At 64.0% G+C, this 56,737-nt stretch carries 50 protein-coding genes and 1 tRNA gene (2 of these 51 only partly in view); 20 read left to right on the forward strand and 31 right to left on the reverse strand.

Translation table 11 applies throughout. From position 1 onward, the window contains the following. The 6 genes from LPB04_RS10635 to LPB04_RS10660 form a co-directional block, all read left to right on the forward strand. Positions 1-394 carry the 3' portion of a peroxiredoxin gene (locus LPB04_RS10635; RefSeq protein WP_193688636.1) on the forward strand. Its footprint begins 245 nt before the window's first position, so the window shows 394 of its 639 coding nt (coding positions 246-639); its start codon lies off the left edge, out of view; the stop codon is at positions 392-394. Positions 395-661: 267 nt separating this feature from the next. Next, complete coding sequence (locus LPB04_RS10640; RefSeq protein WP_193688637.1) at positions 662-1,435, forward strand: sulfite exporter TauE/SafE family protein; 774 nt, start codon at positions 662-664, stop codon at positions 1,433-1,435. 124 nt (positions 1,436-1,559) lie between these two features. Continuing rightward, positions 1,560-2,399: a sulfate ABC transporter permease subunit CysT gene (gene cysT, locus LPB04_RS10645; RefSeq protein ID WP_193688638.1), complete on the forward strand. Its 840-nt coding sequence runs from the start codon at positions 1,560-1,562 to the stop codon at positions 2,397-2,399. Continuing rightward, positions 2,396-3,304 carry a sulfate ABC transporter permease subunit CysW gene (gene cysW / locus LPB04_RS10650; RefSeq protein ID WP_193688639.1) on the forward strand — a complete coding sequence of 303 codons (909 nt, stop codon included), beginning with the start codon at positions 2,396-2,398 and terminating at the stop codon, positions 3,302-3,304. Before cysT ends, cysW begins: the two co-directional genes overlap by 4 nt. Then, complete coding sequence (locus LPB04_RS10655; protein ID WP_193688640.1) at positions 3,301-4,374, forward strand: sulfate/molybdate ABC transporter ATP-binding protein; 1,074 nt, start codon at positions 3,301-3,303, stop codon at positions 4,372-4,374. The genes cysW and LPB04_RS10655 overlap by 4 nt, the downstream gene beginning before the upstream one ends. Next, a complete protein-coding gene (locus LPB04_RS10660; RefSeq protein WP_193688641.1) occupies positions 4,371-5,306 on the forward strand; it encodes a CysB family HTH-type transcriptional regulator in 936 nt (311 codons plus the stop codon). Before LPB04_RS10655 ends, LPB04_RS10660 begins: the two co-directional genes overlap by 4 nt. 167 nt (positions 5,307-5,473) lie before the next feature. Here the strand turns inward: LPB04_RS10660 and LPB04_RS10665 are convergent, their stop codons facing one another. The 6 genes from LPB04_RS10665 to LPB04_RS10690 are packed head-to-tail and all read right to left on the reverse strand — an operon-like array spanning position 5,474 to position 11,184. Beyond that, positions 5,474-6,520 carry an aldo/keto reductase gene (locus LPB04_RS10665; protein ID WP_193688642.1) on the reverse strand — a complete coding sequence of 349 codons (1,047 nt, stop codon included), beginning with the start codon at positions 6,518-6,520 and terminating at the stop codon, positions 5,474-5,476. Between the two features lie 10 nt (positions 6,521-6,530). Next, a complete protein-coding gene (locus LPB04_RS10670; RefSeq protein WP_193688643.1) occupies positions 6,531-7,568 on the reverse strand; it encodes a quinone-dependent dihydroorotate dehydrogenase in 1,038 nt (345 codons plus the stop codon). Between the two features lie 49 nt (positions 7,569-7,617). Continuing rightward, positions 7,618-8,346 (reverse strand): arginyltransferase, encoded by a 729-nt coding sequence (locus tag LPB04_RS10675; protein ID WP_193688644.1) that lies wholly within the window; start codon positions 8,344-8,346, stop codon positions 7,618-7,620. Between the two features lie 57 nt (positions 8,347-8,403). Further along, entirely contained in the window at positions 8,404-9,126 is a 723-nt protein-coding gene (gene aat, locus LPB04_RS10680; protein WP_193688645.1) for a leucyl/phenylalanyl-tRNA--protein transferase, read from the reverse strand. A 16-nt stretch (positions 9,127-9,142) separates the two neighbouring features. Continuing rightward, positions 9,143-9,730: an NUDIX hydrolase gene (locus LPB04_RS10685; RefSeq protein WP_193688646.1), complete on the reverse strand. Its 588-nt coding sequence runs from the start codon at positions 9,728-9,730 to the stop codon at positions 9,143-9,145. Between the two features lie 50 nt (positions 9,731-9,780). Next, complete coding sequence (locus tag LPB04_RS10690; protein WP_227496701.1) at positions 9,781-11,184, reverse strand: RNA-guided endonuclease TnpB family protein; 1,404 nt, start codon at positions 11,182-11,184, stop codon at positions 9,781-9,783. Between the two features lie 208 nt (positions 11,185-11,392). Here LPB04_RS10690 and LPB04_RS10695 point away from each other — a divergent pair. Beyond that, positions 11,393-11,469, forward strand: a tRNA-Met gene (locus LPB04_RS10695). Here the strand turns inward: LPB04_RS10695 and LPB04_RS10700 are convergent. Then, positions 11,440-11,619 carry a hypothetical protein gene (locus LPB04_RS10700; RefSeq protein WP_193688647.1) on the reverse strand — a complete coding sequence of 60 codons (180 nt, stop codon included), beginning with the start codon at positions 11,617-11,619 and terminating at the stop codon, positions 11,440-11,442. The genes LPB04_RS10695 and LPB04_RS10700 overlap by 30 nt on opposite strands. On the opposite strand from LPB04_RS10700, the gene LPB04_RS10705 reads away from it, so the two are divergent. Continuing rightward, a complete protein-coding gene (locus tag LPB04_RS10705) occupies positions 11,618-12,031 on the forward strand; it encodes a T6SS immunity protein Tdi1 domain-containing protein (protein ID WP_193688648.1) in 414 nt (137 codons plus the stop codon). The two genes, LPB04_RS10700 and LPB04_RS10705, sit on opposite strands and share 2 nt — an antisense overlap. A 98-nt stretch (positions 12,032-12,129) precedes the next feature. On the opposite strand, the gene LPB04_RS10710 is transcribed toward LPB04_RS10705, so the two are convergent. From LPB04_RS10710 to LPB04_RS10790, 17 genes are all read right to left on the reverse strand, one after another. After that, complete coding sequence (locus tag LPB04_RS10710) at positions 12,130-13,011, reverse strand: DNA-3-methyladenine glycosylase family protein (protein ID WP_407943890.1); 882 nt, start codon at positions 13,009-13,011, stop codon at positions 12,130-12,132. Beyond that, positions 13,008-13,901 (reverse strand): DMT family transporter, encoded by an 894-nt coding sequence (locus LPB04_RS10715; RefSeq protein ID WP_193688649.1) that lies wholly within the window; start codon positions 13,899-13,901, stop codon positions 13,008-13,010. Before LPB04_RS10715 ends, LPB04_RS10710 begins: the two co-directional genes overlap by 4 nt. 72 nt (positions 13,902-13,973) lie before the next feature. Further along, the gene (locus LPB04_RS10720) at positions 13,974-14,984 is read right to left on the reverse strand and encodes an XdhC family protein (protein WP_193688650.1); all 1,011 of its coding nucleotides are present in this window, start codon (positions 14,982-14,984) and stop codon (positions 13,974-13,976) included. A 163-nt stretch (positions 14,985-15,147) separates the two neighbouring features. After that, positions 15,148-16,233 carry a M48 family metallopeptidase gene (locus LPB04_RS10725; RefSeq protein WP_193688651.1) on the reverse strand — a complete coding sequence of 362 codons (1,086 nt, stop codon included), beginning with the start codon at positions 16,231-16,233 and terminating at the stop codon, positions 15,148-15,150. A 115-nt stretch (positions 16,234-16,348) separates the two neighbouring features. After that, on the reverse strand, positions 16,349-16,798 hold the full coding sequence (gene dut, locus LPB04_RS10730) for a dUTP diphosphatase (RefSeq protein ID WP_193688652.1): 450 nt from the start codon (positions 16,796-16,798) through the stop codon (positions 16,349-16,351). Positions 16,799-16,826: 28 nt separating this feature from the next. Beyond that, positions 16,827-18,047, reverse strand: coding sequence for a bifunctional phosphopantothenoylcysteine decarboxylase/phosphopantothenate--cysteine ligase CoaBC (coaBC, locus tag LPB04_RS10735; protein WP_193688943.1), 1,221 nt, complete (start codon positions 18,045-18,047; stop codon positions 16,827-16,829). A gap of 19 nt (positions 18,048-18,066) precedes the next feature. After that, complete coding sequence (lspA, locus tag LPB04_RS10740; RefSeq protein ID WP_193688653.1) at positions 18,067-18,603, reverse strand: signal peptidase II; 537 nt, start codon at positions 18,601-18,603, stop codon at positions 18,067-18,069. 69 nt (positions 18,604-18,672) lie between these two features. Continuing rightward, positions 18,673-21,582 carry an isoleucine--tRNA ligase gene (ileS, locus tag LPB04_RS10745; protein ID WP_193688654.1) on the reverse strand — a complete coding sequence of 970 codons (2,910 nt, stop codon included), beginning with the start codon at positions 21,580-21,582 and terminating at the stop codon, positions 18,673-18,675. 79 nt (positions 21,583-21,661) lie between these two features. Next, complete coding sequence (locus tag LPB04_RS10750) at positions 21,662-22,678, reverse strand: bifunctional riboflavin kinase/FAD synthetase (protein WP_193688655.1); 1,017 nt, start codon at positions 22,676-22,678, stop codon at positions 21,662-21,664. Positions 22,679-22,903: 225 nt separating this feature from the next. Continuing rightward, entirely contained in the window at positions 22,904-24,133 is a 1,230-nt protein-coding gene (locus LPB04_RS10755) for a tetratricopeptide repeat protein (protein WP_193688656.1), read from the reverse strand. Positions 24,134-24,203: 70 nt separating this feature from the next. Continuing rightward, on the reverse strand, positions 24,204-24,635 hold the full coding sequence (locus tag LPB04_RS10760) for an ExbD/TolR family protein (RefSeq protein WP_193688657.1): 432 nt from the start codon (positions 24,633-24,635) through the stop codon (positions 24,204-24,206). Positions 24,636-24,703: 68 nt separating this feature from the next. Then, positions 24,704-25,132: an ExbD/TolR family protein gene (locus tag LPB04_RS10765; RefSeq protein WP_193688658.1), complete on the reverse strand. Its 429-nt coding sequence runs from the start codon at positions 25,130-25,132 to the stop codon at positions 24,704-24,706. A 3-nt stretch (positions 25,133-25,135) separates the two neighbouring features. Further along, positions 25,136-26,068 carry a MotA/TolQ/ExbB proton channel family protein gene (locus tag LPB04_RS10770; RefSeq protein WP_227496702.1) on the reverse strand — a complete coding sequence of 311 codons (933 nt, stop codon included), beginning with the start codon at positions 26,066-26,068 and terminating at the stop codon, positions 25,136-25,138. An 84-nt stretch (positions 26,069-26,152) separates the two neighbouring features. Continuing rightward, the gene (locus LPB04_RS10775) at positions 26,153-26,815 is read right to left on the reverse strand and encodes an energy transducer TonB (RefSeq protein ID WP_193688659.1); all 663 of its coding nucleotides are present in this window, start codon (positions 26,813-26,815) and stop codon (positions 26,153-26,155) included. 565 nt (positions 26,816-27,380) lie between these two features. Then, complete coding sequence (locus LPB04_RS10780) at positions 27,381-28,904, reverse strand: SpoVR family protein (protein WP_193688660.1); 1,524 nt, start codon at positions 28,902-28,904, stop codon at positions 27,381-27,383. A gap of 16 nt (positions 28,905-28,920) precedes the next feature. Continuing rightward, a complete protein-coding gene (locus tag LPB04_RS10785) occupies positions 28,921-30,192 on the reverse strand; it encodes a YeaH/YhbH family protein (protein WP_193688661.1) in 1,272 nt (423 codons plus the stop codon). Positions 30,193-30,402: 210 nt separating this feature from the next. Then, a complete protein-coding gene (locus LPB04_RS10790) occupies positions 30,403-32,325 on the reverse strand; it encodes a PrkA family serine protein kinase (protein WP_193688662.1) in 1,923 nt (640 codons plus the stop codon). Between the two features lie 658 nt (positions 32,326-32,983). On the opposite strand from LPB04_RS10790, the gene LPB04_RS10795 reads away from it, so the two are divergent. From LPB04_RS10795 to LPB04_RS10810, 4 genes are all read left to right on the forward strand, one after another. Further along, positions 32,984-33,991 carry an adenosine deaminase gene (locus tag LPB04_RS10795; RefSeq protein WP_193688663.1) on the forward strand — a complete coding sequence of 336 codons (1,008 nt, stop codon included), beginning with the start codon at positions 32,984-32,986 and terminating at the stop codon, positions 33,989-33,991. Between the two features lie 12 nt (positions 33,992-34,003). Then, positions 34,004-36,538, forward strand: coding sequence for an ABC transporter permease (locus LPB04_RS10800; RefSeq protein WP_227496703.1), 2,535 nt, complete (start codon positions 34,004-34,006; stop codon positions 36,536-36,538). A 77-nt stretch (positions 36,539-36,615) separates the two neighbouring features. Beyond that, positions 36,616-37,005, forward strand: a complete 390-nt coding sequence (locus LPB04_RS10805; protein WP_193688664.1) for a group II truncated hemoglobin — start codon at positions 36,616-36,618, stop codon at positions 37,003-37,005. Beyond that, positions 37,005-38,324: a DNA recombination protein RmuC gene (locus tag LPB04_RS10810; protein ID WP_193688665.1), complete on the forward strand. Its 1,320-nt coding sequence runs from the start codon at positions 37,005-37,007 to the stop codon at positions 38,322-38,324. Before LPB04_RS10805 ends, LPB04_RS10810 begins: the two co-directional genes overlap by 1 nt. Positions 38,325-38,443: 119 nt before the next feature. Here the strand turns inward: LPB04_RS10810 and LPB04_RS10815 are convergent, their stop codons facing one another. The 5 genes from LPB04_RS10815 to LPB04_RS10835 form a co-directional block, all read right to left on the reverse strand. Then, positions 38,444-39,046, reverse strand: coding sequence for an REP-associated tyrosine transposase (locus LPB04_RS10815; protein WP_227496704.1), 603 nt, complete (start codon positions 39,044-39,046; stop codon positions 38,444-38,446). A 29-nt stretch (positions 39,047-39,075) separates the two neighbouring features. Continuing rightward, on the reverse strand, positions 39,076-40,953 hold the full coding sequence (gene moeA, locus LPB04_RS10820) for a molybdopterin molybdotransferase MoeA (RefSeq protein WP_193688666.1): 1,878 nt from the start codon (positions 40,951-40,953) through the stop codon (positions 39,076-39,078). A gap of 34 nt (positions 40,954-40,987) precedes the next feature. Next, on the reverse strand, positions 40,988-42,097 hold the full coding sequence (gene moaA, locus LPB04_RS10825) for a GTP 3',8-cyclase MoaA (RefSeq protein WP_193688667.1): 1,110 nt from the start codon (positions 42,095-42,097) through the stop codon (positions 40,988-40,990). After that, positions 42,090-43,442: a chromate efflux transporter gene (gene chrA, locus LPB04_RS10830; RefSeq protein ID WP_193688668.1), complete on the reverse strand. Its 1,353-nt coding sequence runs from the start codon at positions 43,440-43,442 to the stop codon at positions 42,090-42,092. The genes moaA and chrA overlap by 8 nt, the downstream gene beginning before the upstream one ends. Before the next feature lie 69 nt (positions 43,443-43,511). After that, positions 43,512-46,586 carry an Rne/Rng family ribonuclease gene (locus LPB04_RS10835; RefSeq protein WP_193688669.1) on the reverse strand — a complete coding sequence of 1,025 codons (3,075 nt, stop codon included), beginning with the start codon at positions 46,584-46,586 and terminating at the stop codon, positions 43,512-43,514. 658 nt (positions 46,587-47,244) lie between these two features. On the opposite strand from LPB04_RS10835, the gene LPB04_RS10840 reads away from it, so the two are divergent. From LPB04_RS10840 to LPB04_RS10855, 4 genes are all read left to right on the forward strand, one after another. After that, positions 47,245-48,225 (forward strand): RluA family pseudouridine synthase, encoded by a 981-nt coding sequence (locus LPB04_RS10840; protein ID WP_193688670.1) that lies wholly within the window; start codon positions 47,245-47,247, stop codon positions 48,223-48,225. A gap of 94 nt (positions 48,226-48,319) precedes the next feature. Then, the gene (locus LPB04_RS10845) at positions 48,320-48,979 is read left to right on the forward strand and encodes an HAD-IIIA family hydrolase (protein ID WP_193688671.1); all 660 of its coding nucleotides are present in this window, start codon (positions 48,320-48,322) and stop codon (positions 48,977-48,979) included. Beyond that, positions 48,976-49,362 carry a Rieske (2Fe-2S) protein gene (locus LPB04_RS10850; RefSeq protein WP_193688672.1) on the forward strand — a complete coding sequence of 129 codons (387 nt, stop codon included), beginning with the start codon at positions 48,976-48,978 and terminating at the stop codon, positions 49,360-49,362. Before LPB04_RS10845 ends, LPB04_RS10850 begins: the two co-directional genes overlap by 4 nt. Positions 49,363-49,393: 31 nt before the next feature. Then, the gene (locus tag LPB04_RS10855) at positions 49,394-50,386 is read left to right on the forward strand and encodes a S49 family peptidase (protein WP_193688673.1); all 993 of its coding nucleotides are present in this window, start codon (positions 49,394-49,396) and stop codon (positions 50,384-50,386) included. A 401-nt stretch (positions 50,387-50,787) separates the two neighbouring features. On the opposite strand, the gene LPB04_RS10860 is transcribed toward LPB04_RS10855, so the two are convergent. After that, positions 50,788-51,069 (reverse strand): hypothetical protein, encoded by a 282-nt coding sequence (locus LPB04_RS10860; protein ID WP_193688674.1) that lies wholly within the window; start codon positions 51,067-51,069, stop codon positions 50,788-50,790. 232 nt (positions 51,070-51,301) lie between these two features. On the opposite strand from LPB04_RS10860, the gene LPB04_RS10865 reads away from it, so the two are divergent. The 3 genes from LPB04_RS10865 (at position 51,302) to LPB04_RS10875 (ending at position 54,297) form a co-directional block, all read left to right on the forward strand. Continuing rightward, entirely contained in the window at positions 51,302-52,024 is a 723-nt protein-coding gene (locus LPB04_RS10865) for a pseudouridine synthase (RefSeq protein WP_193688675.1), read from the forward strand. Between the two features lie 137 nt (positions 52,025-52,161). Then, positions 52,162-53,259 (forward strand): phospholipase A, encoded by a 1,098-nt coding sequence (locus tag LPB04_RS10870; protein WP_227496705.1) that lies wholly within the window; start codon positions 52,162-52,164, stop codon positions 53,257-53,259. Positions 53,260-53,298: 39 nt separating this feature from the next. Further along, positions 53,299-54,297 (forward strand): fumarylacetoacetate hydrolase family protein, encoded by a 999-nt coding sequence (locus LPB04_RS10875; protein ID WP_193688676.1) that lies wholly within the window; start codon positions 53,299-53,301, stop codon positions 54,295-54,297. A gap of 82 nt (positions 54,298-54,379) precedes the next feature. Here the strand turns inward: LPB04_RS10875 and LPB04_RS10880 are convergent, their stop codons facing one another. Continuing rightward, the gene (locus LPB04_RS10880; RefSeq protein WP_227496706.1) at positions 54,380-55,549 is read right to left on the reverse strand and encodes a hypothetical protein; all 1,170 of its coding nucleotides are present in this window, start codon (positions 55,547-55,549) and stop codon (positions 54,380-54,382) included. Between the two features lie 325 nt (positions 55,550-55,874). Between LPB04_RS10880 and LPB04_RS10885 the strand changes: the two genes are divergently transcribed. Continuing rightward, positions 55,875-56,737: the 5' portion of an MraY family glycosyltransferase gene (locus tag LPB04_RS10885; RefSeq protein WP_193688677.1), read on the forward strand. 286 nt of this gene lie beyond the right edge of the window; only the first 863 of its 1,149 coding nucleotides appear in the window; the start codon lies at positions 55,875-55,877; the stop codon falls past the right edge of the window.

The raw sequence follows: 56,737 nt of genomic DNA on the forward strand, positions 1-56,737 counted from the left end.
GGATATCGAGGAAACCCAGCAGACCGTGGTCGGCTTCCCGATCATCGCCGACGCGGATAAATCGGTGTCCACCCTGTACGACATGATCCACCCGGAAATGTCGGCCACGGCGACCGTGCGTTCGCTGTTCGTGATCGACCCGAAGAAAAAGATCCGCCTGACCATCACCTACCCGATGAGCACTGGCCGCAACTTCGACGAAGTGCTGCGCGTGATCGACGCGCTGCAGCTGACCGACGGCTATTCGGTGGCGACGCCGGGCAACTGGAAGGATGGGGATGACGTGATCATTCCGCTGACCGTGCAGGATCCGGCCGTGATCGCCGAAAAATATCCAAAGGGCTTTACGGCGCCGCGGCCGTATCTGCGCTTGACGCCGCAGCCGAACAAGTAAGCCTTGCCGCAGCCTTGACGGAACGACGAACGGCTGCGCACCGTAGGGTGGGCACTTGTGCCCACGCGTTCGAACGATTGCACATCGGAACGTATGCCCGTTGAGGGCGTACATGATCAATCGGTGATCCGCGTGGGCACAAGTGCCCACCCTACGTTATTTTCCGAATATCGACTCGCGGCTGCGATACCCCCATTCCCACTGTACGCATAAGTAAATAAGAAACCCATCGTTTGTCCCACGGCTGACCCAGCTTACCCTTGGGGCATGTTGATGACTTATATTACGGCCGGCTTTGCCGTCGGCTTGCTGGTCGGAATGACCGGCGTGGGTGGCGGCTCGCTGATGACGCCGCTCCTGACCTTGCTGTTCGGCATCTCTCCGACCGTCGCGGTCGGCACCGATCTCGCCTTTGCGTCGATCACCAAGAGCGCCGGCACCATTACCCACCGTTTCAATGGCACCGTCAACTGGGCCATCGTACGCCGCCTGTGCCTGGGCGCGCTGCCGGCTGCGTTGATCGCGACCCTGATCCTGAGCCAGTTCGGCGCGCTCGACGCACGCATCGGCCAGATCATCCGCTATTCCATCGCCGGCTCGGTCATGCTGACCGTCGTCGCATTGCTGTTCCGCCGCCGCATGCTGGCCTGGATCAAGGCCCACCCCGAGCGCCAGCTGCAGGGCAAGGCCTTGAGCGCGGCCACGATCATCGCCGGCGCGGTGCTCGGTACCCTCGTCACCGTGTCCTCGATCGGCGCCGGCGCCGTCGGCGCGACCCTGCTTGTCATGCTGTATCCAAAACTGACCCCGGCCGAAGTGGCCGGCACCGACATCGCCTACGCCGTGCCGCTGACCGCGATTGCCGCCGCCGGCCACTGGTGGCTGGGTTCGATCGACTGGACGCTGCTGGTCACCCTGCTCATCGGTTCCCTGCCGGGCATTACCCTTGGCTCGATGCTGGCCCGCAAGGTGCCGGAACGCTTCCTGCGCGCGCTACTGGCGATGACGCTGACCGGCGTCGCCTTCAAGCTGATCTATTAAACGGTGCAGGCTTCACCACGCTAATAGCATTATTCATCTATACAAATGAAGATTCCTTCGTTTGGTTTATGAGCCGTAGGTGAGATTATTACAGTCCATTAGAAGAATTTGTAATAAGGACGCTATGCCTTCACTTACGCGCGCGCCGGGCCGGGTCATCCCCGGCTTCGGACTGTCGCTCGGGTTCACGATCTTTTATCTCGCGCTGATCGTCCTGATCCCGCTGTCGGCCGTCTTCCTGAAAACGTTCACGATGACCTGGGAAGCGTTCTGGACGGCGGTTTCGTCCGAGCGCGTGGTCGCCTCCTATAAGCTCAGCTTCGGCGCCTCGTTGATCGCGGCCGGCCTGAACGTGATTTTCGGCGGCATCGTTGCCTGGGTGCTGGTGCGCTACAAGTTCCCCGGTAAACGCTTCATCGACGCCCTGGTCGACCTGCCGTTCGCGCTGCCGACCGCCGTGGCCGGCATCACCCTGACCGCCCTGTATTCGAACAATGGCTGGATCGGCAAATACCTCGAACAGTTCGGGATCAAGGTCGCTTTTACCCCGCTCGGCGTGGTGGTGGCGCTGACCTTCATCGGCCTGCCTTTCGTGGTGCGCACGGTGCAGCCGGTGCTGGAAGAAGCCGAGCGCGAACTGGAAGAAGCGGCCGCCAGCCTGGGCGCGAGCCCGCTGCAGACCTTCTTCCGCGTGATCTTGCCCTCGATCGTGCCGGCCCTGCTGACCGGCTTCGCGCTCGCCTTTGCGCGCGCCACCGGAGAGTATGGTTCCGTCATCTTCATCGCCGGCAACCTGCCGATGGTGTCCGAGATCACGCCGCTCTTCATCATCACCAAACTGGAGCAGTACGACTACGCCGGCGCCACCGCGATCGCGGTCGTGATGCTGGTCGTCTCGTTCATCCTGCTCCTGACGATCAACCTGTTGCAGGCCTGGACCCGCAGAAGGGCAGGCAAGAAATGAGCGCAGTCCTGGATAAACCACTCGCGACGCCGCAAACCGCCACGCGTCCCGTGAAAACCAATGCCTTCGAGCCGAACTGGGTGCGCTACACCCTGATCGCCGTCGCGCTGCTGTTCCTGACCCTGTTCCTGTTCGTGCCGCTGGTCGCCGTGTTCACCGAAGCGCTGAAAAAGGGCTGGGATACCTATGTCGCATCGGTGCTCGACCCGGACGCGATTTCCGCCATCAAGCTGACGCTGATCGCCGCCGGCATCGCGGTGCCGCTGAACCTGGTCTTCGGCGTGGCCGCAGCGTGGTGTATCGCCAAGTTCGACTTCAAGGGCAAAAGCATCCTGCTGACCCTGATCGACCTGCCGTTCTCGGTCTCGCCGGTGATCGCGGGCCTGATCTACGTGCTGCTGTTCGGCGCCCAGGGCTGGTTCGGGCAGTGGCTGATGGACCACGACATCAAGATCCTGTTCGCGGTGCCGGGCATCGTGCTGGCGACCGTTTTTATTACCTTCCCGTTCGTCGCACGCGAGCTCATTCCCTTGATGCAGCAACAGGGAACCGAGGAAGAAGAAGCGGCGCTGGTGCTGGGCGCCTCGGGCTGGCAGACCTTCTGGCGCGTGACGCTCCCGAACATCAAATGGGGCCTGCTGTACGGCGTCATCCTGTGCAATGCGCGGGCGATGGGCGAGTTCGGCGCCGTATCCGTGGTGTCCGGCCACATCCGCGGCGAGACCAACACCATGCCGCTGCAGGTCGAGATTCTCTATAACGAATACAACTTCACGGCCGCGTTTGCGATCGCATCCTTGCTGGCGCTGCTCGCGCTGGTGACGCTGGCCGTCAAGTCCTTTATCGAATGGCGTCTGCACCTGTCGATGCGTGCCGACGCCGGTACACCGGAGCGCCCGCAATGACGATCGAAGTCCAACACATCCGCAAGCAGTTCGGCCAGTTCCAGGCGCTCGACGACGTCTCGCTGCAATTCCCGAACGGCGAACTGACCGCCTTGCTCGGCCCCTCGGGCTGCGGCAAGACCACGCTGCTGCGCATCATCGCCGGCCTCGAGCATCCGGACAGCGGCTCGGTGCTGCTCGACGGCCAGGATGCGTCGAGCAGCCATGTGCGCGAGCGCCAGGTCGGCTTCGTGTTCCAGCACTACGCGCTGTTCAAGCACATGACGGTGTTCGAGAACGTCGCCTTCGGTTTGCGCGTGCGTCCGCGCCGCGAGCGCCCGTCGGAGCAGCAGATCCGCGACAAAGTAAAACAGCTGCTGGAACTGGTGCAGCTCGACTGGATCGCCGACCGCTATCCGCCGCAGCTGTCGGGCGGCCAGCGCCAGCGCATTGCCTTGGCGCGTGCGCTGGCTGTCGAGCCGCGCGTGCTGTTATTGGATGAACCGTTCGGCGCGCTGGACGCCAAGGTGAGGAAGGAACTGCGCCGCTGGCTGCGCCGCCTGCACGACGACCTGCACGTGACCTCGATCTTCGTCACCCACGACCAGGAAGAAGCGCTCGAAGTGGCGGACCAGGTGGTCGTCATGAACAAGGGCCGCGTCGAGCAGCTGGGCACGCCGGCGAGCGTCTACAACGCGCCCGCATCGCCCTTCGTCTACAGCTTCCTCGGCAACGTCAACCTGTTCCACGGCCGCGTGCACGATGGCGTGCTGGCCAGCGGCGATGCGCTGTTCGACGCGCCCGGCCATGGTGGCGTGCAGAACGCCGACGGCATCGGCTATGTGCGTCCGCACGACCTCGACGTCGAACGCTACACGCCGGGGCAGCAGGGCATCGTCGTGAAACTGCGCCGCGCGCATGCGATCGGCCCGCTGGCCCAGCTCGACCTCGAACGCGCCGACAATGCCCAGCTGATCGAAGCCGTGATTCCGAACGAGCGCTTCGCCGGCCTCGGCCTGAAGGAAGGCGAGACCCTGGTCGTGCGTCCGCGCCAGATCCAGGTATTCGTCGACGAAGGAGGCGGCATATGAACTTCCAGCAGCTGCGTTCGGTGCGCGAAGCGGCGCGCCGCAATTTCAACCTCACCGACGTGGCCGCTGCGCTGTTCACCTCGCAGCCCGGCGTGTCGCGCCAGATCCGCGAGCTCGAGGACGAACTCGGCGTCGTCATTTTCGAACGCAACGGCAAGCGCCTGACCGGCCTGACCGCGCCCGGCAAAGGCATCCTCAAAATCGTCGAGCGCCTGCTGGTGGAAGCGGAAAACCTGTCGCAGGCGAGCCAGGAATATTCGGCCCAGGACAGCGGCACGCTGACCATCGCCGTCACCCACACGCAAGCGCGCTACGCGCTGCCGCAGGTGGTGCAGTCCTTCCGCAACGCCTTTCCGAACGTGCGCATCGCCTTGCAACAAAGCGCGCCGGAACACATCGCGGAATACGTGCTGTCGGGACGTGCCGACATCGGCATCGCCACCGAAGGTTTGTCGGCGTTTCCGGACCTGGTCTCGTTCCCGTGCTACCGCTGGAGCCACGTCGTCGTGGCGCCGGACGGGCATCCGCTGCTGAATAAAATGCCGCTGCGGCTGGAAGACCTGGCCGAGTATCCCTTGATTACCTACGACGTTGGCTACACCGGCCGCGGCCATATCGACGATGCCTTCAGCAAGGCTGGACTGGCGCCGGACATGGTCTTGACCGCCATGGATTCGGACGTCATCAAGCAGTATGTGTCGCTGGGGATGGGGGTCGGGATCATTGCGTCGATGGCCTTCGACAATGGGCGCGACAAGGGGCTGCGGGCGATCGAATCGTCGCACCTGTTTGCGCCAAATGTGACGCGGCTGGCCGTGCGGCGCGGGGCTTACCTGCGCGCGTATGCCTACCACTTCATCGAACGTTTCGCGCCGGGGTTTACGCGGGCGGATATCGAGCGCTCGCTGGCGGACGAGGCGGTGGCGATTTAGAGGGTGTCGGGGCGGGCGCAGCTGAGCGGCGGATAACGATCACCGCGTGGGCGGGGGACCCGTCCACCCTGCGTCCCTTCTTTTGACCTTGGCTTCAAACGCAGGGATTGTAAGGCGGGCGGCTTTGCCGCCCACGCGTTCAACGAACGTGCGAATGTCGAAAAACCTTATTGACCTGGATTTGTAATCCGCGCATGAATCGCATCGATCGCGGCCACCACCTCGGCCGACAACACGATCTCCGCCGCATCGATGTTCTCCTTCAGCTGTTCCAGCGTCGTCGCCCCGATGATGGTCGCCCCCACGAACCAGCGCGAATAACACCATGCCAGCGCCATCTGCGCCGGCGTCAAGCCGTTTGCCCGCGCCAGCGCCGCATACTCGGCGGTCGCCGCCAGCGTCTCGGGCCGCACGTAGCGCGGACTCCAGTTCGGCGGGAAGATCGTCAGGCGGCCATGCGCCTTCGGATCGTCGAGGTACTTCGCCGTCAGCTGTCCGAACGCCAGCGGACTGTAGGCCAGCAGGCTCACATCGGTCCGGAAGCAGGTCTCGTCGAGCAAGGACGTTTCGAACGCGCGCGCGGTGAGGTTATATAAATTCTGGATCGTCGCAATCCGCGGCAGGCCGCGCATCTCGGCCTGCTTCACATATTCGCACACGCCCCACGAGCTCTCGTTCGACACGCCGATCTCGCGGATCTTGCCCGCCTTGACCAGTTCGCCGAGTGCGCCCAGCGTCTCCTCGATCGGCACGCTGCTGCGCTCGCGCTTCGGATCGAAACTGTTGGCCCCGAAGATCGGCAGGTTACGGCTCGGCCAATGGATCTGGTACAGGTCGATGTAGTCCGTCTGCAGGCGCTGCAGGCTCGTCTCGACCGCCGCGCGTACGTTGGCCGCGTCGAGGTCGTGCCCTGCGCCGCGGATCCAGCCCATGTTCGCATTCGGCCCCGCGATCTTCGAGGCGATCACCAGCTCGTCGCGGCGGCCGCGTGCCTTCAGCCAGCTGCCGATGAAGCGCTCCGTGGAACCCTGCGTCTCGGCGCGGCCCATCACCGGATACATCTCCGCAGTGTCGATGAAATTGATGCCGCGTTCGACCGCGTAGTCGAGCTGGCGGTGGGCCTCAAGCTCCGTGTTCTGCTCGCCGAAGGTCATGGTGCCGAGGCAGACCTTCGACACCATCAACTCGCTGCGTCCCAAGCGTTTGCGTTCCATATGTGGCTCCTTATGCGCGCAGCGCGTCGGCGCATTCGCGCACCAGGGACGGGCCGCGGTAGATCAGGCCACTATACAGCTGCACCAGCTGGGCGCCGGCCGCGATTTTTTCCTTCGCGTCCTTCCCCGACAGGATGCCGCCGACGCCGATGATCGGCACCGCGTTGCCAAGCTCCTTCTTCATCGCGCGAATGACGATGTTCGACAGGTCGAACACGGGCGCACCCGAGACGCCGCCGGTTTCATGGCCGTGCTTGTAGCGCTCGACGTCGCGGCGGTTCAGCGTCGTATTTGTCGCGATGACGCCGTCGATCCGGTGGCGCAGCAGGGCGCCGGCGATGTCGCGGATCTGCTCGGCGTCGATGTCCGGTGCGATCTTCAAAGCCAGCGGCACGTAGCGGCCGTGCTGGTCGGCCAGGCGCGTCTGTTCCGCCTTCAGCTGCGTGAGCAGGGCGTCGAGTTCCGAAGCGCCCTGCAGCTGGCGCAGGTTCTTCGTGTTCGGCGACGAGATGTTGACCGTGACGTAGCTCGCGTAGGGATAGACCTTGCGCAGGCATGCGAGGTAGTCGTCGGCGGCGCGCTCGATCGGGGTGTCGGCGTTCTTGCCGATGTTCAGGCCGAGCACGCCCTGCTTTTCCTGATAAAAACGGGAAGCCTGCACATTGGCGACGAAGGCGTCGACGCCGCCGTTATTGAAACCCATGCGGTTGATGATGCCGCGTGCGGCCGGCACGCGGAACATGCGCGGCTTCGGGTTGCCCGCCTGGGCGCGCGGCGTCACGGTGCCGATCTCGATCGAGCCGAAGCCCAACGCAGCCAGGCCATCGATGTAGGCGCCGTCCTTGTCCAGGCCTGCCGCCAGGCCGACCGGGTTCGGGAAGGTGATGCCCATCACGGTACGCGGATCGGGCGCAGGCTTCTTGAACATCCCCGTCATGCCGCGCTGGGCGGCGTTACGCAGGGCCGGCAGGGTCAGGTTGTGTGCGGTTTCCGCAGGCAGCCGGAACAGCAGGGGACGGGCGAGGGTGTAGAGGATTTTGTCGGACATGGCGCGCTCGAAAATAGATTGCGCAATTGTACCGTGCCGAACAAGCGCGTTAGCGGTCCAGTATTCCCCAGTTACCTTTGATACGCGCCTCCAGGGGCCGGAAGTTGATTTTATAAGCCATCTTCGGGCTCTGTTCGATCCAGTAGCCGAGGTAGACGAAGGGCAGGCCGAGTTCGCGCGCCTGCGCCACCTGCCACATCACGTTGTAGGTGCCGAAGGAAGCACCGGGCACGTCCGGGTCGAAGAAGGTGTAGACGGAGGACAGGCCGTCCGACAGGACGTCGATGATCGAGACCATGCGCAAGGTGCCGTCCGGCTCGCGGAATTCGACCAGGCGCGTGTTGACGCGGCTTTGCAGCAGGAACTGGGCGTACTGGTCGCGGCTGTCCTGGTCCATGCCGCCGCCGACGTGGCGCGTGGTCTGGTAGCGCAGGTAGAGCGCGTAATGCTCGTCCGAGAACGACAGGTTGGCCACCATGGCGCTCAGGTCGCCATGGCGCTTCCAGGCGCGGCGCTGCGTGCGGTTCGGGGCGAACTCGTTGCAGCGCACGCGCACCGGGATGCAGGCCTGGCAGCCGTCGCAATACGGGCGGTAGGTAAAAATGCCGCTGCGGCGGAAGCCGTTCTTCACCAGCTCGGAATACACGTCCGCGTTGATCAGGTGCGAAGGCGTGGCGACCTGCGAGCGCGCCTGGCGTGCGTCGAGGTAGCTGCACGGATACGGGGCGGTCGTATAGAACTGCAGCGTGGAGAAGGGCAGGTCATTTAAGTGCGTCATGCAGAGCTCTCGGCGACGTGATGGACCTATTCTAACGAAAGCAGGACCCGGACACGGTTAAGCATCCAACGGTGCGACCGGTTCCCAGGAGCTGATCGCCGGCTCGCGAATCGCGGCCCGCAAATGCTGCAGGAACACGCTGCGCGGAATCGGCGCCGCGCCCAGCGAGGCCAGGTGTCCCGTTTCCTGCTGACAATCGACCATGCGCACGCCGTTCTTGCGTAAAAACGCTACAAGATAGGCCAGCGCCACCTTGGAGGCGTCGGACACGCGCGCGAACATCGATTCGCCATAAAACATGCGTCCGATGCAGACGCCGTAGGCCCCGCCGACCAGCTCGCCATCGAGCCAGACTTCGGACGAATGCGCGTAGCCGAGCGCGTGCAGGCCGGTATAGCCATCGATGATGTCTTCCGAAATCCAGGTGCCCGGACCGTCGCGGCGCGGTGCGGCGCAGGCACGCATGACGGCTTCGAAATCGCTGTCGAAGCGCACCTGCCAGGGGCCGCCGCTCGTGCGGCTGCGCTCGACGCGGCGCAGGGTTTTTTTGAGGCTGTCGCTGACCTTGAAGTCGTCGGTGTACAGGACCATGCGCGGATCGGTGCTCCACCAGAGGATAGGCTGGCCCTCGGAAAACCAGGGAAAGATGCCGTTCTGGTAGGCGAGCAGCAGGCGCTGCGGCGACAGGTCGGCGCCGGCCGCAAGCAGGCCCGGGGCGTCGATCGTCAGCGCCTCGGATACGTCGGGAAACGGCGTATGCGCATCAAGCCAGGGAATCATGGTGGATCTCGCTGGGTCAGTCTGGTTCGCGTGGCGCGATCATCGGGCGCTTGATGTCGTGGCTGTGCACGCCGTACGTGCTGGACACTCCCTCACGCATTTTGACGCGGTCGGCAAAGAACAGTTCCAGTGTCGTGCGTATCGTCGGGAAGGCGAGCTCGTCCCAAGGGATGTCGCGCTCGGCGAACAGCTGCACTTCCAGGCTCTCTTCGCCCGGCGCAAAGTCGAGGTCGAGCAGGCGCGCGAGATAAAACATGTGGACCTGGTGGACGTGGGCGACATTGAGCAGGGTGAACAGCTTGCCGATCTCGATGTGGGCGCCGGCTTCCTCCTCGGTCTCGCGCACGGCGGCCTCGGCGGTGGTCTCGCCGTTTTCCATGAAGCCGGCCGGCAGCGTCCAGTAGCTGCGGCGTGGCTCGATCGCGCGCCGGCACAGCAGGACTTGCAGCGTGCCGTCCTTCTCCCAGACAGGAATGGAGCCGATCACCATTTTCGGGTTCTGGTAATGAATCGTGCCGCACTGCGTGCACACGTGGCGCGGGCGGTTGTCGCCTTCGGGAATGCTTAGTGCGACCGCATGGCCGCACTCGGAACAAAAGTTCATAAGGAGTCGGAAGAATGAATATGCGGCTACTTTACACCGTTCCTCCAAACTTACGCAAAGCTAGCCCGACTAACAAAGGCCACCTTGCTGCTGGATTCCTGCTTCACCGGGGCCGGTTTCGTCTTGCGCTTGCGCGCAAGGCCAGCTCCGTCCCCTCCACAGGCCGACACGGTGGAACTCACCGCCATGTTTCGTAGATTGATCGCTGCATTGACGTCGCGGTCATGTCGGATCTCACAGCCAGGGCAGATCCACCAACGTTGGCATAAGCAAAGTGTTTCGAGCCGGTAACCGCAATGCGAACAAGTCTTGCTGCTGGGATACCAGCGGTCCGCCACCACGACCTGGTTGCCGCGCCATGCGGCCTTGTACATAAGCTGTCGGCGCAGCTCGGCAAAGCCCATGTCGGCAATGGCGAGAGATAGGCGGCGGTTGCCCAGCATTCCCTTCACGTTCAAGTCCTCGATGCCGATTGTACGGAAGCGCCGCGTAATGCTCGTTGTTAGCTGGTGCAGGCTGTTGAGACGGATGTTGGCGATTCGGGCGTATAGCCTCGCCAGTTTCAGTTTGGCTTTGCTGCAGTTGCGAGAGCCTCGTACCTTACGTGAGAAAGCACGCGACAGGTGCCGTAGCTGCCTGAGTAAGGCGCGCAAGGGCCTCGGCCCGGCGAAGGTTTCGCCGGTGGAGAGCGTCGCCAACCGCGTCACACCGAGGTCGACCCCGATCACGCCTTGGTTTTCGGCTGGCAACAGGGGCGGCCCATCGGGCGTGTCGACGGTAATGCTGGCAAACCAATGACCTGCAAGGCGCGAGATGGAAGCTGAAACAATGTGGCCGGCAAACCGCAGTCTTTCTCGCATGCGCACCCATCCCAACTTCGGAATCCGAATACGCTTTTCCTCGACCCGAAACTCATCATTGCTCAAGGTGAAACGGTCGTCTCGGCCCTTGCGCCTGAATCGCGGAAAACGGGCACGGCGGGCAAAGAAATTCTCAAAGGCGCGTCCCAGTTGAATAATGGCCATCTGCGGCGCGTTCTTCGTTACCTCCAGCATCCATGGAAATTCGGTCCGCTTAATGGCGTTGAGTTGCCGACGCAGTGCGGTCTCGTTCGGTTTCGGCAGTGCCGGGTCGGCGAGGCTCGCGTGGTATTGGCGCTGCCATTCAACCAAGGCCCAGTTGTAGGCGAAGCGGGCAGTGCCTGCTGCGCGGGTGAGGTAGGCAGCCTGCGCGTTATTGGGGACCAGCCGGATACGGTGAGCTAGGAGCATCGCCCTTTCATCCTCATCTGTGTTGATGATGACCAGCTCGACCTTTTTTCGCTTGGCAGATGGCAAACACGGCTCAGCAACGAAACGCAATAGGTGGTCCTTGTGAGACAAGAGAAAGCGACCTGCGTTCGCCGTCAAAATTGCTTGAAGCAGGCATTCGCAGCTATCCTTGTGATTGTTCATTCTCGAACTGAGATCTCTCATCAAATAAGTGAAAGTCGTTCAAGTCCGGATAAATTTGGTGTGAACTGGTAGAGCCGGATTGCTTCGACTGCGCCTGCGTCCGCTTGGCAGCGGTGTTGCTCCCACGCTATGCAAGGCATCAATCGCTCATGGCGTAGGCATTGGATTTGCCTAAACAGCCGAAGCCGCGTATAATTCATTTCACAGACGCGGGGTGGAGCAGTCTGGCAGCTCGTCGGGCTCATAACCCGAAGGTCACAGGTTCAAATCCTGTCCCCGCAACCAGAATTCAGAAAGCCGTTGATTCGAAAGGATCAGCGGCTTTTTCGTTTTGTTCCCCTGGCCGGACTCGACTTGCATCAAGAAAGCGTCGGATTCGCCGCACCTGCCGAACTCTGCGTTGTCGAACAAAACACCATTAGCGGGTTCGACCATGATAACTGTTGAAGACATCAACGACGCCTGGGGCTGGATGGGCTTGCGGGCGGTCGAAATACTCGGCGCCAACGCCTTCGGCAACCTGATCCTGCGCGACGCGGACGGCAGCTACTGGCGCCTGCGTCCGCAAGACCTGTGCTGCGAGCCGGTCGCCGGCAACCGCGCCGCGCTCGATGCGCTCTCCTATAACCAGGATTTTCTCAACGACTGGTACATGCCGGAACTGGTCGACCTGGCCGAGTCCACGCTCGGGCCGCTGACCGACGACCGCACCTATTGCCTGAAAATTCCCAGCGCCCTCGGCGGGCATTACGGCAGCGAGAACCTGGCGACCGTGCCTTTGTCGGAGCTGATCCGGTTTTCGGGGGAAGGGGCGCAGCAGCTCGACGGCTTGCCGGGCTGGTCGTAGGGGTGGACGAGGCCAATGGCCTCATCCACGGTTTTATCGGGCATGCCCACGCGGAACTCAGCATACCCTGGTCGGTATTGTTGCCGGAACGATCAGTGTCAACCCGCAGTTTGATTCAGGCTCGCCCATAGATACGCCGCCGCCATCGTCCGATGCGGGCTGTAGCGTGCCAGCCAGGCCTGGGTCCGCGCCTGGTCGGGCTTCTGCGCTTCGCCCAGCAGCCGGCCCAGCGCGCCGCGCACGGCCACGTCGCCTTCGAGCGAGCAGTCGGCAAAGCCATAGCCGCGCAGCAGCGTGTAGTTGACGGTCCAGGGGCCGATCCCCTTGATCGCCAGCAGCGCGGCGCCCGCACGGGCCGGATCGTCGTCCTGCGCCAAGTGCAGTTCGCCGTCGGCCGCCATGCGCGCCACGCGCAGCAGGGTCTCGGCCTTGGCGCGCGAGAACTTGCGGCTGGTGAGCGCGTCCAGGTCGAGGCGTGCGACATCAAGTGCTTCCGGGTAGCACCACAAGCCCTCGCTGTGCGGCTTGCCGGCCTGCTGGATAAAAGTGCGGCGCAGGCTGATGGCAAACGGCAGGTTGATCTGCTGGCCGATGATGGCCCAGGTCAGCGCTTCGAAGACGCTGGCCGACTGCACGATGCGCAGTCCCGGCTGGCGCGCCACCAGCGGCCCGAATATCAGGTCATCCTGCACCAGGGCCGCGAAGGGGGCTGGGTCGATGCGCAGGGCAAGGATGTTGCGCAGGATGTCCTGCACGCGCGTGGCGTCGAGCTGGCCGTCGGCGGCGATCCGGCACTGCGCTTCGTGCGGCGTCAGCGTCACATCGAACAACACCGGCACGCCGTCCAGCAGCACGGCCTTGCAGAGACGCTGGCCGCTTACCTGTTCGGCCAGCCCCTCGGCATCGCGCGCATGAAAGGCGAGCACGTCGGCGCTGCGATAGTCCTGCGGCAGCGCCATCGTGAACGCTTGCATCGTCATGGTTTGACGGCAGCGGTGGCGGGACGGCCGAAGCGCGGCACGAAGCCCGTCACCAGCGCCGTGCCGACCAGCACGATGGCGGCGCCCGCCAGCGTATGCCAGCCGACGGCCTCGCCCAGGAACAGCGCGCCCCACAGGATGCCGAACACGGGATTAAGGAAGGTCACCGTCAGCGCGGAGGTCGGGCCGACTTCGGCGATCAACCGGAAATAGATCAGGTAGGCGATGCCGCTGCACAGCACGCCGAGCGCCAGCACGGCCGCCCACACGCCCGGGGTGGCGGTCCCGGGCGAGGGGAAGAAGGGCAGCGCAGGCAGCACGAACAGGGTCGCGGCCCACATCGTGCCGTGGGCGTTGGCGAAGGGCTCGACGGTCCTGGCCGATTTCGCATACAGGCTGGCGATGCTGTAGCACAGGGCCGCCGCCAGCGCCGCCGCCACGGCAATGCCGGCGCCGGGACGCGTGGACACATCGTCGAAGCCGACCAGCAGGGCCACGCCCGCCGTGCCCAGCAACAAGCCGAGACCGCTGCGCAGGGTGATCGGCTGGCGCGCCCACACGGCACCGATCAGCGCGCCCCACATCGGGGCAGTAGCGTTCAGCACCGACAGCACGGACGCGCTCAAGGTACGCGCGCCGTAGGCGAACAGCAGGAAGGGCAAGGCCGAGTTGAAGAAGCCCAGCATCAGGTAATGCTTCCAGTTGGCGCGCAGGTCGAGGCGCTTGCGCAGCACCAGCCCGACGGCGGCCAGGAACAGGGCCGCGAACAGCACCCGGTATTCGATCAGCACCGCCGGCCCGAGCACGGGCGCGCCGATGCGCATGAAGAGGAAGGAGCCGCCCCAGATGGCGGCCAGCAGCAGGAGGCGCAGGAAGTTGGCAGTGTTCATGATCGATTCAGGAAGCGGAGGCGCATCGTCGCACACGGCGCCGCGCCGCGCATCCTGTTTTTTGCTCGGGTATCAGACGGCGCAGATGTCGGTCGTGGCCGGCTGCGGCGCCGCCGCGTGCGGCACCAGCATCGCCGTCGGTACGCCGTTCTTAATGGCCGTCATTTCGGCCAGGATCGCGATGCCGATCTCGGACGGCGTCTTGCTGCCGATGTAGAGGCCGATCGGGCCGTGCAGGCGGTCGAGCTGTTCCTCGCTGAGGTCGAACAGTTTCAGGCGCTCGCGCCGGCGCGCATTGTTCAGGCGCGAGCCGATCGCGCCGACATAGAAGGCGTCCGACTTGAGCGCTTCCATCAGCGCGAGGTCGTCGAGTTTCGGATCGTGGGTCAATGCCACCACGGCGCTGCGCGCATCGAGCTTCGACTCGGTCACGAGGTCGTCCGGCATCGTATGCACGAGTTCGACGCCGGGCAGATTCCAGTCGGCCCGGTATTCCTCGCGCGGATCGCAGACGATGACGCGGTAGTCCATTGCGCCCGCCACCTGCGCCAGGAAGCGGGACAGGGGACCGGCGCCGATGATGAACAGGCGCCAGCGCGGGCCGTGGATCGTGTACAGCGCCTCGTTTTCGACGCGCAGCACACTGCCGGACGCGGCGCGCGTCAAGGTGACGGCGCCGCTGGCCAGGTCCAGGCGGCGTTCAAGCAGTTCGCCGCCCTCGAGACGCTGCAGGAGTTCGCGCAGGCCGCTGGCGCTGCTCAAGGGTTCGATTGCGAGTTCGATGGTGCCGCCGCAGGGCAGGCCGAAGCGGTGCGCGTCGTCGGCGCTGATGCCGTAGCTGACGATGTGGGGACGCGCGTCCGGGGAGATGCCACGCGCGCGCACGTTCTCGATCAGGTCGTCCTCGATGCAGCCACCGGAGACGGAGCCGATCACACGGCCATCGTCGCGCACGGCCAATGTCGCGCCGATCGGGCGCGGGCTCGAGCCCCAGGTCTTGATGACCGTGACCAGCTGGCAGCGGTGGCCGGCGTCGAGCCAGCTCGCGGCGGTCTTGAGTACGTCGAGGTCGAGGCTGTCCATGGTTGCGTGGGGGCTGCTGGGGAGGGACTTCAATGATACAAAAAAAGGAGGAACGGCGTCGGCGGAGGCGCCGCTGCGGCTTTGTAGCGTGGGCGGGTCCCCCGCCCACGCGTACAACCAGCGCAAGAAAAGCCGAGCAGGCATTTCACACGCTACGATGCGATCACGGCGTGAGCGGCTTCTTCGCGCTCTTCTTCGCCTTCACGTCCTCGATCGCCAGCTCCATCGCCGTCAACCTCGCCGCGGTCGACGGGTGGTTCGCCGTAAAGCCATTCACCACGCTGGCCGGATGGGCCGCCGCAAAACGCTTCCAGAACGCCGGGACGCCCTCGATGTTGTAGTCGGCCCGGGCCAGCAGGAAGACCGCGAGGCGGTCGGCGGCGGCGTCCAGGTTCGACGGCATGGCCTTGATGCCGGCACTGCCGTTGAGCATGCCGGTGTCGGGACTCATGCGCGTCAGGTTGTCGATCACGCTGTCGAGCGTGGCCTGGTTGCGCTGGGCTTTCGGGTGCTCGAGGATGTTGTGCGCCATCGTGCGCGCCAGCACATAGGCCAGCTCGTCGTCGTTGCGTGCCACGCCCAGCATGCCGCGCGTAAGCATCACGCGCGAACCGTCGGCGTAGGCGTTGACGTTGTCGCCATTGCCCAGCTCGATGCCGAAGCCGCAGGCGCGGGTGACCGGGATGCTCAGGTCGCGGGGGCGGCCGTCGCGCTCGATCGTCAGCGGCAAGGCAGTGTGGGCCGACATCAGGCTGCCGAACACCGCGCCGACCGTCGACGGGGCGCTGGCGCCGGTCGGCAGCGGCTTGCCGCCGGCCGCGACCAGGTCGTCGCCCAGGCGCAGCCCGGCTTTGGCCGCGCCGCTGCCGGCCAGCACGCCGGTGACCTGCAGCCGCTCATCCATGCCGAAGGCCACGTGCGCGGCCTCGTTGTAGATGCCGGGGTAGGAGTGGCGGTTCTTCGCAGTGAAGCCGAGCAGGTTGCGCGCGTGTTTCGGGCACAGCTCGGCATTGTCGATCAGCAGCGGGGCCGCCACGCGGTACAGGCGGTCCTGCATCGCCGCCATTTTCGTCAGTGTGTCGGCCGCGGCCGCCATCTGCGGCGTGAGCGGCGTGCCCTGCGGCGTTTCGGTCACGGGCCCGCCCGGGATGCCGGGCTGGCGGATCTGGGGCTGGGTGCCGCAGGCGGCCAGCAGGACGGCGGTGGCGATCCCCAGTGCGGCGGGGCGCAGACGTTCAATGCGAATCATTTTTCTCCTTTTCGCAGCTAACAGATCCCCCATGGCGGCGTTGCATCGTCTGGCCGTACTAACCTACTGTCTTCGACGATGCGCCTTGCCCTGGGGGCTCTGTTAGCCGCTCTTTTTAATGTTTTCCGGTGCTCCCGAACCCTCCGGCGCCCCGTTCGCTCGATGCAAACTCTTCGACGACATTGAAGCCCACCTGCAGGACGGGCACGATCACCAGCTGCGCCAGGCGGTCCAGCGGTTGCAGCGTAAAAGCGGCATGGCCGCGGTTCCAGGTCGAGACCATCAGCTGGCCCTGGTAATCGGAGTCGATCAAGCCTACCAGATTGCCGAGTACGATGCCGTTCTTATGGCCGAGTCCACTACGCGGCAGGATCATCGCCGCATAGCCCGGATCGGCCACGTGAATGGCGAGACCGGTCGGCACCAGCACCGTCTGGCCGGGTTCGAGGACGAGCGGCGCCTCGATGCAGGCGCGCAGGTCGAGGCCGGCGCTGCCGGGGGTGGCGTAGGCCGGCAGCAGTTCCTTCATGCGCGGGTCGAGGATCTTGATGTCTATCGTTTTCATGCGTTCTTGTTGTATGAATCAGGGAAGCTCAGGTAAGCAAGGAGCGCTGCTCGAGGCGCTTGCCGATTTCGGACACCAGCTGGCGCGCCAGCGTCAGCTTGTCGGCGCGCGGCAGCACGGTGTGGCCGTGTTCGTCGAACAGGACGATCGAATTCTCATCCTGCCCGAAGGTGTGGTGGCCGATGTTGCCCACCAGCAAAGGGATGCCCTTGCGTTCGCGCTTGGCGGCGCCGTACTCGACCAGGTTTTCGGACTCCGCCGCAAAACCGACGCAATACGGCCAGCCCGACAGCGAAGTGGTCGCCGCCACCGAGGCCAGGATGTCGGCGTTCTGCACGAATTCGAGCTGGGGCGCCGCGCCGCCTTCCTGCTTTTTCAGTTTCTGGTCGCTGGCGTTCGCGACCCGCCAGTCGGCCACCGCCGCGACGGCGATGAACACGTGCTGACCCTCGACGCCCGCCATCACCGCGTCGTGCATCTGCTGGGCGGACAGGACGTCGATGCGGCGCACGCCGTGCGGCGTCGACAGGGCCGTCGGGCCGGACACCAGCGTCACCTCGGCGCCGGCTTCGCGCGCGGCGCGGGCGATGGCATAGCCCATCTTGCCGGACGAGAGATTCGTGATGCCGCGCACCGGGTCGATCGCTTCGAAGGTCGGTCCGGCAGTGATCAGCACCCGCTTGCCGGCCAGGATCTTGTGCTGGAAGGAGGCGATGAGCTCTTCCAGTAACTGCTCCGGTTCCAGCATGCGTCCGAGACCGGTCTCGCCGCAGGCCTGTTCGCCGGCCGCCGGGCCGAAGATGCGAATACCGTCTTCGCGCAGGGTCGCGACGTTGCGCTGGGTGGCCGGGTTCTGCCACATCTCGACATTCATCGCCGGCGCGACCAGCAGCGGCACGCCGGCCGGACGCGCCAGGCACAGGGTCGAGAGCAGGTCGTCACAGACGCCATGCGCGAGCTTGCGGATGAAGTCGGCCGAACAGGGCGCGACCAGCACGGCATCGGCGCCGCGCGTGAGGTCGATGTGCGCCATGTTGTTCGGCATGCGCGGATCCCACTGATCCAGCCAGACCGTGTTGCCCGACAGGGCCTGCAGCGTCACTGGCCCGATGAAATGGGTGGCGGCATCGGTCATCACGACCTGCACGCTCGCCCCCTGCTTGATCAGCGCACGGCACAGTTCCGCCGCCTTGTAGCAGGCCACGCCCCCGGACAGGCCGAGGACGATTTTTTTACCTTGCAGGTCCATGCTCATGCCGAATGCTCCTTCAGTGCTTGTTTACGCGCCGCAGTTCGTCGACGATGAACAGGAAGGCGCCGACCGAGATGCCGATGTCGGCGACGTTAAAGGCCGGGAAGTGGCCCCAGCCGCGCCAGTAGAAGTCGAGGAAGTCGATCACGTGGCCGTAGGCGACGCGGTCGATCACATTGCCGACGGCGCCGCCCAGGATAAGGGCCAGGGCCCAGCAGAACAGGCGCTGGCCGGCGTGGCGCTTCATGAGGTAGAGGATGAAGCCGATGGCGCCCACCGCGATCGCGGTGAAGAACCAGCGCTGCCAGCCGCCCTGGTCGCCGAGGAAGGAAAACGCCGCGCCCGGGTTATACACGAGCACCAGGTTGAAGAAGCTGGTGACGGGTAGCGTTTCGCCATAGGCGAACAGTTTCGAGATCGTGATCTTGGTCAGCTGGTCGATCAGCACGACGAGGAAGGCGATGCCGAGCCAGGGGCCGATACCGGCGCCGGCGCCGGCGCCGCTGCCTGGTTTATGGACGGTCGAGATGCGTGGTTTTGTCTTGGTTGCCATGGGAGTCGAGGTCGGATAAGGAAAACCGCCATGCCGCGCACGGGCGGCATGGCGGTCGGCAGGTGAAGCTTACGCGAAGCGGCGTGCTTCGCCGGTGCCGAACAGGTTGCTCACGCAGCGGCCGCACAGGCCGGCGTGCTCATGGTTGTGGCCGACGTCGCGGCGGTAGTGCCAGCAGCGCTCGCACTTCGGCGCTTCCGATGGCGTCACCTGTACCGCTTCCTCGGCCTCGTTCGCGGCCTGTTCGACCGTCGCCTGCGAGGTGATGAAGACGAATTTCAAATCGTCGTCCAGGCTCGCCAGCAGCGCGTGCCTGGCGCCCGCCGCCTTGATCGTCAGCTCGGCCTGCAGCGACGAACCGATCGCACCCGAGGCACGCACTTCTTCCAGCTGCTTGGTGACGTCGGCACGCACTTCACGCAGGGCGGCGTACTTGGCCAGCAGCGCTTCCGCATCCGGCAGTTCCGGGAAGGTCCACAGGGTCTGCGTGAAGATGGTTTCGTCCGAATCCGCATAGGCTTGCTGGCCCGCGAACACGGCCCAGGCTTCCTCGGCCGTGAAGGACAGCACCGGCGCCATCACGCGCAGCAGGGCGTGCGCGATGTGCCAGAGCGCGGTCTGGGCCGAGCGGCGCGCTTGCGAGTCGACGCCGGTCGTGTACAGGCGGTCCTTGAGGATGTCGAGGTAGAAGCCGCCCAGGTCTTCCGAGCAGTAATTCTGCAGGCGCGAGACGACCGGGTGGAATTCGTAGCGGTCGAAGTGCGCGGCCACGTCCTTCTGCAGCTGCGCCATCGAGGCGATCGCGTAGCGGTCGATCTCCACCATCTCCGCCACCGGCACGGCGTGCTTCGCCGGGTCGAAGTCGGACGTATTCGCCAGCAGGAAGCGCAGCGTGTTCCGGATGCGCCGATACGATTCGGTGACGCGTTTCAGGATCTCTTCGCCGATCGACAGTTCGCCCGTGTAGTCGGTCGAGGCCACCCACAGGCGCAGGATGTCGGCGCCCAGGGTGTCCGAGATCTTCTGCGGCGCCATCGTGTTGCCAAGCGATTTGGACATCTTCTTGCCGTTTTCGTCCACCGTGAAGCCGTGGGTCAGCAGCGCCTTGTACGGCGGCGTACCGTTCAGCATCGAAGAGGTCAGCAGCGACGAGTGGAACCAGCCGCGGTGCTGGTCCGAGCCTTCCAGGTACAGGTCGGCCGGGAAGGTCGACTGTTGCGCGTGCGAGCCGCGCAGCACGGTCTGGTGCGTCGCGCCCGAGTCGAACCAGACGTCGAGCGTGTCCTTGTTCTTCTCATACACGTCGGCGTCGTCGCCCAGCAGCGTGCGCGGGTCGAGTGCCTGCCAGGCGTCGATGCCGTTCTGTTCGATCAGCTTGGCCACCTGCTCCAGCAGCTCAGGGGTACGCGGATGCAATTCTCCGGTTTCCTTGTGGATGAAGAAGGCCATCGGCACGCCCCACTGGCGCTGGCGCGACAGGGTCCAGTCCGGACGGTTCTCGATCATGCCGTGCAGGCGCGCCTGGCCCCAGTCCGGGAAGAACTGGGTCTTGTCGATGCCGGCCAGCGCCGTTTCGCGCAGGGTCGGGCCACCGTCCTTTGGCGTGAGGTCCATGCCGGCGAACCACTGGCTGGTCGCGCGGTAGACGATCGGGGTCTTGTGGCGCCAGCAGTGCATGTAGCTGTGGTCAAACATTTTCAGTTCGAACAGGGCGCCCGCTTCGGTCAGCGCGGCGCAGATCGGCTTGCTGGCTTCCCAGATCGTCAGGCCGCCGAACAGCGGCAGCGAGCTCGCAAAGCGGCCGTCGCCCATGACAGGCTTCAAAATCTCGTCGTCCTTCATGCCGTGCGCCTTGCACGAGATAAAGTCTTCCAGGCCATAGGCCGGCGCCGAGTGGACCACGCCGGTGCCGCTCTCGGTGGTGACGTAGTCGGCCAGGTACATCGGCGACAGGCGGTCATAGAACGGATCGGCGGCGTGCAGCGGATGCTTGAAGCGCAGGCCTTCGAGCTGGGCGCCAAGCGTGGTGGCGATGACCTTGCCTTCGAGTTTATAACGCTGGAGGCAGGACTCGACCAGGTCCTGGGCCAGGATCAGCAGCAGCGGCTCGCCGTTGCGCTCGCTTTGGACGAGGGCGTAGGTCACTTCGGCGTTGACGTTCAGCGCCTGGTTCGACGGGATGGTCCACGGGGTCGTGGTCCAGATCACGATGAAACCGTTCATGGTCGGCAGCGACGGCAGGCCGAAGGCGGCGGCGATTTTCTCTTCTTCGGCGAATTTAAAACCGACGTCGATCGCCGGGTCGCGCTTGTCCTGGTATTCGACTTCCGCTTCAGCCAGGGCCGAGCCGCAGTCGAAGCACCAGTTCACGGGCTTCAGGCCGCGATACACATAACCTTTATCGAGCAGCTTGCCCAGCGCGCGCAACTCGTCGGCCTCGTTACCGTAGGCCATGGTCATGTACGGGTTTTCCCATTCGCCGAGCACACCCAGGCGGATGAAACCGGCGCGCTGGCGGTCGATCTGCTCGAGCGCATAGGCACGCGCCTTCTGCAGTACCTCGGCGGTTGGCAAATTCTTGCCGTACAGTTTTTCGATCTGGATCTCGATCGGCATGCCGTGGCAGTCCCAGCCCGGCACATAGGGCGCGTCGAAGCCGGCCATGGTGCGCGATTTGACGACCATGTCCTTCAGGATCTTGTTGACCGCGTGGCCGAGGTGGATGTCGCCGTTCGCATACGGTGGACCGTCATGCAGCACGAAGGTCGGACGGCCCTTGGCCGCCTTGCGGATGCGGTGGTAGATCTGCTTGTCCTGCCATTGCTTGACCCAGCCCGGTTCGCGCTTGGCGAGGTCGCCGCGCATCGGGAACGGGGTGTCGGTCATGTTGACCGGGTATTTGCTCGTTGGCTTGCTTTCAGGCTTTTTGGCAGCTTTTTGGGCAGGCGCGTTCTGGACGGGTTTGCTGTTTTCGGACATAAATTTCTTCGGTAAGGGAATGCGGATGTGGCTGCGCCGGGGTAGGGCGCTGGCCGCGCGGGAACGATGCCGTCGCGCGTCAAATTCGGTCGGTGGCGGTCAGGGCGCCGGCGCGGGCCGTGCTGCTATTGGCACTGCGGGGATCGTGCTGCAGCCGGTTGCCGGCGAACCAGGCGCGTGCCTGTTCGGCGTCGCGGTGGATCGCGGCGGTGAGGGTGTCGAGGTCGACGTACTTTTCCTCGTCGCGCAGTTTTTGCAGGAACTCGACGCGCACCAGCTTGCCATAGCAGGGACGGTCGTAGTCGAAGATGTGCACTTCCAGCAGCATGCGGCCGGCGTCCTCGACCGTGGGACGCACGCCCAGGCTGGCCACCGCCGGCAGGGGCTGGTCGGCCAGGCCGTGGACTTGCACCACGAAGATGCCTTGTACGGCAGGGCGGTGCGCGACCCGTAGGTTCAGGGTCGGGAAGCCGAGGGTGCGGCCGAGCTTGGCGCCATGGATCACGTGGCCCGACATCGCATACGGGTGGCCGAGCAGGGCGCCGGTGGCCTGCAAATCGCCCGCTGCCAGCGCGGCGCGCACGGCGGAGGACGAGATGCGCTGGTCGCCTTCGCGCACGGTGGGCAGGGTCTCGACCTGGAAGCCATGGCGGCGGCCGGCTTCCTTGAGCATCTCGACGTTGCCGGCGCGCTTGGCGCCGTAGCAGAAGTCGTCGCCCACCATCAGCCATTTGACGTGCAGGCCGTCGACCAGCACGCGCTGGGTGAAGTCCTCGGGCGAGATCGAGGCGAATTGTTCGTTGAAGTGCTCGACGATGACGCGGTCGATGCCGGCTTTGGACAAGTCTTCGAGCTTGTCGCGCAGATTGGCGATGCGCGCCGGAGCGCGGCTGAGGTCGCCGCTGCGGCGGGCGAAGTATTCGCGCGGGTGGGGCTCGAAGGTCATCACTGCCGCTTCCAGTCCCAGCGCCTGGCTGGCTGCCCGGACGCGCGCCAGCAGGGCCTGGTGGCCACGATGGACACCATCGAAATTGCCGATGGTGAGGGCGCACGGTGCGCGCGCCGCGTCGTTGGGAAGTCCGCGAAATACCTTCATTGGTGGTTCCAGAATGCCCGGCAAGCCTGCCACGCAAGTCGTGGTCAACGCTGCCGCGGGGCGAAAACCTTGATTATACGGTATAGCGTTGCCTGCGTAGGGTGGGCATGCCCACGCGTAATGGTTGCCTGGTGTTGACGCGATTCGCATCGGCGGCGGCAAAAAAAACGCCGCCTGCGAACAGGCGGCGTTTTTGCGAATCGGAAATCGATCGCGAGGCGGCTATCAGGCCAGTGGCTTGTTGATCGCCATGATCCAGTAGCGAGCCAGCTCGGCCGTACCTTCCTTGCCGCTGACGCCCTTCAGGGCGGTGATCGCCTGCTGTTTCTTGCCCGCTGCCGCATAGGCTTCGCCCAGGCGCAGCTTGGCTTCGTCCGGGTAGCGCAGGCCGCCGGCCTTGATGGCGGTTTCCATCATCTTCAGGCCCTTGTCCGCCTGGCCTGCCTGCACCAGGCCGTAACCGAGGGCGACCAGGCCGTCGTTGTCCTTGGCAGCCGTGTATTCGGCTTCCGTGGCAGCGGCATTTTTGTTCTGGTCAGCCAGGTTTTTCTCGGCCAGGTCCTTCAGGCGCTGGTGACGGGCAGCGTCGGGACCGGTGCCCAGGGCGCCAGCCTTGTAGCCCTTGTCGATGATCTTCAGGGCTTCAGCCGGGGCCTTTGCCTGCAGCACGAGCTGCGACATCTCCATGAACTCGCTCGGCTTCTTCAGCAGGCCGTTGGCCAGCTTCAGGCGGTAGAGGTCGACCGACAGGCGGCTCGAGAAGCCAGGCTTGCCTTGCACGCGGTTCAGCAGGTCATTCCAGTACTGGGCTTTCGGGTAGTTCGCCGCCAGCTTTTCGATGGTGTTGACGTAGCCGGCCTTGTCGTTCTTCTTGAGCTGGATGTTGGCGAGCATGCCGAGCATGTCTTCGCTCATGCGGCCGGACTGCTCGGCCTTGTGCAGCTCGGTTTCCAGGGCAGCGATATTGCCCTGCTTGTAATAGTTCTGCAGCAGGTAGGCGCGCAGTTTCGGATCGTCGCCATTCTTGAGCTGGCGCTGGATGGCTTCGTTCGCCTTGTTCAGTTCGCCACCGCGCATGTAGATGCCGATCAGGCCTTCCGAGAACTGGCTGCGTTCGGCTGCGGACAGCTTGCCCGAAGCGATCAGGGCCTCGAAAGCGTCGGCGGCGGTACCGTAGTCGCCGGCCGAGGAAGCGGCGGCAGCGCGCACGCGGTCGATCAGGTAGCTTTCGTTTGGCGTCTTGCCGGGGACCTTGTCCGCTTCGCGCAGTTTTGCCAGGGCGTCCTTGTGCTTGCCCTGTTTCATCAGTGCCTGGGCTTCCTGCAGTCGCTTGCCGATTTCAGGGCGCATCGCTTCCGCCGCATGGGCAGGGGCCAGGCCGACGATGGGCGTTGCAGCGGTAAAACCAAGGGCGGCCAGTGCGAGGCCGAGGTGTGCGAGTCGGAATTTGCTCATTCTATGGAAATCCTTCTTTGAAAATGGACACGGCAGGGAAACCCTGCCGTGTTGGTCAAGTCTGGTGCGGTTACTGGAACTGCTCGTTACCGACCATGCCGATCTTCGTGACGCCGAGACGTTGGGCCGTTGCCATCACACCGGCAACCACCTTGTACTCGACCAGCTTGTTCGGACGCAGGTGCACTTCCGGCTGGTCTGGCTGCGAAGCCACTTCATTCATCTTCGCTTCCAGCGTCGGGCGATCAGGGATTGCCTGGCCGTCCCAGAGGATGGTGCCATCGAAGTCGACGTCGATCGTGACGACGCGCGGCTCTTCAGTCTTTGGCGGTGGGGTACCCACCGGCATGTTCAGATTGACCGCGTGGTTTTGCTTCGGAATCGTGATAATCAACATGATGATCAAGACCAACAGAACGTCGATCAAGGGCGTCATGTTCATTTCCATCATCGGTTCCGGATCGGCTCCTTTGGCGGAGCCTGAACCTACGTTCATACCCATGGTGTTTCCTTTTTTAATGACTGGTGCAAGGTGCGGTGCCGGGGTTGAATCCGGCACCGCGACTGACATTAGTTCTTGTCAGGTGGTTCGATCACGAACCCGACCTTTTGCACACCAGCACGTTGTGCCGTGTAGATCACCCGACCGATTGCCTCGTAACGGGTCGCCTGGTCGCCACGCACCTTGACTGCAGGCTGTGGCAGTTTGACCGACTGCTCCGCAAAGAACTTGAACAATTCGTCCGTGTTCTGGATGCGGCGCTGGTTCCAGTACATCTCGCCGTCTTTGTTGACGGTGATGTTGATGTCTTCCGGCGCGGTCTTGGCAACCTGGTTCGTTTCCGCCGGCAGATTAACCGTCTGCAGCTTCAGCACGACCGGGCTGGTGATCAGGAAGATGATCAGGAGAACCAACATGATGTCGACGAGCGGCGTCGTGTTGATCTCTGACATCACGGCATCATCATCTCCGCTATCGGAGCCGACACTCATTGCCATGATTTATCCAATCTTTTTAGCGCCGGTAGCAGCACGGGCAGCTTCCGAGGTCGACATGGCGCCCGAAACCAGGACCGAGTGCACGTCGGCGCTGAACGAACGGACATCTTCCATTGCCGACTTGTTGCGGCGGACCAGCCAGTTGTAACCCAGAACGGCAGGAACGGCGACGAACAGACCGAAGGCGGTCATGATCAGCGCTTCACCGACTGGACCTGCGACCTTGTCGATCGATGCGTTACCCGACATACCGATGTTGGTCAGTGCGTTGTAGATGCCCCAGACGGTACCGAACAGACCGATGAACGGCGAGGTCGAACCGACGGTTGCCAGGAACGACAGGCCATCCTGCAGGCGCGACTGGACGCGGTCCACGGCGCGCTGAACTTGCATCGTCACCCAGGTCGACAGGTCGATCTGCTCGAGCAGGGCGCCATCGTGGTGCTGGGTTGCCTTGGTGCCGGTTTCAGCGATGAAGCGGAATGGCGAACCTTCTTTCAGCGCAGCCGAACCGGCAGCGATCGAGTTGGCTTTCCAGAACTTCTGCGACACTTCTTTCGACTGGCGCATGATCTTCGACTGGTCGATCAGCTTGGTGATGATGATGTACCACGAGCCCATCGACATCAGCGACAGGATGATGATGGTGCCCTTGTTGACGAAGTCGCCTTCTGCCCACATGGCCGAGAAGCCGTACGGGTTCTTGACTTCTTCTTTTGCACCGGCGGCGGCCGGAGCGGCTGCGCCTTCGGCTGCAGGTGCAGCGGCTGCTGCGTCAGCGGCCGGAGCGGCTGCTGCGTCTGCCGGTGCGGCGGCGGCCGGAGCTGCCTCCTTCGGTGCGTCAGCGAAGGCTGGTGCCGAGACCAGGGCCGATGCCGCCGTAACCGAGAACAGGACAGCCGCCAGGACAGCGGACAAACGGGTATTCTTAAACATGCTTCCTCCAGAAATATAAAAATAGACAGTTCGCTGATCTAAAGACAACGAAAATCACTGTTGTGAGACGATCTTCTGTCTCGGTTATTGGTCCAGCGACCAGACGTACTCGACTGAGGTCCATGCCTGTTCAGGCTGACCGTTGACCATTGCCGGTTTGAAGCGGCACTTGCCAATCGCAGCCTGCGCTGCACGGTCCAGGTCACGCGAGCCACTCGATTTCGCGATCTTGGACTCAACCATCCGGCCGTCGACGCCGATCAGGAACTGAATTACCGACTTGCCTTCTTCTTCGTTACGTGCCGAAGCTTTCGGGTATTCCGGCTTGGCGCAGGTGCTGAAGTCCGCGACTGCAGCGGTACGGCTAGGGCCGGCTGGTGCTGCGGCCGGAGCCGGTGGCGCCGGGGGCGCCGGTGGAGCCAGGCTGGTGGTCGGAGGCGGCGTGTTCGTCGCGGCAGAAATCGTGTTCTGCGGCGGCGGCGGCTGCTGCACCTGCACCTCGACCGGCGGAATGAATGGAGGCGGTGGGGCCTTCATTTCCGGCGGTGGCGGCGGTGGAGGAGTCTCCGGTGGCGGCGGTGGCTTCACCTCTTCGATCAACTTCGTTTCCACTGCTTCCTGCACCTTCGAAATCACCTTCGTACCGAGACCATTGATGATCCCCCAGGCGACCAGGACGTGCAACAGGACCACAATGGTGATACCAGTGAGATTCTTCCCCGGTTCCTTCTCATGTGAAAAATTCATGCCTGCTTTCTCCAATACCAACTCTTTTTGTTGCTACTAAACCCTCAAAACACGACGAAAAAACAAGGCCGCATCCGGGACATCGGCGAATTATACCTACGAATTCTTTTTTGCACAGGTATTTTTGAGCCCGGAAAATGGGCCTAAACCCCTGTAAAAACAGGCAATACTGCTCATCCGGACGCACCGCCGCTGTGCAAAAATGCGCAGGAAAATCCTATATAAAATTACAACTTTACAGCTTGCTATGCTCGTACTGTGGAAGATCTTGAAAGAACTAGCCTTTTGCCAAATATTGCATGCCGATTTTGCCGAATGGCAAATATCATATAGTGCAATGCTCAGCTTTTTGCAAACTATAGCCAGTTTTGGCAAACGCGAGCGTTCGCCAGCTAACAGAACTGTAATGACAACGGGGCTGGGAGTATGACTGGAAGTGATGGCATGCCGCTGAGTCGCTATATCTTGACCTGCATCAGCGGGGGAGGGTGCCTCCAGGCAAGATCCGGGGATGGATGCTGCCTGGAGGAGCAGTGACGCACTCGGCGAGTGCGCCGGGGTGCGATCAGCGGTGGCGCTTCTCGCGCCGGCAGTCGAGGAAACTGACGACGTGGCCGGTGGAATCGACCGTTTCGAGCCGGACGTCGAAGCCCCACAGCCGCGCTACGTGCTTGAGCACTTCCTGGGCCTGGCCGTTGAGTGGACGGCGCTGGAACTGGGTATGGCGCAGGGTCAGGGCGCGGTCGTCGCGCGTATTGACTTGCCAGACCTGGATGTTCGGCTCGCGGTTGCCGATGTTGTACTGCTCGGCCAGCTGCTGGCGAACGTAGCGGTAGCCGGCTTCGTCGTGGATGGCGGAGATGGTCAGCTTGTCGCTGCGGTCATCGTCGAGCACGGCGAAGAAGTGGAAGTCGCGGATCAGCTTGGGCGACAGGTACTGGGCGATGAAGCTCTCGTCCTTGAAGTTGCGCATCGCAAAATCGAGCGTCTTGATCCAGTCGCTGCCGGCCATGTCCGGGAACCAGGCCCGGTCTTCCTCGGTCGGGTTCTCGCAGATGCGCCGGATGTCGCTCATCATCGCGAAGCCGAGCGCGTAGGGATTGATGCCGCTGTAATAGGGGCTGGTCGCTGCCGGCTGGTAGACGACGTTGGTATGGCTTTGCAGGAACTCGAGCATGAACCCGTCGCCGACGATGCCCTCTTTATATAGTTCCTGCAGAATCGTGTAATGCCAGAAGGTCGCCCAGCCCTCGTTCATGACCTGGGTCTGGCGCTGCGGATAAAAATACTGCGAGATCTTGCGCGTGATGCGCACCAGTTCGCGCTGCCAGGGTTCGAGCAGCGGTGCGTACTTCTCTATGAAGTACAGCAGGTTTTCCTCGGGCTCGGGCGGGAAGCGCGGCGGCGGGGCGTTGCGTTCTTCTTCCTCGCGCCGCGGGACGGTACGCCACAGGGCGTTCACCTGCGACTGGGCATACTCTTCGCGTTCCTTCTGGCGCGCCGCTTCCTGCGCCACCGAGAGTTTGGCGGGACGTTTATAACGGTCGACCCCGTAGTTCTGGATCGCATGGCAGGAGTCGAGCAGGTCCTCCACCGCATCGATGCCGTAGCGCTGCTCGCACTCGGCGATGTAATTCTTGGCAAACACCATGTAATCGACGATCGCCTCGGCGTCGGTCCAGGTGCGGAACAGGTAATTGCCCTTAAAGAAGGAATTGTGGCCGTAGGCGGCGTGGGCGATGACCAGCGCCTGCATCGTCAGGCTGTTTTCCTCCATCAGGTAGGCGATGCAGGGATCGGAATTGATGACGATCTCGTAGGCCAGGCCCATCTGGCCGCGCTTGTAGCTCTTTTCGGTCGACAGGAAGTGTTTGCCGAAGGACCAGTGGTTATAGGACACCGGCATGCCGACCGAGGTGTAGGCATCCATCATCTGCTCGGCGGTAATGATCTCGAGCTGGTTGGGGTAGGTGTCGAGGCCGAATTTTTTGGCCACGCGGCGAATTTCCTCGTGCGCCTGCTCGATCAGGTCGAAGGTCCACTCCGACTGTTCGGGCAGGGCGCGCGGATTGGTGCGGTCGTCTGGCATATGCGTGCCTATCGGGTTACTTGGGCTGCTTTTTGAACAGCTCGCGGAAGACCGGGTAGATGTCGGCCGGCGTCACGATCTTCTGCATGGCGAAGTTGGCGTGGTGCGCGGCGACCTCGGTGTATTGCTCCCACAGGTTCTGCGGCGGCCCGTCGGTGATTTCGACATAGGTGTAGTACTGCACCTTCGGCATGATGCCGTTGTTCAGTAGCTGCTTGCACAGTACCGAGTCGTTGTCCCAGTTGTCGCCGTCCGAGGCCTGGGCGACGTAGGCGTTCCAGTCGGAACTCGAGTAGCGCTCGGCGATCACCTTCTGCAGCAGGTGCAGGGCCGAGGACACGACGGTGCCGCCGGACTCGCGCGAGTGGAAGAATTCGTCCTCGTCGACTTCGGCCGCGGCCGTGTGGTGGCGGATGAAGACGACGTCGATGCGCTCGTAGACGCGTTTGAGGAAAAGATACAGCAGGATGAAGAAACGCTTGGCGGTGTCCTTGCGCGTTTCGTCCATCGAGCCGGACACGTCCATGACGCAGAACATCACGGCCTGGGTGCTGGGCTTCGGCACCTTGATGCGGTTGCTGTAGCGCAGGTCGAACGGATCGATGAAGGGAATCGCGTTGATGCGCGTATGCAGGTGGTGGATTTTTTTCCTGATCTCGACGACGCGCGGGTCGTCCTCGGGCACCTCGGCGTCGAACAGCGCTTCAAGCTCCTGCTGCAGCTCGCTCGCTGCCCGGCGGCTGGGACCGCCCACCGCGATGCGCCGCCCGAGCGCGCCGCGCAGCGAACGCAGCACGTGGATGTTGGACGGCGTGCCCGACACGTTGTAGCCGGCGCGCTGGGTTTTGAAATCGATCGTCTGCGTGAGCTGGGTCTTGACCATGTTCGGCAGCTCGAGGTCTTCGAAGAAGTAATTCATGAATTCTTCGCGCGAGAGCTCGAAGATGAAATCGTCCTCGCTGGTCTGTTCGCTGTTGCCGGCGCGGCCGCGGCCGGAACCGCCGCCGCCGCTGCGCGGACGGTTGAACTGGTCGCCTTTCTGGTATTCGGTATTGCCAGGGTTAATGGTTTCCCACACGCCGCCATGGGCGTGGCCGAAATGCGGTTCGTTGACGTCCTTGACGGGGATCGAGACTTTTTCGCCGTTCTCGATGTCGGTGATCGAGCGGCCCTTGATCGCGCGGCCGACCGCATCCTTGATTTGCGCCTTGTAGCGGCGCAGGAAGCGTTCACGGTTCACCGCGGACTTGTTCTTGCCCTGCAAGCGTCGGTCGATGAGGTAAGTCAAAACATGCCTCCTGTTAAAACCGCGGCGGACCGCAATCTGCCGCGGTCCCCCTATCTTAATACGCAGCGTGCATAAGCGGGGTGCGCACGTCTGGCAGGGTAGTCGAAATTGCGCCGGAGGGCACGCAACGTACCGTTTTGCGGACGGCCGATGCCGGCAGTCGGGGCGGCGGCCGGCCTACCCATCCGGACGCGCCGCCGGTGCCGCCTGTTACGACGACTTCCTCACACGCAGATACCATTCGCACAGCAGCCGCACCTGCTTGGCCGTATAGCCTTTCTCGACCATGCGGTTGACGAAGTCGGCATGCTTCGTCGCGTCCTCGGCACTTGCCTTGGCGTTGAACGAAATCACCGGCAGCAGTTCCTCCGTATTCGAGAACATTTTCTTCTCGATCACGGTGCGGAACTTTTCGTAGCTGGTCCAGGCCGGATTCTTGCCGCCGTTGGTCGCCCGGGCCCGCAAGCCGAAGTTGACGATCTCGTTGCGGAAATCCTTCGGATTCGAGATGCCTGCCGGCTTCTCGATCTTTTCCAGCTCGGCGTTGAGCGATTCGCGATCGAAACTCTCGCCGGTGTCCGGATCGCGGAATTCCTGGTCCTGGATCCAGAAGTCGGCAAAGGTCACATAACGGTCGAAAATGTTCTGGCCGTATTCCGAATAGCTTTCCAGATAGGCGGTCTGGATTTCCTTGCCGATGAAGTCGACATAGCGCTGCGCCAGGTGTTCCTTGATATACGAGTGGTAGCGCTGTTCGAGTTCGGGCGGGAACTGCTCGCGCTCGATCTGCTGCTCCAGTACATACAGCAGGTGCACCGGATTGGCCGCCACTTCGGTATTGTCGAAGTTGAAGACTTTCGACAGGATCTTGAAGGCAAAGCGCGTCGACAAGCCGTTCATGCCTTCGTCCACGCCGGCATAGTCGACATATTCGTGCAGCGACTTGGCTTTCGGATCGGTGTCCTTCAGGTTCTCGCCGTCGTAGACCAGCATCTTCGAATAGATGCTCGAATTTTCCGGATCCTTCAGGCGCGACAGGATCGCGAACTGCGCCATCATGCGCAGCGTGCCCGGCGCGCAGGGCGCCTTCTCGAGGGAAGAGTTGCGCACCAACTTATCGTAAATCTTGATCTCGTCGGAAATGCGCAGGCAATACGGCACCTTCACGATATAGATCCGGTCGAGGAATGCCTCGTTGTTGCGGTTGTTGCGGAAGGTCTTCCACTCCGACTCGTTCGAGTGCGCCAGGATGATGCCCTCGAAAGGAATCGCGCCGAAGCCCTCGGTGCCCTTGTAATTGCCTTCCTGGGTGGCCGTCAGCAAGGGGTGCAGCACTTTGATCGGGGCCTTGAACATCTCGACGAATTCCATCAGGCCCTGGTTCGCCAGGCACAGGCCGCCGGAATAGCTGTAGGCGTCCGGATCGTCCTGCGAATAATCCTCGAGCTTGCGGATGTCGACCTTGCCGACCAGCGAGGAGATGTCCTGGTTGTTCTCGTCGCCCGGCTCGGTCTTCGAGATGGCGACTTGTTTCAGGATCGAAGGGTAGCGCTTGACGACCCGGAACTTGTTGATGTCGCCGCCGAACTCGTGCAGGCGTTTGACCGCCCACGGGCTCGGGATCGAGCGCAGGTAGCGGCGCGGGATGCCGTAGTCTTCTTCCAGGATGACGCCGTCCTCGTCCTCGTTGAAGAGGCCGAGCGGCGATTCGTTCACGGGCGAACCCTTAATCGCGTAGAAGGGCACTTGCTCCATCAAGTGTTTCAGCTTTTCCGCAATCGACGACTTGCCGCCGCCGACCGGGCCCAGCAGATACAGGATCTGCTTGCGTTCTTCCAGCCCCTGCGCGGCGTGGCGGAAGTAGGAAACGACCTGTTCGATCACTTCCTCCATGCCGTAGAACTCGCGGAAGGCGGGATAGACCTTGATGACCTTGTTGGCAAAGATGCGCGACATGCGCGGATCGAGCCGGGTATCGACGAGCTGCGGCTCACCGATCGCAGCGAGCATGCGCTCCGGCGCGCTGGCATAGGTCAGCGGGTCTTTCTTACAGAGAGCAAGATATTCGGACAGGGAATATTCTTCTTCACGGGTACGCTCGTAACGGGCTGCGTAGTTGTCAAAAATGGTCATGTGCATGTCCTTTAGTTTGCTAACAACGATCACTGTCACGATGGACGGCATGCAGCCGGCCACCAAAGCCCCGATTTTCTTGGCGTAGATACGGGAGCGCGATGAACCATTAGACGTCGGATTGCTGGCGTGTGCTGCACGGTCAACACTCCTTCGCTCGCGATGGTTTCCCGAGCTTCCCACCCGTTAGGCGGGTCGTCCTGGTAGCGCCGCGCGGCGTGCGCGGCGGCTCAGGCGGATTGTTCTTTTTTGAGCCGGCTTGTGGCCGGATGTCCCGTGGATGAAAGGGTCTTTTTATGTTTCTGAAATTTATTATGTGCCTATTAGTACCCGAAGTCAAAGCACTCTCGATTCCGTAGTTGTAACACCTGTAAGCGTTTGATTATTCACGGAAAACGATAGATTTTATGCTTATGCGGAAAACGTCTAAGCAGCCGCTGGCGGCCAAACTTTTATGCATTCTGTATGGCTATTTCCAGCAGTCCTTACTGCTGGGGTGACGAAAGTTCTGGTCCGATAGTGCACGATCCGGCGGGCCGGTGGCGCACGCGAAAGGCGTGATTTTTCGCTCTCTCGTCCAATGAAAACAGGGCACCATCGGCATGCGGTACACTTGTCGATCCTGCCCCGAAAAACCGCCTTTGACGGAGAACATCCCATGCTGAACGAGCAGCTGCGCCAGACCATTGAACAGATGCCGAAGGCTGAATTGCACATCCATATCGAGGGCTCGCTCGAGCCGGAACTGATCTTTGCGTTGGCGCAAAGAAATGGCGTATCGCTACCTTATCCATCGGTCGAAGCGTTGCGCCAGGCCTACGCTTTCTCGGATTTGCAGTCCTTCCTCGACATCTATTACGCCGGCGCCAGCGTGCTGCTGCATGAACAGGATTTCTACGACATGACGGCCGCCTACCTGGCGCGCGCCGCCGCCGACAACGTGCGCCATGCCGAGATCTTCTTCGATCCGCAGACGCATACCGTGCGCGGCGTGCCTTTCGAGACCGTCATCAACGGCATCTGGCGCGCCTGCCAGGACGCGCCGATCAGCGCCACCCTGATCATGTGCTTCCTGCGCCACCTGTCCGAGGAAGAAGCGCTTGCCACGCTCGACGAAGCACTGCCGCACCGCGACAAATTCATCGGCGTCGGCCTCGACTCCTCTGAAGTAGGCCATCCGCCGGAAAAATTCGCGCGTGTCTTCGAGCGTGCGCGCCAGCTCGGCCTGCGCCTGGTGGCGCATGCGGGCGAGGAGGGCCCCCCAAGCTATATCGAAAGCGCGCTCGACGTGCTCAATGTCGAACGCATCGACCACGGCGTGCGCTGCCTGGAAAGCCCGGAGCTGGTCGAGCGCCTGGTGCGCGAACAGATGGCGTTGACCGTCTGCCCGCTGTCGAACATCAAGCTGCGCGTATTCGACGTGATGGGTTCGCACAACCTGCGCACCCTGCTCGACAAGGGCCTGGTCGCCACCGTCAACTCGGACGACCCTGCCTATTTTGGCGGCTACATGAACGACAATTTCATCGCCGCCTTCGAGGCCCTGCCGCTCGACGCCTCGCATGCGCGCCAGCTCGCCCGCAACTCCTTCAGTGCCGCCTTCCTCGATCCCGAGCAGAAGCGTGCCTTCCTGGCGGAAGTCGACGACTTTTTCGGCGCCCGCTAAAGGAAGCTGCCCGTGCTGATCCAGTCCCTCCGCATGACCGCGCGCGACTGGCGCGCGGGCGAATTGCGCTTTCTATTGGTGGCGCTGATCGTCGCCGTCTCGGCCCTGTCATCAAGCGGCTTCTTCATCGACCGCATGCGCGCGGGACTGGCGCGCGATGCGAATCAGCTGCTCGGCGCCGACCTGCTGGTCAACGCCGACAATCCGATCCTGCCCGCCTGGCGCCAGGAAGCGCAGCGGCGCGGCCTGCTGCTGGCCGACACCGTCACCTTTCCCAGCATGGCCCAGGGCGGGGAGGGCGAGGCTTCCCAGGCCCAGCTGGCCTCGATCAAGGCCGTGTCGAACGGTTATCCGCTGCGCGGGGTACTGCGCGTCACCACCAGTCCCGATGAAGCCAGCGCCGCGCGCGGGGTTCCCGCGCGGACGATTCCGGCTCCCGGCACCGTCTGGGTCGACGCGAATTTGCTGCCGGCGCTGAACGTGAAAGTCGGCGACGCGCTGCAGGTGGGCGAACGCAGGTTCACGATTGCCCAACTGGTCGCGGCCGAGCCGGACCGCGGCGCCTCCTTCGCCAATTTCGCGCCGCGCGTGATGCTGTCATTAAGCGATCTGAAATCGACCGGCCTGGTCGACGATTTTGCGCGCGTGACCTACAAGCTGCTGGTGGCGGCGCCCTCGAACAACGACCTGGCCCGGGTACGCGAATTCGAAACCTGGCTGCGCGCGCGCATCGAGCTTGATAACGTGAAGGGCGTGCGCATCGAGTCGATCGAAAACGGCCGCCCCGAAATGCAGGCGACGCTGGAGCGGGCCGACCGCTTCCTGTCGCTGGTCGGCCTGCTGTCGGCGATGCTGGCAGCGGTGGCCGTGGCGATGGCGGCGCGCCGTTTCATGCAGCGCCACCTGGACGCCTGCGCCATGCTGCGCTGCCTCGGCATGACCCAGAACGGCGTCGGCATGATGTACCTGATCGAATTCGCCATCGTCGGCCTGGCGGGCAGCGTCATCGGCGTGCTGGTCGGCTTCGGCGCCCATTTCATCCTGCTGCAATTGATCGGCAACTTGCTGCCGGCCGACCTGCCGCCGGTGTCCATGCTGCCAGCCCTGCAGGGCATCGCCACCGGCATGCTGCTGCTGGTCGGCTTCGCGCTGCCGCCCGTCCTTCAACTGCGCAACGTGCCGCACAACCGCGTGATCCGGCGCGAGCAGGCCGCGCCGCAGCCGATGGCGCTCGCCACCTATGGCCTTGGCATCGGCGTGTTCGTCGCGCTGCTGCTGTGGCAGGCGGGCGAGCCGAAGCTGGCGCTGCTGACGGCGGGCGGCTTCCTCGGCGGCTTCGCGGTCTTCGCGCTGGTCGCCTGGCTGGCCCTGAAACTGCTGCGCCGGGTGCGCAACGTCTCGGGCCACCAGGGCTGGCGCTTCGCCGTCACCTCGCTGCAGCGCCGCCCCGGCGCGACCATCGTGCAGGTGGTGTCGCTGGCGCTGGGCCTGATGGCGCTGCTGCTCTTGACCGTGGTGCGCGGCGACCTGGTCGCGGCCTGGCAGCGCGCCACGCCGGAGAACGCCCCGAACCGCTTCATCATCAACGTGCTGCCCGAGCAGAAGGAGGATGTCGCGCGCCGCATCGCGGGTGCCGGGGTCGACAAGCCGGTGCTGTACCCGATGATCCGCGGCCGCCTGACGGCAGTGAACGGCAAGGCCATCACCGCGGCGACTTACACGACCGAGGATGCGCGCCGCCTGGCCAACCGCGAATTCAACCTCTCTACCATGGCGCAGGCCCCGGAAGGCAACGACATCGTCGCCGGCAAGTGGTATGCGGATGCGCCGGGCGTAGCGGAAGCCTCGGTCGAGCAGGGCATCGCCAAGACCCTGGGCCTGAAACTGGGCGACGTCATGCGCTTCGACATGGCCGGTATCGTGGTCGATGCGAAAGTGACCAGCCTGCGCAAGCTGGAATGGGGCTCGATGCGCGCCAACTTCTTCGTCATCATCAATCCGCAGGCGATGGCGAATGCGCCTGCGACCTACATGACGGCCTTCCACCTGCCGCAGCAGGGCGCGGGGCTGGCCAACACGCTGGCGCGCGCCTATCCGAATCTCACCGTGATCGACGTCAGCGGCATCATCCGCCAGGTGCAGGAAGTGGTCGACCAGGTGGTGGTCGCGGTCGAGTTCCTGTTCCTGTTCACGCTGGCATCGGGCGTGCTGGTGCTGTATGCGGCGCTGATGGGATCGACGTCCGAGCGCACGCGCGAAGCGGGCCTGCTGCGGGCGCTGGGCGCGACGCGCAAGCAGCTGGCGCAGGCGCAGCGCATCGAGTTCGTGCTGGTCGGCGGCCTGGCCGGCCTGCTGGCCGCATCCGGTGCTGCGCTGCTGGGCTGGGCGCTGGCCAATTACCAGTTCAAGTTCCCGTGGAGCTTCGAGCCGGGCGTGTGGCTGGCCGGGCTCGTGGCCGGGATCGTGTGCGCACTCGTGGGCGGCTGGCTCGGCCTGCGCAGCGTGCTGCGCCAGCCGCCCTTGCAGACGCTGCGTGAAGCCGGCTAACACTATTCTGCGTTCCCGCGTGGGCACAAGTGCCCACCCTACTAGTCGCCGACTGGGCGTCAGGCTATCATGATGGTATGTCCGAGAACCAAACCCTGTACGAAATCATCGGCGGCGAAACCCGCCTGCGTGAACTGGTCGACCGCTTCTACGACCTGATGGAGCTGGAGCCGGAATTTGCCGGCATCCACGCCCTGCACCCCAAGCCGAACGACAGTTCGCGCGAAAAACTCTTCATGTTCCTGTCCGGCTGGATGGGCGGCCCGGACCTCTTCGTCGAGCGCCACGGCCATCCGCGCCTGCGCGCCCGGCACCTGCCGTTCGGGATCGGCACCAGCGAGCGCGACCAGTGGCTGCGCGCCATGGCCTGGGCGATGGAAGACATCGGCATCGAGGAAGACTTGCGCATGCGCCTGATGCAGTCCTTCTACCAGACCGCCGACTGGATGCGCAACAAGGCCGACTGATGTCCACATTCGAATTTGCCTTGCTTGCTGCCGGCGTGCTTGCAGTGATCGCCTTGCAGGTGCTGCTGCTCCTGCGCGGACGCAGCGACGGCAGCGCCCTGGCCTTCGAACGCCTCGAGCGCGAACTGCGCCAGGAACTCCAGCACAGCGCCCAGGCCACGCGCCAGGAACTGGCCGGCCACATGGCCCAGCACCAGGCAGCCGGCGCCCAGCAACTCGACAGCATGCGCCAGCAGATGCAGCTGCACGCCGCCGGCGGACGCGAAGAGCAGGCCCGCTCGCTCAAGCGCTTTGCCGACACCCTTCAGCAGACGCTGAGCAACCTCACCGAATCGAACGCCCAGCGCATGCTCGAAGTGCGCGCCACGCTGGAACACAAGATCCGCGACCTGCAGGTCGATAACGCCAAGCGGCTGGAGGAGATGCGCCAGACGGTCGACGAAAAGCTGCACACGACGCTGGAAACGAGATTGACCGAATCCTTCCGCCAGGTGTCGGAGCGGCTCGAAAAGGTGCACCAGGGCCTGGGCGAGATGCAGCAGCTGGCGATCGGCGTGGGCGACTTGAAGCGCGTGCTGACCAACGTGAAGACGCGCGGCACCTGGGGCGAAGTGCAGCTCGAGATGCTGCTCGAGCAGGTGCTGACGGTCGACCAGTACGCGAAGAACGTCGAGACTGTAGCCGGTACCAATGCACGGGTCGAATTCGCGATCAAGCTGCCGGGCGTGGTCGACGGCGGCGCGCCGCTATGGTTGCCGATCGACGCCAAGTTCCCGAAAGAGCAGTACGAGCGCCTGGTCGAAGCCCAGGACCGCGCCGACGCCGAAGGTGTCGCGAAGTACGGCGGCGAGCTCGAACGCGCGGTGCGCAACGAGGCGAAGACGATTTGCGAAAAATATGTCTGCCCGCCGCAGACGACCGATTTTGCGATCCTGTTCCTGCCGACGGAAGGCCTGTATGCCGAGGTCATGCGCCGTCCCGGCCTGGCCGACGACCTGCAGCGCACGCTGCGCGTGACGATCGCCGGCCCGTCGACCCTGTCGGCCCTGCTCAACAGCCTGCAGATGGGCTTCCGCACGCTGGCGCTGGAAAAACGCTCGTCCGAAGTGTGGCAGGTGCTGGGCGCGGTGAAGACCGAGTTCGGCAAGTTCGGCGACGTGCTGGCGGCGACCAAGCTGACGCTGGAGAAGGCGGCCAAGAATATCGAAAATGCGGAAGTGCGCAGCCGACAGATGGCCAGGAAGCTCAAATCCGTGGAGGCCTTGCCGAGCGAGGCCGCGCAACTGATGCTGGGCCCCGAAGCCGAGCGCGAGGAATGACGGTGGCGCCGACGCGTTGCTGAACTTACCGGTTCATTTGCGCCGCCCGTAGGGTGGGCGGGTCTCCCGCCCACGCGTTCACCCCCCGCGTGATTGGCCGCGCGGCGTTTTTGTCGTAATCACTCCCAACATAATCCCGTTTCATCAACCGGCCCACACCAATCCGCGGGATAAATCCCGTTACGCACATATCGTGCAAAACTCGAATACGGCCATAACGACGCATGCTGCGCGTGGCCGTGCCGAACTGGATTGATGTGGATGTAATCGACATGCTGGCTGAGATCCCGTTCGTCTCGAATCCGGTGCTCCCAAAAGCGCGGCTGCCAGATCGTTGCGAGGCGGCTGCGCTTCATCCGTTGCGATAATGCCGGCCCGTCGTACATGCCGTGACAAGCGTACGAAACGTGATGTTTGATCTCTGACCAGCGTCGGGAGAAATTGGTGTCGTCTTGCGGCAGCGTCCAGATGCAGTGCAGATGATCGGGAAGTTGCACCCAGGCGTCAATCGTGAACGGACGACGTGAACGCACCGCGAGGATGGCGCCCCGTAATGCGCGCAGGATCACGTCGTCGCACAGAATGGGGCGGCGCCGGTACGCGACCAGCGTGAAAAAGAAAGTGGAGCCGGTAAGGGCGCGGCGATATCGGGACATCGCGCGATCGTAAATGAGCGCCAGTGCGCGCACGATTCGCGCGTGCCGTGCGGTGATGTAGGTCAAGCGGAGAATGGGCGGGAGACCCGCCCACCCTACACGAGTCCCTCGAACATCAGGACGTCGACCATGTCGCCGGCCGCCACATTGCCTTGCCCATCATGCAGCACCACCATGCAATTCGCCTCCGACATCGAGCGCAGAATGCCCGAGCCCTGCGAACCGGTAATCCTTACCTGGGCCATGCCGTCCTCCCCATGCGTCAGGACCCCTCGCTGATATTCCGTGCGGCCGGGCTTCTTGCGGATCGCCCCCACCGAGCGCGCGCGCAGCAGCGGCAGCGGCGCGTCGGCGCCCATCATGCGCAGCAGGGCCTCGCGGGCGAAGAAGTAGAACGAGACCATCACCGCCACCGGATTGCCCGGCAGCCCGAACAGGAAGGCGCTGTGCCCGTTCGAGGCGATGCGGCCGAAGGCGAGCGGGCGGCCCGGACGCATGCCGATCTTCCAGAAGGTGACGTCGCCCAGGCGCGCCATGATCTGTTTCGTGTAGTCGGCCGCGCCCACCGACACGCCGCCCGAGGTGATGATGGCGTCGGCATTCTCGCAGGCGCTGCGCAGGGCTTCCTCGAGCGCGGCCGGGTCGTCGCGCACGATGCCCATGTCGATGATGTCGCAGCCCAGGCGCTGCAGCATGCCGTAGATCGTGTAGCGGTTACTGTCGTAGACGCTGCCTTCGTCGAGCTGTTGCCCGATCGAGCGCAGTTCGTCGCCGGTCGAGAAGAAGGCCACGCGCAGGCGGCGCCGCACCGGTACTTCGGCGATGCCGAGCGAGGCGACCAGGCCCAGGTCGGCCGGGCGGATCACCTTGCCGGCCTTGAGCGCGGCGCTGCCGGCCTTTAGATCTTCGCCGGCGAAGCGGCGGTTGTCGCCGGCCTTTACTACCCCGGCCGCGATGACGATCGACCCTTCGCCTTCTTCCGCCACGAATTCCTGCGGGATTACGCTGTCGCAGCCCTCGGGCATGACGCCGCCCGTCATGATGCGCACGCATTCGCCGGGGCCCGGCACGCGCGTTCCCGGTTTGCCCGCGTAGACGGTGCCGACCACCGCCAGGCGTACTTTCCCGTCTGCCGGCAAGTCCGCGCCACGCAAGGCATAGCCATCCATCGCCGAGTTGTCGTGCGCCGGCACGTCGATCGGCGAGACGATGTCGCGCGCCAGCACGCGGCCCAGGGCGGCGCGCAGCGCCACCTGCTCGACGGCCTGCACGGGCTGCACGAACTCGCGGATGATGCGCTGCGCATCCTTGACCGGCAGCGCGTCCGGATCGTAGGCCGAGAGGCAGCTCGTCACGTCCGCCAGGCGCGGCGCCCGGACCGTATCGAGGCTGTGCAGCTCCTCGAGCGTGTTGATGTTGCGGAAGGCGTCCGCGTCCTCGAACAGCACCTCGACCGCCTTCAAATCGGTGTACCAGCCGTCCATGCGGCGGCCGCCCTCGGCCAGATAGGCCGACAGGACCGGCAGCAGGGACGCCTTCACCAGGCAGAACACCGGATGCGGCTGCGGCCTTTGCCCCGGCTCCTGCGTCATGGCGAAGGCCAGGTCCGCGTCCTGCTCGCGCAGTGCCGTCAGCAGCCGCTCGGCGAGATCCGGCGGCAGGAAGGGTGAATCGCAGGGCGCGGTGAGCAGATACTCCGTTGCGCAGCGCCGCATGCCGGTTTCCATGCCGGCCAGCGGCCCCATGAAGCCGGGCAGGTCGTCCGGCCACACCGGCACGCCGAGCGCCGCATAGGTTTCCTGGTTCTGGTTGGCGTTGATCGCGACCTGTGCGACTTGCGGCGCGAGCCGCTCGAGCACGTGCGCCGCCATGGTCTTGCCGCGAAACGGCTGCAGGCCCTTGTCGACCTGGCCCATGCGCGTGCCACGTCCGCCTGCGAGGATCAACCCGCTGATCGATGCTTGTTGTGTCATGTATTGAACTGCCGCTTGTTTATCCACCGCTTGTTTACCCACCGATATACGACATTTCGACTTTGCGTGCGCCGCGCTCGATACCCCTTGTCTCGGCCGTGCGCGTTTCCGAATAGCGGTCCGTGCGGCCCTGCCACAGCTGGGCAATCGCACCGCTGAGGGCGAGGTCGTCGTGGCCGGCGCGCAGCAGGGCGCGCAGGTCGTGCCCGCGGGTGGCGAACAAACACGTGTACAGCTTGCCCTCGGTGGAGAGGCGCATGCGGCTGCAATCCTTGCAGAAGGCGCCGGTGACGCTGGAGATGACGCCGACCTCGCCGCCGCCGTCGAGATAGCGCCAGCGCGCGGCCGTCTCGCCCGTGTAATTGGCGGCAACCGGCGCCAGGGGCAGCTCGGCCCCGATGCGGCTGACCACTTCGCCGGACGGCACGACTTCATCCATGTTCCAGCCGTTCGAGGCGCCCACGTCCATGTATTCGATGAAGCGCAGGATCGTCGGCGAGCCTTTGAAATGGCGCGCCATCGGCACGATCTGGTCGTCGTTGGTGCCGCGCTTGACGACCATGTTGACCTTTACCGGGCCGAGCCCGACGGCGTGCGCCGCGTCGATCCCGGCCAGTACGTCGGCCACGGCGAAATCGACGTCGTTCATGCGCTTGAAGACGGCATCGTCCAGCGCGTCGAGCGAGACGGTCACCCGGTCCAGGCCCGCATCCTTCAGCGCCCGCGCTTTGCGGGCCAGCAGCGAGCCGTTGGTGGTGAGGGTCAGGTCGAGCGGGCGGCCTGACGGCGTCGGCAGGGCGCGCAGCATCGCCACCAGGTGTTCCAGGTTCTTGCGCAGCAGCGGCTCGCCGCCGGTCAGGCGGATCTTCTCGACGCCATGGGCGATGAACAGGCTCGCCACGCGTGTGATTTCCTCGAAGCTGAGCAGGTCGCCGTGCGGCAGGTAGGGATAATCCTTGCCGAACACTTCCTTCGGCATGCAGTAGACGCAGCGGAAATTGCAGCGGTCGGTGACGGAGATGCGCAGGTCGTGCAGGGGGCGCGACAAGGCATCGGTCAGGAGGCCGCTGGGCGCCGCGGGTACTGCCGGGACGGCCAGCGCAGGCGCGCGCAGGTCGTGCAGCATGATGATTTTTTCAGACATGCCAATACGATAGCACGAGGCCAGCCGCCGCACAGGAGGCGATCAGGGTGATCGTCCCGACCTTGTAGCGCAGCAGGGCGACCGCGGCCAGCAGGCCGAGCACGATCGCCTGCGGCTGGACCGACCCGCCGGCGAAGAAGACCTCGCGCCCGAAGTAGAGCGCCAGGCTGGCGATCACCCCGACCACTGCCGCCGAGATGGCGGTCAGGGGCGCCGTCAGGCGCAGGTTGCCGCGCGTGGACTCGACCAGCGGGCCGCCGGCCAGGATGAAGACGAAGGAGGGAATGAAGGTGAACAGCGTGGCCACCGTGGCGCCGGCGACGCCGCCCAGCCAGGGCGCGGCCGGCCCGAACACCGCATGGGTCCAGCCGCCGACGAAACCGACGAAGGCGACGATCATGATCAAGGGACCCGGCGTCGTCTCTCCCAGCGCCAGGCCGTCGATCATCTGCGGCGCGCTCAGCCAGCCGTACTGCTCGACCGCGCCCTGCACGACATAGGGCAGCACGGCATAGGCGCCGCCGAAGGTGAGCAGGGCGGCCTTGCTGAAGAACCAGCCCATCTGCGCCAGCGTGCCGCCGCCTTTGCCACCGCTGCCGCCCCAGCCGGCGAGCAGCAGCCAGACAAGGAGCATCAGGCCGACGCCGACAATGAGCACGGCCGCCAGCCGGCGGCGCGAGAAGCGCGCGTGTTCCGGCGTCGGCGTATCGTCGTCGATGAGCGCGCGCGGCCGCTGCGTTTCAGGCTGCGCGTGCGCGCCGCCATGCCCGCCGACCGGCTGGAAAGCCTGGGGTCGCAAACGCGCTCCCAGCATGCCGGCCAGCGCCGCCGCCAGCACGATCAGCGGGAAGGGGAGCGCCAGCAAGGCAATCGCGACGAAGGCGGCGCAGGCAATCGCGATCAGGATGCCGTTGCGCAGCGTGCGGCTGCCGATGCGCCAGGCGGCGGCCAGCACGATCGCGACGACCGCCGGCTTGATGCCGTTCATGATCCCGGCCACCACGGTCAAATGGCCCCAGGCGAGGTAGATCCAGGACAGGCCGATCAGGATCAGCAGCGAGGGCAGGACGAACAGGACGCCGGCGATGATCCCGCCGCGCGTGCGGTGCAGCAGCCAGCCGATGTAGACGGCCAGTTGCGTCGCCTCGGGACCGGGCAGCAGCATGCAGTAGTTCAGCGCATGCAGGAAGCGGCCTTCGGAAATCCAGCGCCGGCGCTCGACCAGCTCGCTGTGCATCAGCGCGATCTGGCCGGCCGGGCCGCCGAAGCTGATGAAGCCGAGCTTGAGCCAGTAGAGAAAGGCGACGCGCAGGCTGACGGGGGCGGGTACGGGGTGATCGGTCATGGTCTCGGTGGTCCGACATAAAAAAAGGGAAGCACGCGGCTTCCCTTTTCGTTCAGCGACGCGGCCGGATTACTGGCGCGTGTCGACCTGGATCAGCGGCTCGTCGGCGAGCTTCGGTGCCGGCTTGCGGGCACGGCCGACGCGCACCGGGGCGGCTGCCTGGGCGGCCGCTTCCTGGGCTGCGCGCAGCTTTTCCGGATCGGTCGCGGCCAGGGTCAGGCCGGCGGCGCCGAGTACTTCGCTCAGGTCGGCCGCTGCCACTGGCGCAGGGGCCACTTGCGGAGCCGGGGCCGGAGCTGCAGCGACCGGAGCCGGCGCAACTGGAGCCGCAGCGGGTGCTTCGGCAACCGGAGCCGCGGCAACCGGCGCTGGCGCTGGAGCAACCGGCGCCGCAGCGACAGGTGCTTCCGCCGCAGGTGCTTCTGCGACAGGGGCCGCAGCTGCCTGCACAGGCTCGGCCACAGGCTTGGCAGCCGGCTTCGGCTGGGCCGCGGCGATCGAGGCCGCGGTCGGGAAGTACCAGGTCTGGTTCGTCGCTTCCGGCACGCCGAAAGTCGGCGCCGGCTTGGCGGCGGGAGCAGGGGCAGCCTTGGCCGCAGCCTTGGCTTGCGCCGCGGCGACCGAAGCGGCGGTCGGGAACGGCCATGGGGCCTGCTTGGCTTCAGCGCGACCGCGGCCACGGCCACGGCCGGTCTTCTCGGCGGCGGCAACCTTGGCGGCTTCCTCGTCGGCGACCGGCATGAATGCCGGCGTGCCTTCCTGTTCGCCCTCGCTGCCCTCGATCTCGCTGCCGTCGCGGTCGCGGCGGTTACGGTTGCGGCCACCACGGCGGCGGCGGCGGCGCGGCTCGTCGCCGCCTTCGGCGTCGAGTTCCTCGTTCGGACCGGCCGCGGTCACGGCCTTGACGGCGTGCTCGAGCTGGTCGCCGTGCGGCGTCGTGGTCGACAGTTCCGATTCAGGGGTCGGGATGGCGCTCATTGCGGCCGTCACGTTCAGTTCTTCCAGCTTGGCTTCGACCGGCTGCTGACGTTCTGCGCGTTCGCGCGGCTGGCGCGGTGCGCGTTCCGGGCGCTCACCACGTTCTGCACGTTCTGCGCGCGGTGCCGCTGCGGTTTCAGCGCCTTCGCGTGCCTCACGCGGAGCGCGCGGCTCGCGTGGCGGACGCGGTGGACGGGCCGGCTTCGCTTCCAGCTCGCCTGCCTTGGCGGTCTCGTCGACGCCGGCCTTCGCGCTCGTGTCTTTCTCTTCACGGCTGCGCTCGGACTTGCCGTTGCGGCCCTCGTTGCGGCCCTCGTTTCGTCCATTCCGGGCACGCGGGCCACGGCCATTGCGCTCGCCGCGTTCGGCTGGCGCCGGGGCGGCCGGCTTGACCGGCTCGGCCGCGACTGGCGCGGCAACCGGTTCCGGTGCGCCGAAGAAGAAGCTCTTGAGCTTGCCGAAGAAGCCGACCGGGGCCGGAACGACCGGCGCCGGGGCAACCGGCACTTCCACCGGCTTGACCGGTTTCGCCGCTTCGCTGCGGTCGACCACCGGCGCCGGCTGGGCCGGGGTGATGGTCTTGACGACGGCTTCCTGGCGCGGCTTGGCTTCTTCCTTCTGGCGCTTGCTGTAGGCCATGTCGGTTTCGGCCGTCTCGGCCAGCGTGTAGCTGGCGGCGGCTTCTTCCAGGCGCGGGTCGTCGTGCTTGATGCGCTCGAGCTTGTAGTGCGGGGTATCCAGGTGTTTATTTGGCACCAGGATCACGGTGATGCGGTGGCGGTTCTCGATCTTCAGGACTTCGCCACGTTTTTCATTTAACAGGAACGCGGCGACGTCGACCGGCACCTGCACGTGGATCGTGGCCGAGTTTTCCTTCATCGCCTCTTCCTGGATGATGCGCAGGACTTGCAGGGCCGAGGATTCGGTGTCGCGGATATGGCCGGTGCCCGAGCAGCGCGGGCAGGTCACGTGCGAACCTTCGGACAGCGACGGACGCAGGCGCTGGCGCGAAAGCTCCATCAAGCCGAAGCGCGAAATTTTGCCCATTTGCACGCGTGCACGGTCGTGGTGCAGGGCGTCCTTCAGGCGGGTTTCGACTTCGCGCTGGTTCTTGGCGACTTCCATGTCGATGAAGTCGATGACGATCAGGCCGCCCAGGTCGCGCAGGCGCAGCTGGCGCGCCACTTCGTCGGCCGCTTCGCAGTTGGTGTTGAAAGCGGTGGTCTCGATGTCCGAGCCGCGCGTGGCGCGCGCCGAGTTGACGTCGATGGAGACCAGGGCTTCGGTGTGGTCGATGACGATCGCGCCGCCCGATGGCAGCGGCACGGTGCGCGCGTAGGCGGTTTCGATCTGGTGTTCGATCTGGAAACGCGAGAACAGCGGCACATCGTCGCTGTAGCGCTTGACGCGATGCGCCATGTCGGGCATCACGTGGCTCATGAACTGCTGGGCCTGTTCGTAGATCTCATCGGTATCGATCAGGACTTCGCCGATGTCAGGCTGGAAATAATCGCGGATCGCGCGGATCACGAGCGACGATTCCTGATAGATCAGGAAGGCGCCCGACGCCGACTTGCCGGCGCCTTCGATCGCGCGCCAGAGTTGCATCAGGTAATTCAGGTCCCACTGCAGTTCTTCGACATTGCGGCCGATGCCGGCGGTGCGGGCAATGACCGACATGCCTTGCGGCAGGTCCAGCTTGTCCATCGTCTCGCGCAGTTCCTGGCGCTCTTCGCCTTCGACACGGCGCGACACGCCGCCGCCGCGCGGGTTGTTCGGCATCAGGACCAGGTAACGGCCGGCCAGCGAGATGAACGAGGTCAGGGCAGCGCCCTTGTTGCCGCGTTCTTCCTTCTCGACCTGCACCATGATTTCCTGGCCTTCGCGCAGGGCTTCCTTGATCGACGCATTGCGCACGTCGACGCCATCACGGAAATAGGAGCGGGCAACTTCTTTGAAGGGGAGGAAGCCGTGGCGGTCTTCGCCGTAGCTGACGAAGCAAGCTTCGAGGGAGGGTTCGATGCGGGTGATGACACCCTTGTAGATATTCGACTTGCGCTGTTCGCGTCCGGCCGTTTCGATATCGATGTCAATGAGTTTTTGACCGTCGACGATCGCTACGCGCAATTCTTCTTGCTGCGTAGCGTTAAACAACATACGTTTCATTTTTTACTCCGCGACCCAGGGGCCGTTCCAAAGCCGCCTTGCCAGGGCGGCGACACTACAGGGACATACGCGGGAGGGGAGAGCTGGAGGGGGGGGTATGCCCGGACGTGCGGCAGGGCGGGCAAAAAGCCCGCTGCCGCAACAGGGCGCATGGAGTCGATCGTCATGCCGAGGGCACGCCGTACCCGGACCGCTCATTGGCGAGCGGTACGACAGGGTGGAGGCAATGCGCGCAAAACCAGCCAGACCGTTTACAGCGAACATACCAAGTGTGCGACGGCAGGCGATTGGATCAGCCTTGACGCTCGCACCTTGAGGATGAGGCCTGCAACGGTCGGGCGAAACGACAAGCGTTATCGACACCATCAACCGGCGAGCTTCCAATCGGGAGCTTTCCGGTACTTATCCTTACAGTTCCAAACAATCCAATCCGGCACTCCTGCGCGCGATCCGATTACAACTGCGGTGCAACCTTGAACTGCGCAGGAATGTGCGTACACGTTTTTTCCATCGAATTTGCATGCCTGCGGGGCCGATGGAGCGCGCCCCTGTGTAAAATATCGTTTTAATTCTTACACCTGCAGAGGTTTCACCGCCGCCTGTCGATTATATATTCAAAATGAAGGACTTAGAGAGAATTTCTGGGAAGACAGTCCACATGAAGATGCAAAATGATGTTGTTCCCCCTTCATCACAGGCGTTAGCAGCAAGTTTCGTCACGATCACCGAAGAAGAAGCCGGACAGCGCATCGATAATTACCTGCTGCGCGTCTGCAAGGGCGTTCCGAAAAGCCACATTTACCGCATCCTGCGCTCCGGGGAAGTGCGCGTCAACAAGGGCCGCATCGACCAGCTCTACCGTCTGGAAGCAGGCGACCTGGTGCGCATTCCGCCGATCCGCATCGCCGAAAAAACGCATACGGCGCCCGTCCCCGGCGCTGAATTCAGGATCGTCCACGAAGACAGCCACCTGCTCGTGATCGACAAGCCGGCTGGCGTGGCCGTGCACGGCGGCTCGGGTGTCTCGTATGGCGTCATCGAACAATTGCGTGCGGCGCGTCCGGACGCCAAGTTCCTGGAACTGGTGCACCGCCTCGACCGCGAAACCTCGGGGCTGCTGTTGCTGGCGAAAAAGCGTTCGGCGCTGACCAATCTGCACGAGCAAATGCGCGACGGCCATACCGATAAACGGTACCTGGCCGCCGTAGCCGGCGACTGGACCAACAAGCGCCAGCACGTCAAACTGCCGCTGCATAAATTCTCGACGCCCGATGGCGAGCGCCGGGTCGTCGTGCAGGCGGGCGGCATGGAATCGCACACGATTTTCAATTTGCTGCGGAAATGGCAGAATTTTGCATTGCTGGAAGCGGAACTGAAAACCGGACGCACCCACCAGATTCGCGTGCACCTGGCTTCTTCCGGCTTTCCGATTCTCGGTGACGAGAAATACGGCGATTTCGCCCTGAACAAGCAGTTGCAAAAAGCCGATGCAAGCCGCGGCGCCCTGCGGCGCATGTTCCTGCACGCCTATAAAATCACGTTTACCCACCCGGAAACGGGCAAGCCGATGACGCTGCAGGCACCCTTGCCAGCGGAGTGCGACCGTTTCTTGTTAAGCTTAGGGCAAGCAATGAATTGATGGCAGCGGGAGCCGGTTCACAAGACCGGCGCCCATCGCCCATGGACGGAAGGACTCCGTTCGCATACCAAGGAGCCGGCGCGAGCCGGAAGACATGCCAAGAAAGCAATTTGATCTGATCGTCTTCGACTGGGACGGCACGCTGATGGACAGCACGGTCGCCATCGTCAGGTGCATCCAGGCGGCCGCCCGCGACGTCGGCCTGCCGGTGCCGAGCGACGAGGCCGCCGCCCACGTCATCGGCCTTGCCCTGCCGGAAGCGATGCAGGCCGCAGTGCCCGACATGGCGCCCGCCATGTATCCGCGCATGGTCGAGCGTTACCGCTATCACTTCCTGACGAAAGACCACGAACTGGTGCTGTTCAAGGGCGTTCGCGAGATGTTGAGCGAACTTTCGCAGCAAGGCTACTTCCTCGCGGTGGCCACGGGCAAGAGCCGCGTCGGGCTGAACCGGGCGCTCAATTCCTGCGGACTGCTGTCGCTGTTCGATGCCACGCGCTGCGCCGATGAAACCTTTTCGAAGCCGCATCCGGCCATGCTGCAGGAACTGACGCGCGAACTGGGCCAGGACATGCGCCGCACCGTAATGATCGGCGACACCACGCACGACCTCCTGATGGCGAAGAATGCCGGTGCGGCTGCGATTGCCGTCGAGTATGGCGCGCACCCGGTCGACCAGCTGCAGGCCTGCCGTCCGCTGTATTCGGCCAAGACCGCCGTCGAGCTGCACGCCTGGCTGGCCGAGTACGCATGACATCGACTTCGGAAGTACTGATCTGCGACTCGAGCGCGCTGGTCGACGGCGGGGAGGGCATACGCTTCCCGGTCACCGTGTTCGGCGAGGCGGCCGTCGGTTTCGTGGTGCGCTTCCACGGCAAGCCCTATGCCTACCTGAACCGCTGCGCCCATGTGCCGATGGAACTGGACTGGGTGCAAGGCCAGTTCTTCGAGTCGAGCGGCGAATTCCTGATGTGCGCAACCCATGGCGCCGTGTACCGGCCGGAAACCGGCGTCTGCGCGGGCGGGCCCTGCCGCGGCGGCAGGCTGCGCCCGATTGCCGTGCGCGAGGACGGCGGCAAGGTCTACTGGCAGCCGGACGAGCGGGTTGGCATTCCGACAAATACTTCATCGACATGATTTTTAATTCACGGGGGCCAGAGAAACCGTAATGAGCGAGCACATCAAGGACGACGGCGAAGGCCGGTTTGTCGCCAACCCGACGGCCGGCAATTGGGAGCGCGAGACGCTCGAAAAACTCGTGTTTGCCACCATCAAGGAGCGGCGCGCGGCGCGGCGCTGGAGCATTTTCTTCCGGCTGGCCTTTCTTGCTGCGGTGGTGGTCGGGCTGTGGACCTATCTCGGCCTCTCCTTCGGCGGCGATGACGAAAACCTCGGCCGTCACACCGCTTTGATTGAAATTAACGGCGAGATCGAAGCAGAAGGCAGCGGCGCGGCCGACAATGTCATTCCTTCGCTGAACAAGGCCTTCGCCGACGCCGGCTCGGCGGCCGTCGTGCTGCGCATCGACAGCCCCGGCGGCAGCCCGGTGCAGGCAGGCATCATCGTCGACGAAATCCGGCGCCTCAAGCGCGGCTATCCGGACAAGCCTTTATATGTCGTGGTCGACGAGATCTGCGCCTCGGGCGGCTATTACATCGCCGCCGCGGCCGACCGCATCTATGTCAATAAAGCCAGCATCGTCGGGTCGGTCGGCGTGCTGATGGACAGCTTTGGCTTTACCGGCACCATGGAAAAACTGGGCGTCGAGCGGCGCTTGTTGACCGCAGGAACGAACAAGGGTTTCCTGGATCCGTTCAGCCCGCAGTCGGAAAAACACCGCGCCCACGCCCAGGAAATGCTCAACGAAATCCACCAGCAATTCATCACGGTGGTGCGTACCGGCCGCGGCACGCGCCTGAAGGAAACCCCGGAAATGTTCTCGGGCCTGTACTGGACCGGCGCCAAGGCCGTCGAGATGGGCCTGGCCGACGGCTTCGGCACGGTCGACACGGTGGCGCGCGACATCGTCAAGGCGGAAGACATCGTCGACTACACGGCGCATGAAGGCTTGCCGGAGCGGGTATTGAAGAAGTTCGGCGCATCGGTAGGCGCGGGCGCAATGAAGGCGATGTCGCGCGTGACCCTCCCGAAGCTTAATTGAACTTAACTGATCTCCTGCAATATGTCCTTGAATGTTCCGTAAAGTGTTCTATAGTGAAGCTTGTAGTTCTTTCCAGGAGGGGCGATTAACAACACGTGCCAACCTGTTCGCAATCGTTAAAATCTGGTGACGCTACCACCCGCATGCGTGCGGTTTCGAGAGAATTCAATTCCTCACTGTAACAGCCCTTCCCGGGAGCGAAAACGACGGCGCAAGCCGTCGTTTTCATTTTGGGGACGCAAGGTGGGCGGCTGGGTCCAAAAAATGTGCACTAAGGCTGCCGTGATGCTGCCCACGCGTTCAACAAGCATCGCGCCATGCGCCTGTGCGTTGAACGCGTGGGCGGCGTCAGCGCGTCGCAATTGCCTGCTTACGGGTAGAGCCGCCCACCCTACGACTCATCAAGCCGTGCCGTCGGTCTCTTCATGCTGCACGAACCCGCCGTTCTCGAGCCAGGCCTGGAAGTCGCGCTGCGCGCGCGCAAACCAGGCGGCGCGTAGCGGCAGGTGGGCATGTCCGTACAGGTGCGGAATATTGCCGCCGCCCGTCCAGCGCGCCAGCGCCAGGCGGGTGGGAAACTGGGCGCACTGTGAGCGCGCCAGCGAGAGACGCGCGGCCTTGATCGACGACGGAGCGACGGTCGGCTGGGCGCCATCCTGTGGCGTAGTTTTCACTGCTGGCATGTTGTCCTCTTTTTTGTTGAGTGATTCGGTAATTAGTCCTAGCGATTCCTCATCAATTCCGGAGGCGCTGTAGGTCGATTCCTAATGGAGTTGAAGTCTATCAATGGATATGCCGATAGGATTGATCTAGCGCAAACGATGCATAATTTCGATCTTCGCGGCAACAGAACGCTCTGCCGTGGCCGCCTGTAGCGCCTGTGAAAGGCGCGCCCCATCTGTTAAAGTCTCGCCCATGAGTAAATTATCCCTGGACCGTATCCTGCAATCGCAGGGTTTCGGCACCCGCAAGTATTGCCGCGCCCTGATCGAAGACGGCGACGTTGCCGTGAACGGCGAGATCGTTGACAACTACAAATTGACGGTGGACACCGACGGCCTGGTGTTGACCGTGTTCGACGACGAGTGGACATACCGCGAGCACGTGTATGTCGCCCTGTACAAGCCGGCCAATTTCGAGTGTTCGCGCAAACCCAGCCACCACCCGGGTGTGCTGACCCTGTTGCCGGAACAGTTCGCCTGGCGCGACGTGCAGCCGGTCGGCCGCCTCGACCACGACACGACCGGCCTGCTGCTGATGTCCGACGACGGCCCTTTCATCCACGCCCAGTCTTCGCCGAAACGCCACGTGCCGAAGGTCTACCAGGCGACCACCGCCGAGCCGGTGACGCCGGAACTGGTTGAGCAATTGCTGGCCGGCGTACAGTTGCACGACGAACCGGCGCCGCTGCGCGCCGTGTCCTGCGTCCAGCGCGGAGAGAATGGCATCGAAATCGTGCTGGAGCAGGGCAAGTACCACCAGGTCAAGCGCATGCTGGCGGCTGCCGGTAATCATTGCAATGCGCTGCATCGGTCGGCGATCGGCGGATTGACCCTGGAATCGCTGGGCTTGAAAGAGGGGGAGTGGTGTTTCCTCGAGCAGGCCCAGCTCGATTTGCTGGCGCCCGCGCAAGGCTAGCGCAGCAGGCTGTCCAGGGGTTCGAACGCGTGGAGTCCCGGCTCCACGCGCTACGGCGTATGCACAACGGATGCATCCGTGCGACTGGAAAACGTGGTTTGTTGCAAAATGCGTATTGACTCGTGGTCGGCGTGCAAATGCAGTCGGACATAACGACGTATTTTCGCAACCGATTCCCGCTCAAGATGCCGTATTCCTATCGCCCCCTCCTGCTTTCCATCCCCTTGCTGTACGCCGCCGGCGCCTTTGCCCAGGAGTCGCCCAAACTGCTGTCCGACTGCGCCAACATCGGCGACAACGTCGCGCGACTGGCCTGCTTCGACAAACTGGCCGCGACCCCGGCGCCGCGTACCGAAGCGGCCGTCGTCGTCAACCCGGCCGACGGCGCGCCCGCTGCCACGGCCACCGTCGCAGTCGTGACCGCGCAGCCCTCGGCCGAAAGCAGCGCCAGATTCAGCCAGCTCGACCACTGGGAGCTGGACCAACCCTACCAGCGCGGCGTGTTCAAGTTCCGCCCCCACCATCCCAGTTACCTGATCGCGACGCGCACCTGGCGTCCGAACGAGGCGCCCTACCTGCCGTACCGCGACCTGACCGACGGCAACACCAAACTCTCCAAAAGCGAGCTCGCCTACCAGCTCAGCTTCAAGATGAAGATGCTGGAAGGGGCCTTCGGCAAGCCGGTCGACCTCTGGTTCGGCTATACCCAGAACAGCTTCTGGCAGGCGGCCAACAGCAAGGCTTCCAGTCCCTTCCGCGAGACCAATTACCAGCCGGAATTGATGGCGATCGCGCCGCTGAACGTCGACCTGGGTGGCCTCAAGCTGACCCATGCCGGCCTGGGCCTGAACCACCAGTCGAACGGCCAGTCGGGCACGCTCTCGCGCAGCTGGAACCGGCTGTACGCCCAGCTCGGCGTCGAGAAGGAGGGCTTCTCGGCCACCGCCCGCGTCTGGAAGCGCCTGAGTGAGGACGACGACGACAATCCGGACATCGTCGACTACATGGGCCGCGGCGACCTGGCGCTGGCCTACCGCCGCGACGGCAGCATCTATTCGTCCACGCTGCGCTACAACTTCCACACCAGCCGCGGCGCCGTGCAGGCAGGCTGGGCCTTCCCGCTGTCCGGCAACCTGAAGGGCTATGCCCAGGCCTTTGCCGGCTATGGCCAGAGCCTGATCGACTACAACTATTTCCAGCGTTCGGTCGGCATCGGGGTGCTCGGGCTGTTCTGATCGCACTAGAATGGCGCTTTTATTCGTGATTGAGCGTCAATGAAACTTGCAACGATCAAGGATGGCAGCCGCGACGGTCAACTGGCCGTCGTCGCGCGCGACCTCAAAACCGCGCACATGGGCGACGCCATCGCCCCGACGATGCAGGCCGCACTCGACGACTGGGCGTTTATCTCCCCCCAGCTCGACGCCTTGTACCTCCAGCTGAATGCAGGACAGGCGCGGCGGGCCTTCGATTTCGACCCTTCAGCCTGCATGGCGCCGCTGCCGCGCGCCTGCGGCTGGGCGGTCGGCGCCGCTTGGCCCCACCATCTCGAGCTGGACTACCGTGCCCGCGGCGTCGAAGCGCCGGCCTGGCTGCTGGACGAGCCCTTGATGGCGCAGGGGGCAAGCGGGGACCTGCTCGGCCCCTGCGACGACATCGTGCTGGCTTTCGAAGAGTGGGGCATCGATTTCGGCGCGGGCCTGGCCGCGATCGTCGACGACGTGCCGGCCGCTGCCACGCCCGACGAGGCGCATGGACGCATCCGCCTGCTGATCCTCGCCAACGATGTGTCGTTGCGCAACTTGATGGGCGACGAACTCGGCAAGGGCGGCGGCCCGCTGCAGTCGAAGCCGGCCACCGGTTTTTCGCCGGTGGCGGTCACGCCCGATGAACTCGGCGACGCCTGGCGCGGCGGCAAGCTGCACCTGCGTTTGCGTTCCAGCCTGAACGGCAACCTGGTCGGCCAGCCGGATGCCGGGGCCGACATGGCCTTCAATTTCCCGCAACTGATTGCCCACCTGTGCAAGACGCGCCGCCTGCGCGCCGGCAGCATCGTCGGCGCGGGGCCGGTGTCGAACAAGGAACGCAGCGGGCGTGGTGCGGTGGCACCGGGGTATTCGTGCATCGCGCAGGCGCGCAGCGTGGAGACGATTGCGGATGGGGCGGCGAGTACGCCCTTCATGCGCTTCGGGGATACGGTGCGGATCGAGATACTCGAAGAGAAGGGGAAGTCGGTGTTCGGGGCGATCGAGCAGAAGCTCGTTAAGGCGTGATGTTTCCGGATTATTCGACCCGGTGAGTCTGTACGCGTGGAATCCCCACTCCACGCCTTACGCCGCGCGCATTCCACCTGCCTCACTTCCCGCCCCAAAACGCTCCATTCACCATTTCTCCCCTTAAATCCACCTCCACCGGGGCGGCCATTTTTCGCACTGTGCGCGCGAAGAGCAAACTGCCGTCGGCCGCATGCACCCGATACCAGAGCAGCCCGATCGCCGATAGCCGTAGTTTCTGTCCGGTGAACAGATTGTCCTTCACGATACTCATTCCCTCCAGCCGCAAATCGAAGTCGAGCACCGGCGCGCCTTCGGTGCGCTGGGCATAGCCGAGGTAACGGGCGGCATTGAACAGCGGGCTCTTTTCCCCGGTTTCTCCGGCGCGCAGCGATTCGATAAAAGCGTCGACCGCTTTCAACACGGCAGCGGCCGCGGTGGCCACGCCCGATAAATCGCGCTTCTCTTCGCCTTTGGCCCCATCGGCCAGTTTTTGCAAGCTGGCGATCCGGTTCGCATAATCGGCGCGATGGCTTGCGAGCGCGCGCAGCTTGCCGAGCAGCCGCTCATGCTGCACTGCATCGAGCTCGCCCAGGTAGCCGCCGCCGAGGCCGGCGATCCGTTGCGGGCAGGCCTCGGCCAGGGCGCTGACAAAGAGCGCGCGCCCACCCTCGCCATAGGCCAGGCCGGAGGCGGTGACATCGGTCTTGAACAGGGCGCCGGTATCGGCAGCGGCGCGCAACACGGCCGGAACGACCGTCAGCGCGACTGCCAGCGTGCCGCCCAGGGCGCCGGGCGGCGTATGGGCGTCGATATACAGCTGCATCTCCTTGTTGCGGCGCGCCAGCTCGTCGGCCAGGCGCAGGAGCGCATCGTTGACGCCGCGGGCGGCAGTGACGCCGGCGCTGGTGGCCGGATCGTGGACGACCGTGCGCGTCTCCTGCGGCAGGGCCGCGCAGACCTCGACTGCGAGTCCCCGCGCCAGGTCGAAGGCGCGCACCAGGCCGGCGGCGCCGAATCCACGGGTGTCGAGCCTGCCTTCAAGCGGACGACTGCTGCCTGGCGGCAGCCGGGCCAGCAGGGCGGCGCGCTCGGCCTCGCGCGTCTCGGCTTCACGCTGCGCAAGGGCGGCGTCGGCGGCCGTTTGTGCAATGCGCAATTCGAAGGCGTAGCGGGCGGCAGAAAGATCGTCTTTGGTAATGGCCTGGGCCTGCACCGGGCAGGCGTCGAATACTAGGATAAGTAATATCAAGCAACGATATTGAACGTACGGAAAGAAGCGCATTCCAGCTCCGAATAAAAGGTGTAACGGGATGTAAATAACACCTGCTGCAACGTGGCATAAATACGTCAGAACTTGTAACAAAGTGTCGGGAAATATTATGAAAACCCCCCTTTTTAATTATTGTCATTCCTCAATTCTCATAAAGAAGCGCAAAAACGCCACACAAAATCAGCGACTTACGTAAGCTCCATGCTAAAAACATGGAAACCGGCGGTTTACACACGATTGCCGAGCCCTTGCTGCTTTCTTCAGAGAAATGCGTTAGAATTCGGCGGCTAATGAAACCCCATTTATGGATCTGACAGAAACTAACATCATCGCTTTTGAACTCGGCCTGGCGGTCTCGCTGGTGTGTTCCCTGCTGCTGGTCGCGACGACGCGCTGGCACGGCAGGTTCACGCTCGACGCCACGCGCGGAGTCCAGAAATTCCATAGCGTGCCCACGCCCCGGATCGGCGGCCTGGCGATCATGCTGGGGTTGATCTTTGCCTGCGTGGTCGCGTCCGACGCACAGCAGGCCCTGCTTGCGCCCCTGCTGTGCGCGGCGGCGCCTGCCTTCCTGTTCGGCATCGCGGAAGACCTGACGCGCCGCGTCTCGATCGGGGCGCGCCTGGTCGCCACCATGGCCAGTGGCGTTGCCTGCTGGGCGCTCACCGGCGTGAGCATCGCGCACACCGGCGTCAACCTGCTCGACGCAGCACTGACCTGGCTGCCGCTGTCGGTCCTGTTTACCGCCTTCGCCGTCGGCGGCGTAGCCAATGCCGTGAACATCATCGATGGCTTCAATGGCCTGGCCAGCGGCACGGTCGTGATCGGCCTGATCGCGGTCGGCATGATCGCCGTCGATTGCGGCGACGCCGAACTGGCCCGTACCTGTTTCATCGTCAGCGCCGTGACGGTTGGTTTCTTCCTCGTTAACTTCCCGTACGGTAAGCTGTTCCTCGGGGACGGCGGCGCCTACCTGCTCGGCTTCCTGCTGGCCTGGCTGTCGGTAACCCTGGTCTACCGCAACCCGCAAGTGTCGAGCTGGGCGCCGCTGCTGGCCTGCGCCTATCCAACCTTCGAGACCGTCTTCACGATCGTGCGCCGCCTGTGGTGCCGGCGCCATCCCGGCCAGCCCGACAGCTGCCACCTGCACAGCCTGGTCAAGATCGC

Source organism: Massilia litorea (assembly GCF_015101885.1).
In the GTDB taxonomy this organism is placed as follows: Bacteria; Pseudomonadota; Gammaproteobacteria; order Burkholderiales; family Burkholderiaceae_D; genus Telluria; species Telluria litorea.

Excerpts from the sequence above, each read along its gene's own strand:
- LPB04_RS10690 (WP_227496701.1), bottom strand. The coding sequence starts at position 11,184 with ATGAACAATCACAAGGATAGCTGCGAATGCCTGCTTCAAGCAATTTTG.
- dut (WP_193688652.1), bottom strand. The coding sequence starts at position 16,798 with ATGAAAACGATAGACATCAAGATCCTCGACCCGCGCATGAAGGAACTG.
- LPB04_RS10665 (WP_193688642.1), bottom strand. The coding sequence starts at position 6,520 with ATGGAACGCAAACGCTTGGGACGCAGCGAGTTGATGGTGTCGAAGGTC.
- LPB04_RS10780 (WP_193688660.1), bottom strand. The coding sequence starts at position 28,904 with ATGCCAGACGACCGCACCAATCCGCGCGCCCTGCCCGAACAGTCGGAG.
- LPB04_RS10860 (WP_193688674.1), bottom strand. The coding sequence starts at position 51,069 with ATGCCAGCAGTGAAAACTACGCCACAGGATGGCGCCCAGCCGACCGTC.
- LPB04_RS10835 (WP_193688669.1), bottom strand. The coding sequence starts at position 46,586 with ATGAAACGTATGTTGTTTAACGCTACGCAGCAAGAAGAATTGCGCGTA.
- LPB04_RS10810 (WP_193688665.1), top strand. The coding sequence starts at position 37,005 with ATGTCCACATTCGAATTTGCCTTGCTTGCTGCCGGCGTGCTTGCAGTG.
- chrA (WP_193688668.1), bottom strand. The coding sequence starts at position 43,442 with ATGACCGATCACCCCGTACCCGCCCCCGTCAGCCTGCGCGTCGCCTTT.
- LPB04_RS10710 (WP_407943890.1), bottom strand. The coding sequence starts at position 13,011 with ATGACGATGCAAGCGTTCACGATGGCGCTGCCGCAGGACTATCGCAGC.
- LPB04_RS10840 (WP_193688670.1), top strand. The coding sequence starts at position 47,245 with ATGAAGATGCAAAATGATGTTGTTCCCCCTTCATCACAGGCGTTAGCA.
- LPB04_RS10845 (WP_193688671.1), top strand. The coding sequence starts at position 48,320 with ATGCCAAGAAAGCAATTTGATCTGATCGTCTTCGACTGGGACGGCACG.
- aat (WP_193688645.1), bottom strand. The coding sequence starts at position 9,126 with ATGATTCCCTGGCTTGATGCGCATACGCCGTTTCCCGACGTATCCGAG.
- LPB04_RS10685 (WP_193688646.1), bottom strand. The coding sequence starts at position 9,730 with ATGAACTTTTGTTCCGAGTGCGGCCATGCGGTCGCACTAAGCATTCCC.
- LPB04_RS10700 (WP_193688647.1), bottom strand. The coding sequence starts at position 11,619 with ATGGTCGAACCCGCTAATGGTGTTTTGTTCGACAACGCAGAGTTCGGC.
- lspA (WP_193688653.1), bottom strand. The coding sequence starts at position 18,603 with ATGGCAACCAAGACAAAACCACGCATCTCGACCGTCCATAAACCAGGC.
- LPB04_RS10675 (WP_193688644.1), bottom strand. The coding sequence starts at position 8,346 with ATGACGCACTTAAATGACCTGCCCTTCTCCACGCTGCAGTTCTATACG.
- LPB04_RS10640 (WP_193688637.1), top strand. The coding sequence starts at position 662 with ATGTTGATGACTTATATTACGGCCGGCTTTGCCGTCGGCTTGCTGGTC.
- ileS (WP_193688654.1), bottom strand. The coding sequence starts at position 21,582 with ATGTCCGAAAACAGCAAACCCGTCCAGAACGCGCCTGCCCAAAAAGCT.
- LPB04_RS10725 (WP_193688651.1), bottom strand. The coding sequence starts at position 16,233 with ATGATTCGCATTGAACGTCTGCGCCCCGCCGCACTGGGGATCGCCACC.
- LPB04_RS10805 (WP_193688664.1), top strand. The coding sequence starts at position 36,616 with ATGTCCGAGAACCAAACCCTGTACGAAATCATCGGCGGCGAAACCCGC.
- LPB04_RS10670 (WP_193688643.1), bottom strand. The coding sequence starts at position 7,568 with ATGTCCGACAAAATCCTCTACACCCTCGCCCGTCCCCTGCTGTTCCGG.
- LPB04_RS10705 (WP_193688648.1), top strand. The coding sequence starts at position 11,618 with ATGATAACTGTTGAAGACATCAACGACGCCTGGGGCTGGATGGGCTTG.
- cysT (WP_193688638.1), top strand. The coding sequence starts at position 1,560 with ATGCCTTCACTTACGCGCGCGCCGGGCCGGGTCATCCCCGGCTTCGGA.
- LPB04_RS10750 (WP_193688655.1), bottom strand. The coding sequence starts at position 22,678 with ATGAAGGTATTTCGCGGACTTCCCAACGACGCGGCGCGCGCACCGTGC.
- LPB04_RS10870 (WP_227496705.1), top strand. The coding sequence starts at position 52,162 with ATGCAGTCGGACATAACGACGTATTTTCGCAACCGATTCCCGCTCAAG.
- moaA (WP_193688667.1), bottom strand. The coding sequence starts at position 42,097 with ATGTCTGAAAAAATCATCATGCTGCACGACCTGCGCGCGCCTGCGCTG.
- LPB04_RS10790 (WP_193688662.1), bottom strand. The coding sequence starts at position 32,325 with ATGACCATTTTTGACAACTACGCAGCCCGTTACGAGCGTACCCGTGAA.
- LPB04_RS10755 (WP_193688656.1), bottom strand. The coding sequence starts at position 24,133 with ATGAGCAAATTCCGACTCGCACACCTCGGCCTCGCACTGGCCGCCCTT.
- cysW (WP_193688639.1), top strand. The coding sequence starts at position 2,396 with ATGAGCGCAGTCCTGGATAAACCACTCGCGACGCCGCAAACCGCCACG.
- LPB04_RS10865 (WP_193688675.1), top strand. The coding sequence starts at position 51,302 with ATGAGTAAATTATCCCTGGACCGTATCCTGCAATCGCAGGGTTTCGGC.
- LPB04_RS10875 (WP_193688676.1), top strand. The coding sequence starts at position 53,299 with ATGAAACTTGCAACGATCAAGGATGGCAGCCGCGACGGTCAACTGGCC.
- coaBC (WP_193688943.1), bottom strand. The coding sequence starts at position 18,047 with ATGGACCTGCAAGGTAAAAAAATCGTCCTCGGCCTGTCCGGGGGCGTG.
- LPB04_RS10660 (WP_193688641.1), top strand. The coding sequence starts at position 4,371 with ATGAACTTCCAGCAGCTGCGTTCGGTGCGCGAAGCGGCGCGCCGCAAT.
- LPB04_RS10765 (WP_193688658.1), bottom strand. The coding sequence starts at position 25,132 with ATGGCAATGAGTGTCGGCTCCGATAGCGGAGATGATGATGCCGTGATG.
- LPB04_RS10855 (WP_193688673.1), top strand. The coding sequence starts at position 49,394 with ATGAGCGAGCACATCAAGGACGACGGCGAAGGCCGGTTTGTCGCCAAC.
- LPB04_RS10795 (WP_193688663.1), top strand. The coding sequence starts at position 32,984 with ATGCTGAACGAGCAGCTGCGCCAGACCATTGAACAGATGCCGAAGGCT.
- LPB04_RS10715 (WP_193688649.1), bottom strand. The coding sequence starts at position 13,901 with ATGAACACTGCCAACTTCCTGCGCCTCCTGCTGCTGGCCGCCATCTGG.
- moeA (WP_193688666.1), bottom strand. The coding sequence starts at position 40,953 with ATGACACAACAAGCATCGATCAGCGGGTTGATCCTCGCAGGCGGACGT.
- LPB04_RS10770 (WP_227496702.1), bottom strand. The coding sequence starts at position 26,068 with ATGTTTAAGAATACCCGTTTGTCCGCTGTCCTGGCGGCTGTCCTGTTC.
- LPB04_RS10655 (WP_193688640.1), top strand. The coding sequence starts at position 3,301 with ATGACGATCGAAGTCCAACACATCCGCAAGCAGTTCGGCCAGTTCCAG.
- LPB04_RS10760 (WP_193688657.1), bottom strand. The coding sequence starts at position 24,635 with ATGGGTATGAACGTAGGTTCAGGCTCCGCCAAAGGAGCCGATCCGGAA.
- LPB04_RS10775 (WP_193688659.1), bottom strand. The coding sequence starts at position 26,815 with ATGAATTTTTCACATGAGAAGGAACCGGGGAAGAATCTCACTGGTATC.
- LPB04_RS10720 (WP_193688650.1), bottom strand. The coding sequence starts at position 14,984 with ATGGACAGCCTCGACCTCGACGTACTCAAGACCGCCGCGAGCTGGCTC.
- LPB04_RS10850 (WP_193688672.1), top strand. The coding sequence starts at position 48,976 with ATGACATCGACTTCGGAAGTACTGATCTGCGACTCGAGCGCGCTGGTC.